Below are 54,404 nucleotides of genomic sequence, written 5' to 3' on the forward strand. Positions count from 1 at the left end.
GCGTGCTGCGGCGCGAGCGGCCGGAGACGCGGATCGTGCTGGCCGAGCCGGCCAACGCCCAGCTCATCGGCAGCGGCACCGCGCAGGAGCGCGGCGCCGGCGGCGCGCCCGCCGCCAGCCACCCGGCCTTCGAGCCGCACCCGATCCAGGGCTGGACCCCGGATTTCATCCCTGACGTGCTGCAGGAGGCGATCGACAAGAGCCTCTATGACGAGGTGATGCCCATTCCCGGACCGGAGGGCATGAAATGGGCCAAGGCGCTGGCGCAGAAGGAAGGCATCTTCACCGGCATTTCCGGTGGAGCCACCTTCGCGGTGGCGCTTCAGGTGGCGGAAAAGGCGGCGCCCGGTTCGGTGATCCTGTGCATGCTTCCAGACACCGGCGAGCGTTACATGACGACGCCGCTGTTCGACGGCATCGAGGCCGAGATGGACGCCGACGAGATTGCGCTTTCGCAGTCGACGCCCGGCTGCCAGTTTCCGGCGTGACCGCGGCTTACCGGGAGCGACCTGCATGGATACGCCGTCGGGATTCGCCGCCACGACCGCCGAGGAAACGCTTGACCCCTCGGACTGGGCCGATGTGCAGATCCTGTCGCATCGGATCGTCGACGATGCCGTCGCTTACCTGCGCGATGTCAGAGAGCGGCCAGTGTGGCGGGAGATGCCTGGAGATGTGAGGGACTTCTTCACCGCGTCCCTGCCGCAATCGCCAACGCCGCTGGCCGATGTCTATGGCGACGTGGTCGAGAGACTGATGGCCTATCCGATGGGCAATATCCATCCGCGCTTCTGGGCCTGGTACATGGGGTCGAGCAATTTCACCGGCGCGCTCGGTGATTTCCTGGCGGCGATCCAGGGCTCCAATCTCGGCGGCGGCAACCATGCCGCCGCCCTGATGGACAGCCAGGTCGTCGACTGGCTGAAGCAGATGCTGGGTTTTCCCCAATCCGCCAGTGGCACGCTGGTCAGCGGCGGCTCGATGGCCAACATCATCGGGCTGACCGTGGCGCGCAACGCCAAGGCCGGCGTCGACGTGCGCGAGTATGGCGTCGCGGCAATCGCCAAGCCGCTGCGCTTCTACGGCTCGGACCAGCTCCATTCCTGCCACCGCAAGGCGATGGAAGCGCTCGGCCTCGGCAACCGGGCGCTGCGGCGCATCCCGACCGATGCCGGATTGCGGATCGACATCGACGCGTTGCGCAAGGCGATCGCCGAGGACCGCAAGGCAGGCTTCAAGCCGGCCTGCGTCATCGGCACGGCAGGCACCGTCAACACCGGCGCGGTCGACGATCTGCAGGCGCTGGCAAGGCTGGCCGCGAAAGAGGATCTCTGGTTCCATGTCGACGGCTGCATCGGCGCCCTGATCGCCATTGCGCCGGAAAATGCCCATCGTGTCGCCGGCATCGAACGCGCCCATTCCATCGCGCTCGATCCGCACAAATGGCTGCACGCGCCGTTCGAGGTCGGCTGCGCGCTGGTCAGGGACGGTGCCTCGCACCGCAATGCGTTCGCGGTGACGCCGGAATATCTGGAATCGACGCCACGCGGGCTCGCCTCCGGACAATGGCTGCATGATTACGGCCTGCAGACCTCACGCGGCTTTCGCGCGCTAAAGGTGTGGATGGCGTTGAAGGAGCACGGCATCGAAAAATTCGGCCGGCTGATCGACCAGAACATCGCCCAGGGCTACATTCTCGCCGGGCAGATCGAGGCCGAGCCGGCCCTCGAGTTGACGGCGCCGACCAGCATCAACATCGTCTGTTTTCGCTACCGCGGCGACGGGCTGGCGGGCGAGGCGCTGAAGGCGCTCAACACCGAGATCATGCTGAGGCTGCAGGAAGAAGGCATCGCCGCCCTTTCCGACACGACGGTGCATGGCCAGCATTGCCTCAGGGTGGCGATCAACAATCACCGCACCCGGCGCGAGGATCTGGATCTGCTGGTGCGGGAAACGGTTCGTCTCGGGCGGGAGATTTCAAGGTCGGACGCAGCTCTCCCTTCTCCCCTTGTGGGAGAAGGTGGCCGCGAAGCGGCCGGATGAGGGTGTTCCAGGAAACACCGACGCCTCATTCTGTCCAACACCCCTCAACCGTCTTGGCGCTACGCGCCAATCCACCTCCCACAAGGGGAGAAGGGAAGACCCGCGATCACGCCTCAATCCAGACCTTCTCGAAATGCTGCTCGAGCGACTGGTGCTGCTCGCAGCCGTGCACGCCCTTGCGATAGGTGCGGAAGACCGAGCGCCAGTAAGGCTGGATGATGATGCCGGAATCGCGCAGGTTCTGCTCGATCCTGGCCATGATCTCCTTGCGCGCGGCGGCATCGGGAGTGGCCAGCGCCTTGTCGAGCAAAGTGTCGAATTCGGGATCGGCGTAGGCGCTTTCGTTCCAGGCGGCGCCCGACTTATAGGCGAGCGCCAGCACCTGGACGCCGAGCGGCCGGCCGAGCCATTCGGTGCAGGAGAAGGGATATTTGCTCCAGTCGTTCCAGAAGGTCGCCGCCGGCAGCACGGTGCGCTTGACCTTCAGACCGGCCTCGCGCATCTGCGCGGCAATCGCATCGCCGCTCGTCTTCTGCCAGTCGACATCGACCGAGATGAGGTCGAATTCATGATCGGCCTTGCCGGCCTCGGCGAGCAGCGCCTTGGCCTCGTCGACCTTGCGCACGGCCGGCCCGATATCGGCATATTCGGCATGCATCGGCCCGACATGGTGGTTTTCGGCCGGCTTGCCCCGGTTGTCGATGCCAAGCTTCAGCACCGCGGTGTTGTCGACCGAAAGCTGGGCGGCGCGCCGCACCTTGACGTCGTCGTAAGGCGGATTGCCGACATTGAAGCGTGCGACCAGGGTCGAGCCGGTGGCGAGTTCCGAATTCTGAAGCTCCATCTGTTCGGTCTGCGAGACCGTGTCGGCGGCGGTTTCGTGGTTGGTGTCGATCTCGCCGGATTCGAAGGCCGACAGCATGGCATTGGGATCGGAGCCGTAGTCGACCCATTTGATGCCGTCGAGGTAGAAGTCGCCCTTCCACCACGGTTTGTCCTTGCGGCGGACCTCGGCGCCGGTTTCGGCGTCCCATGACACGAGTTCGCAAGGCCCGGTGGTGATCGCCAGCGCCTTCAGCGGATCGGCGTCGCCCTCGTAGGAGCGATGCATGATCAGTCCGGGATAGTCTGCCACGCCGGCGATCAGCGAAATGTCGGGCTTCGGCAGGTTGAGCTTGATGGTGAAGTCGTCGACACGCTCGATGCCGCCATCGACGGCCTTCTTGGTGTCGGCGTTGACCAGCGCGCCGAGGCGCGCGGCGACCGAATTGCCGGCGACGGAAGCATCGCACCAGCGCGTGAGGTTGTGGACGACATCGTCGGCATTGAAAGTGTCGCCGTTCGACCAGGTTATGCCCTTGCGGACATGCAGCGTGATCGTGCGTGCGTCGTCGCTGGTCTCCCAGCTCTCCAGCAGCCATGGCTCGAAGGTGAAATCGCGGTTCCAGCGGACCAGATATTCGTTGCACTGACGGGCGATATTGGACATTTCGACGCCGTCGAAGGTGCGCGGATCCTTGAAGCCCTTGACGTTCATGGCGACGCGCAGCACGCCGCCGCGCTTCGGCTCCTCGGCCCTGGCCGGGGACGGCGCCAGGCCGCCCAGCGCCAGCGCGCCGGCGGCGCTGACGCCGAGTGCCGCCATGGTGGCGAGATATTCGCGCCGATTCATCTGGCCCTTCCTGAACCCGTCGGCGACGGGTTCGGCCCGCGGATGCAACGATCTGCCGGTCAACATGAATTTCATTATCGTTCCCCTGTTGTTGGGCGCCCCGGCCGATCGGCAGACGCGGGAGACGGATGCGATCGCCGGAGCGCCATTGCCTCGGGGATGATAGGGCGAGCTTCCGCGGTGGAGTGTTCTGACTTCCGCAGTTCTTGTGCGCTGTTCCGCATACGCGCTCAGTACGGCCAGTCGCCTTTGCCGAGTGCGGCGATGGCCGCAATGATACGGGCGAAGGCTTGGCCGGCCCGCGGCACGGTCCTGCGGGCGCGCAGGAAACTGTGCACGAGGCGGGGCTCCTCGCGCCACCAGGCGCGGCCGCCGGCGGCAAGGATGCGGTCGCGATAGGCCTCGCCGTCGGACGACAGCGGATCGCACTCGGCGGTGATGATGAAGGTCGGCGGCAGGCCGGAGAAATTGCTGCCACTCAGCGGCGAAAAGGTCGGATCGTCGGGCGGCTGTGCCCTGGCGGAGCGGACGTCGCGGTAGAATTCGATATCACTGAGCGTCAGCAGCGGCGCTGCGGCGTGCTCGACATAGGAGCCGGTGTTCTCGTCGCCGCCGAGGCCGGGATAGATCAGCACCTGACCGATCGCAGGATGCCGGCGCGATGCGTGCGCGACCGCGGCGGCAAGATTGCCGCCGGCGCTCTCGCCGCAGAGCACGATCGGCAGATCGTTCGTCGCAGCGGCATGCTCGAACACGGCCAGCGCATCGTCGAAGGCGGCCGGATGCAAATGTTCGGGCGCCAGCCGGTAATCGGCTGACAGGACATCAAAATCGGTGCCGGCGCAGATCTCGGCGCAGATGTCGTCATGGCTGTCGAGCCCGCCGAGGATGAAGCCGCCGCCGTGATAATAGACGACCGTTGCCTGCGGCGTCCCGCCCGCCATCCGGTAGCGCCGGACCGGGATCGCGTGGTCGCCGGCGGCAACCGTTCCGTCGCTGGCCTCGACTCCTGCCGGGTAGGCCTCGCGGAACGCCCGGCACATCTTGTCATAGACCATCCGCTGCCTGTCGATCGGCAGATCGGTGATTTCGGGCGGATACCAGCCATTGACCCGGTCTATGTAGTCCCACAGCGCGGCATCGAGCCGGGTGGCGTATTTCCCCCGGCTGGGCTTTTCCCGGCGCTCGACATCCATTGCCATCGCGGTCCGCACAGTATCAGAGCTCTGCATAGAGCCGGGCCGCATTTTCGTAGGTGAAGCGCAGCGGCACCGAGCCTTCGACCTGCCAGACGGTTACGCTTTCGCCGGAAAGCAGCCGGCAGGCGCCGTCAGTATCGGTGACCGCGCCGCCATAGAGCCGGTTGGCAAGGTTGAGGATTGCGGTCTGATGCATGGCCGCACTGCCGCTGCCGCAAGCGTCCTTGACCAGAAGCACGCGAAAGCCTGAAGCGACCGCGTCCCTGACGGTGGCGTCGATGCAGGCCTCGGTCCAGACGCCGGCGACAACCAGCCATTCGATGCCGCGCGCCTTGAGTTCGCCTGCCGCGGGGCCGCTGCGGAAGGCGCTGGCCTCGGCCTTGATCCGCAAGGCTTCACCATCCGCCGGCGCGACCTCGTGGCAGATCGCGGTCAACGGATCGTCCTTGTCGGAGAAGGCCGACTTGCCGTCGGCCTCGACCGGGTGGAACGGCCGGTCCTGGGCGCCGAGATCGACGATATAGGCCCAGTGATGGAGCGGCACGCCGCTCGCCCGCGCCGCCGCCTGCAGGCGCTGGACATTGGCGAGGATTTTTTCATAGCCATCGACGAGATAGCGCTGGTCCTGCCGGTGCTCCTCCTGCAGATCGATGAAGACGGCGGCCACCGCGCCGCGCCGGATCGCGATCGGGCTCTTCATCTCAGCTGGTCCTCATGCCAGAAAATCATCCTCATAGGGGAAGCGCGACAGAAGCTCGGTGCCGGTGTCGGTGATCAGGATCTCGTCCTCCAGCTTGACGCCTTCGCGGCCGCCCTTCTCGCCGATATAGCTCTCGACGCTGACCACCATGCCGGGAACGATGATACCGTCGCGGCCATAGGTCTCGTAGTCCATGGCGTGCGCAATGAACGGCGTCTCGCCATGCATGCCGACGCCATGCATGACCGAGGTATAGCGCTGGTCGACGAAGCGGTCGGGGATCTTCCAGGCCTTTTCGGCGATTTCGCGAAACGCCATGCCCGGCCTGACGACCCCGATATTGTGCTGAACCTGGTCATACGCCATGCGGTAGAGCGATTTCTGGTAATCGGTCGGCTTTCCCGGCCCGCAGCGGAAAGTGCGCGAGAAGTCCGAATAGTAACCGTAGCAGCCGATCGTGTCGGTATCGAGCGCCAAAAGCTCGCCGGGCCGGATCTTGCGGCCGCTCGCCTCGTTGAACCAGGGGTTGGTGCGCTGGCCGGAGGTCAGCAGCCGCGTCTCGATGAACTCGCCGCCCTGGCGGATCACCTCGCCATACATGATGGCGAACAGGTCGTTTTCGGACACGCCGGGCTTGATCGCCTCGCGCACCGCCGAGACGGCGGCTTCGGCGCCGGCCATCGACACTTGCAGGCATTTGACTTCCTCGGGTGTCTTCACGGCCCGCACGGCCAGGATCTCGCCCTGGCAATCCCTGACCTCGCAGCCGCGCTTTTCCAAGGCGAGGGCCTGCAAATGGCTGCAGCGGTCGAGCCCGAGCTTCATCGAGCCGCCGCCGTGCTGCTTGAGGAGTTCGGTGATCTCGTCGGCGAAGGGACCGGCGGTCTCGTCGTCGCGGCCCGACACCGAAGACCAGACCAGCTTGGAGGGCCGCGCCTCGTCGATCGTGTCGAGCACCATGGAGACATGGTAGCTCTGCGGATATTCGAACAGCACGATCGGCCCGACGGTCGGGATGAAGAAGTAGCGGGTCGAGTTGCGCAGGAAATAGCCGAACATGTTGCGCGAGCCGGTGGCGTAGCGCTGGTTATAGGGGTCGAACAGAACGACGCCGCCATAGCCGGCCTCGCGCATCCAGGCGCGCAGTTTGGCGAGACGGCCCTTGCGCAGCGCATCCGCGTCGATGAAGGACGGTTCGGTATCCGACAGCCACATGCCGCCGGCCGGATCGGCGGCCGCCGGGTGGCGCATGCGGTCCTTGAAATCCACATCCTCGGTACTGTCGGGGTCGAAAACGACGATGCTCATGGGTGCCTCCTGGAAGCCCTGAACATAGCCCCGCGCCGCAAGGAGCTTGTGCGGAACACCGCAGATGTCGTGCGGAATACCGCAGCTGCTTTACCTTCCAGCAAGGTCGGTGACTAGCCCTAAGCCCCGCGCGTTCGTTATCCTAGGGCGTAGCGACGCGAAGCGGAGCGCAGACCCTGGGATCCATGCCGTGATATCTGCCGAAGAACGCAACGGCTCAAAGTGGCCGATCGAGGAACGAATGCGGACAGGTGATGTTCGATTCTGGTCGGCCTTCGTATGCCACAGATGTCACGGCATGGATCCTGGGGTCTGCGCCGCGTCGCTTCGCTCCTTGCTCCGCCCCAGGATGACGAAGGGAGGGCTTCGGCCAATCTCCAGGGTTTGCGATTTGCCGCTGAAAGCAACTACCGACATTCGCTGCCGATCGGCATCCAACCACTGCGCAAAACTAATGCCGCCGCATCACCTTCGGCGCATGCCCATGCTCCTCCCTGAACGCCCGCGCAAAACTTGACATCGAAGCAAAACCGCAGGCCAGCGCCACGTCGCGCACCATCAGCTTGGAATGCGCCAGGAGATTGGCGGCGCGCTTCAGCCGGAGGCGGCGGTAATAGCCGTTGGGCGAGATATCGAGCTCGGCGCGGAAATTGCGTTCGAGCTTGTCGGAGGAGACGCCGAGCCTGGCGGCAAGGTCGGTCATGCCGAGCCGTTCCTCCACCGCATCCTCCATGATGGCGATGGCCGACAGCACCAGCTCGTTCTGGACGCCGGTGCGCAGGCGCAGCGGCATCAGCTTGCGGTCGACACTCGATCGAAGCGGACTGTGCACGAACCATTCGGCGATGCCGGCGGCAAGCTCGGCGCCATAGTCCGATGCAACGATCTCCAGCATCATGTCGAGGCTGCCGACGCCGCCGGCCGAGGTGAAGCGCTTGCGGTCGATGACGTAGAGATCGCGCCTGAGCTCGATATCCGGAAAGGCTTCGGTGAAAGCCGACTGGCTGGTCCAGTGCAAGGTGCAGGCATGGCCGTCGAGCAGGCCGGCCCGGGCGAGGAAGAAGGCCGCATCCGCCACCGCGCCGATATGGGCGCCGCCGCGCAGGCTCTTGCGGATCCAGTTCACCGCCTCCTCGGCGACGAGATGATCGGCGTCGCCGCCCGAACAGACGACGATGCGGTCGACCTTCGGCGCATCGCCGGCAAAGAAGCCGGGCTGGATGACGACGCCGTTCGAGGCCTCGACCGCACCCTTGTCGGCGCCGACGATGATCCAGCGATAGCAATTTTTCTTCGACAGCACGTTGGCGGCGCGCAACGGTTCGATGACCGAGCTGAACGCCATCATCGGAAAGCCGGGGAAGACGAGCACGGCGAAGGTGAGCGGGGCGTCGGTCTGTTGTGGTGGCTGACGCGTGGAGACAGTCATGGGGTGCTCATCGCAACTCAGTCAGGCTTTATATATCCACGACGTTCCAAATCCATACAATCTGCATTCGTACAGGTGCGCTATCGAAGCTCAGCGGGCCTTATCTGCATTCGCTCAGACTCCAGTTCGCGCGCTGTTGTTCTTCGGTTGCGTAGGCGGCGGTGGGACTACCGCTTTTGTGCTTTCTCCCGTCGCCTCGGCGGGGACCAGGGTTATGACTGCAGGGTTCGGAAAATGATCAAGCGTCGCGCCAGTCACCGCATCGACACCTACGCCAATCACGCCTCCAACCAAAATGTTTCCGGCGAGCCCTGCGGCGCCGTTTCCGCTCATCTTGGTACCGATGTAGATGCTGCCTGGCTTGTAGCCTTCCTTCTCGCCAAAGGCAGTGAAGCCTTCCTTTCGGCTTACTTCAACAGTGCAGGGGGACGCCGGACAGGAGTGCCCAAGCGATGTTCTTATCGCCGCATCCGGCGGCTCTGAGTTTACGGAAACCTTTTCTGTCGTTCCACGCACTACCGATGCGCAGCCGGAAACAGCAAGCGCGGCCGCCAAGGCGGCCGGAATACACAGCTTCATTTGAAATTCCCCCCAAAACACTCATGACGCAACTTCCGCGCGCATGCAAGGGGACAAGACAAGGCCTGCTGAGATGTACAGTTTTTCTCGCTCGGCAATGTAGTCATAGCCCGCCGGGGCTAGGTGAGGGCGGCGCAAACCTCGACGAATGGTCACCTTTCATACGGGCGGGCGATGTCACTCGCCAGAAGTGATTGCCCCTGAACGGTCCCTCAACCCCCCAGCGCCTGATTCAAATCCGCGATCAGATCGTCGCCGTCCTCGATCCCAGCCGACAGTCGCACCAGCGAATCGGAAATCCCGATCTCCGCGCGCTTCCCGACCGGGATCGAGCCGTGCGTCATCAGTCCCGGGTGCTCGATCAGGCTTTCGACGCCGCCGAGGCTTTCGGCCAGGGTGAAGAGCTGCGTGCGTTCGAGGAAGCGTTTTGTGCCGGCAAGGTCGCGATCGAGCACGGCGGTGATCATGCCGCCGAAGGCGTGCATCTGCTGGACGGCGATGGCATGCTGCGGGTGGCTGGCGAGACCGGGATAGATGACGCGGCGCACATCCTTGCGGTTCTCCAGCCATTGCGCGATCTTCAGGCCGTTGGCGGAATGGCGTTCCATCCTGAGCGCCAGCGTCTTGATGCCGCGCAGCGCCAAAAAACTGTCGAACGGGCCTGATATGGCGCCGATAGCGTTCTGCAGGAATTTCAGCCGGTCGGCCAAGTCCTTGTTGTCGCCGACCACCGCGACGCCGCCGACCATGTCGGAATGGCCGTTGAGGTATTTGGTCGTCGAGTGGACGACGATATCGATGCCGAGCTCCAGCGGCCGTTGCAGATAGGGGCTGCAGAAGGTGTTGTCGGCGACCGAGATAAGGCTTTTGCGTTTCGCCAGCGCCGCAACGCCTTCGAGATCGACGATGCGCAGCAGCGGGTTGGTCGGCGTCTCGACCCAGAGCAGCTTCGTCTCCGGGCGGATCGCCGCCTCGACCGCGGCAAGGTCGGTGAAATCGACGAAGCTGACCTGAAGGTTGGCGGAGCGCTTGCGCACCCGCTCCATCAGCCGAAAGGAGCCGCCATAGATATCGTCGGTGGCGACGATATGGGCGCCGGAATCGAACAGTTCGAGCACCGTGGCGATCGCCGCCAGGCCCGAGGCGAAGGCGAAGGCGGCGGTGCCGCTTTCGAGATCGGCCACGGCGCGCTCGAAGGCGAAGCGGGTCGGGTTCTGGCTGCGGGCATATTCAAAACCCTTGTGTACGCCCGGCGACTGCTGGCCATAGGTCGAGGTGGCGTAGATCGGCACCATCACCGCGCCGGTCAGCGGGTCGTGGCTCTGGCCGCCATGGATGGTGCGCGTCGAAAAGGCCAGGCGGTTCCGGCCCGATAATGTTGCTTTTACGGTCATCGGGCGCGCCTCAGATGGTTGATCAGGTCGATGCGGGTTATCAGGCCGACGAACTCGTCGCCGTCGAAGATGATGGCGACCTCGTTGCGGTCGAAGACCGGCAACAGCGCGTCCAGCGTCTGGCTGGCCTGCAGCGTGTGCAGATTGGAGGTCATCGCGGTGCGCACCGGGGCCTTGAAGCGGTCCCACCGGCTGTCGTAGGGACCGTCGACATGGGCGAGGATATCGCTTTCGTCGACGATGCCGACCAGCTTGCCCTCGTCCAGCACCGGCAGTTGCGAAACGTCCGAGCGGCGCATGCGGCCATAGGCGTTGAGCAGGCTTTCTTCCGGGCCGACAAACACGGTGTCGCCGGTGCGGTGCGAGCGCATCACCAGGTCGCGCAGGTCGCCATGCTGCTCCTGCTCGGCCAGGCCCTGCTCGGCCAACCAGAAATCGTCGAAGACCTTCGACAGATATTTGTTGCCGCTGTCGCAGACGAAGGTGACGACGCGCTTGGCGGACGTCTGCTCGCGGCAATAGCGAAGTGCGGCCGACAGCAGCGTGCCCGACGACGACCCAGCGAGGATGCCTTCCTTGGACAAGAGATCCCGCACGGCCAGCATGCTCTGCTTGTCGGTGATGGAATAGGCCTTTTTCACCAGCGACAGATCGGCATTGGGCGGGACGAAATCCTCGCCGATGCCTTCCACGGTCCAGCTGCCGGCCTCTTCCATCTTGCCGGTCTTGATCAGCGGCGCCAGCACCGAGCCGACCGGATCGGCAAGGATCATCTCGGTCTTCGGCGAGACTTTTGCGAAATAACGGCCAAGGCCGGTCAGCGTGCCGCCGGAACCGACGCCGACAACCACCGCGTCGACATCGCCTTCGAGCTGCGTGAAGATCTCCGGACCGGTCGTGGTTTCGTGGGCCAGCGGATTGGCCGGATTGGCGAACTGGTTGGCGTAGAACGCGCCGGGCAATTCGGCGGCGAGCTTTTCGGCCATGTCCTGATAATATTCGGCGTGGCCCTTGCCGACATCGGAGCGGGTCATGCGCACTTCGGCGCCGAGCGCGCGCAAATGCTGGATCTTTTCGCGCGACATCTTGTCGGGCACGACGAGGATGATGCGGTAGCCCTTGGGGATGCCGACCTGGGCGAGGCCGAGGCCGGTGTTGCCGGCCGTCGCCTCGACGATGGTGCCGCCGCGCTTGAGCTTGCCCTGTTTTTCGGCGGCGGCGATCATCGACAGCGCGATGCGGTCCTTGATCGAACCGCCGGGATTCTGGCTTTCGAGCTTGATGAACAGCCGGCACTTGCCGATGTCGAATTTGGTCAGCTCGACGACCGGCGTCTGGCCGATCAGGTCGAGGACCGATGCATAGGGCGGCCGCAGGCGCTGCGGGCCAGCGTCGGGTGCGGCGGTCTTGTGCTCGCTCATATCAGATGCTCCATGGTAACAGGCGAGCGACCGCCTTTGGCGAGGTGGTCAGCCTATCGTCTTTTCCAGCCGTTTGCAGTCTGAAAGAAGATAGATCGTGCCAATCGACCGGCGAGATGCGGAATGAAATTCCGGTTTCGCGCCTTCGTCATCCTCGGGCTTGACCCGAGGACCCATGCCGTGGCGTGGACCGAGGAATGCAGCGGTCCAGACCATCGCTTCGCCCTGGGATGACGAAGGAAGGGTGGCTAAAGAACGCTTTTCAACCCAGCAGCCGTTTGCTCAGCCGTGCGCACTGCACCCGGATATCGGGAATCGCGTCGATCTCGAAGAAAGTGCCGCGCGTCAGCGGGCCGACGGCGAGGATCTTGGCCGAGACGACGCCATCGCCGGCGATGAGCTCGCAGTTGGCGGTCACGTCGAGGCCAAGGCGCAGCGGATCCGGCCTTGCCAGGCCGCGGTCGACCAGCGAGCGCACCACGCTGTTCGACGTCGTCGAGATGTCCCTGGCGATGCCGGTGCAATCATAGATGCGCGCGGCTTCGAGCGTTTCGAGACGCTTTGTGTGGCGCGACTGGACTTCGACGGTGAATGCCTCGCCCACCGTGATGGCGACGACGCGCCCGGCGACAGGCCGGATGCGGCCGGTTTGCACGGCGTCGGTGACGCGGGCGTAGACTTCGGGGGCCATGCGATGGCGATGGATGTCCCACCAGGCCTTGGTGTGTTCGACAAAGCGGCGTTTGGCCGAAGCCGGCCAGTTCTGCCAGATCTTCTGGTTGAAGGGTCTCAGGCCGTCGACAACGTCGCGCCAGTCGATGCCGGCCTTCCGGTTTTCCCGGATCAGGTCGCGGAACCAGCCGACGAAATAGGAAAGCTGGGTACCGAGCGGAATGTCGGCGACGTCGAGCTTGATCGGATTGCCCTTGCGGTGCGGTGACGGCAGCAGGCCGCGCCTGGACAACGCTGTTATCTCGCCGCGATGTCCGCGCTGTTCGAGCGACAGGAAGGCATCGACCATGCTCAGGCCGGTGCCCAGCACCAGGACCGGGGCTTCGGGAGCCAGCGGCGTGTCGGCCTCCGATCCCATCCTGATCGCGTGGCCCTGGCCGGCGCCCGGCTCCTCGTCATGCCCGGTCGCCAGCACGGCAAGATGGGCGACGACACTGGTGCCGTTGGCCAGCGCCACCTCGACCCCGGATGGGGTGGGCGAGATCGAGAGGCTCTCCTCGCGGATCAGCCGAAGCCGGCCCGTGTCACGCTCGCGGGCCTCGAGCTCGTCCAGCAGTTCCTTGAGGTAGCGGGCATAGACGCTGCGCGGCGCGTAGACCGGCGCCTGTTCTGATGTCGCCAGGCCGCGCTCGAGCAGCCAGCGCCAGAAATTGCCGGGATCGTCGGCATAGGCGCTCATGCCGGCGGCGCTGACATTCAGCACATGCGCCGACAGCAGCGTGGAGTAGGCCATGCCCTGACCGAAATGCGGACGCTTTTCGATCAGCGTGACGCGCAGATCGGGGTTGGGCGATTTCAGGAGATGCGCGGCAAGCACGACGCCGCTGGCGCCGCCGCCAACGATGATGATTGAGTTTGGGATAATCGAATTGGCGCGCCCGGTCATGCGGGCTTCCCGGGCAAATGCCGGCTCAGAAGCTTTTGCTTCAGGCCTGGACCTTCAACGCCAGCGGAAGCTCGTCGATGGCGATGTCGCGCATCTCGGCGAGGCTGCGCTGGTCCAGCACCTCGGCGATGGCCTGGCGGACCTCCAGCATCAGATGACGGACTTGGCATGTCGCCTCGTTGCAATCTTCACAGCGCTGATACAGGGTGCGGCTGGCACAGGGGATCGGAGCAAGCGGGCCGTCGAGCACGCGCACGACGTGGCCGACCCTGATCTCATCGGCCGGCCGCGCCAGGCGATAACCGCCCTCCTTGCCCTTGCGGCTCTGGACGAAGCCGGCATTGCGCAATTCGCCGAGGATGGCGTCGAGAAATTTCTTCGGGATGTTGTTGCCGCTGGCAATATCGCCGACGAAGGCAAGCTGTCCGGCCGGCAGCCGCGCGAGGTGAACGAGCGCCTTGAGGCCGTACTTACCCTTTTTCGTGAGCATAGACCGAACGTTTCTTTGTCATGCGACGGCGCAGGGCCACCGGTTGCGAAACGCCTGGCACTCCGGTCCATCCCCGCCGCGTCCAAGCTGCCATGACACATAATTTCTAGTGACATGATGTACAAGCCGAAAATGTTGATTTTGCTTGGGTTTAAGCCGATTTGACTAGCCTTGCAGCCGTGAGGACGCGAGAATGCGTTGCTCATCGTCCTCTCCAACTCCCTATGTCGATAAGAATACTATACTTACTCCCGAGCACATGGGATGGACTTTCAATTCCGCAGCCGTTGCCGGCATGGATTTGCCCGGCAGTTGGTGAGAACGGAAAATTTCTGCCGCGGTGCGCGCGCTCACTGGCGCGAACGATTCGCCCAGGCCAGCCCCGCCAGGCCGACCAGCGCGGTGACGATACCGGCATAAAGCCATTGCGACTGGCCGGTCATGAAGCTGCCCTGGACCACGCCCGCGCCTTGCAGCGACCACACCACGCCGACGGCGAGCACGAGCAGCGCAAGCAGATTTTTGATCAATCTCGTCATTGTGAATCTCCTTCCCAGTCGATCCTGGCTCCGGCTCATCGTGAACCGCGCGCGGTTTCGAATTGGTCTGCCCGACCGGCAAGTGCAAATGCCCTTGGCTCTATTGGCCCCGTGCGCCATTCACAATGACGACGACTTTGCCTTTCTTATAGCGATCGATCAGGAATGATTCCATCAGACTGACTTTCGCTTCTGTGATGAGCCGGCGACGCCGGCAATACGGCGATCCAAGCTCAATCGGGAAGCCCGTTGAATTTCCGAAGGTTCTTGTCGACGAAGGATTCAGGCAGGAAGCGTCGCAGGAAGCGGATCTGTCCGGCAGCTTTTCCCGCGGTGTAGCGTCGTTTGGGCGATGTCGCATTGGCGACCCTTACGATGGCGTCGGCGACCACCTGGGGTGAATCGCCCTTTGCGACATTCTCGCGCATCAGCTTCTCCGCATTGGCGCGAACCGTATCGTAGAGGGCAAGCGGCCGGTCCGGTCGCGTGATGTTCTCTTCGAAGGACGTGCGGGTCAAGCCGGGCTCGACAAGCACGATACGGATGCCCTGCGTTCGCACTTCGTGGTCGAGCGATTCCGAGTAGCCTTCGATGGCGTGCTTGGTCGATGCGTAGAGTGCGTTATAGGGAGCGGGGATCAGCCCGAGTATGGAGCTAAGGTTGACGATCCGGCCTCTGCGCTGCCGTCTCATCACGGGCAGGACCGCATTTGTCATTCGTATGACGCCGAACACGTTCACGTCGAATACGGCTTTCGCCTGTGTCGTGGTAGACTCCTCCGCGCCGCCAAGCAATCCGATCCCGGCATTGTTGACGAGAAGATCGATCCGCCCCGCGCGGCTTAGAACCTCGTCGACGACGCCTTGCACGGACGCATCGCTGCTCACGTCGCAGATTAGCATCGCTATCCCATCCGCGGTGTCGGGCATCGGCCTTCGACTGGTGCCGAAGACACGGTAGCCATCGCGCCGCAGCGCTTGCGCCGTCACCAGCCCGATACCGGAGGAAGCACCCGTGACCAGGGCAATACCGCGTTCTGTCTTGCTCATCGGCTCGTCCTTCATTTTTGTCGTGGACCATCTATGGGCAATCAGTTACTATCAATTCAATAGTAAGTCACTACTAAAATGATATCGACATGAAAAAACTTTCGGACCAACCCTGTCTGATCGCCCGGAGCCTGGCGCTGGTGGGAGACGCATGGAGCATGCTGATCATGCGCGACGCCCATGCGGGGCTGACCCGCTTCGATGATTTTCGCAAGAGCCTCGGGATCGCGCCGACGATGCTGACGGCGCGGCTTTCATCACTGACCGAGTACGGGCTGCTGGAGAAGCGCCGCTATTCCGACCGTCCGCCACGGGACGAGTATGTGCTGACGGAAGCCGGCCGCGACTTTCTGCCAGTCCTGTTTGCGATCGGCGCGTGGGGACGCAAGCATCGCGGCGGGGGCGAGGTGACGCGCTTCTTCGACGCCGAGACCGGAACGGAGGTCGATCCCGTCACCATCGACCGCGCGACCGGCGCTCCGGTCGGAACACGTCCTATTCGTATCGCCGCACCCGAATGAGCCGGATAGATGGATCCCGGTCGATCGTGACTCGCGCGATGAGGACGATGGAAGAACCAAAGGAAGCGATCCGATCGCACTCGTCTACACTAGTATTCCGACCGGCAATCTCGCTGAAGACAGCTGCGATATCCCTACGGATATCAACCAAGACTCGCAGCCAACCCACTGAAAATCTCTGACAGACTGTTTCGCACCGACTCCAAACGTGTGCTGTTGCCACGGAACTGCCGGATACTTGCCGCATTTCCTGCCTTATTCGCCACCTAACGGCGCGGTTCCGTCAACGGAGCCTTTCCAAATGAAGAAAAACAACAAGACCGCGCTTGTCGCGGTGACGATAGCGGCTGGCCTGATGGTCGGCGCATCCGTCTCCCCCGCCGCCGCCCAGTGCGGCCGTGCCTCCTGGTACGCGCTGCATTCGAAAACCGCTTCCGGCGAGCGCATGAACCCGTCGGCGCTGACCGCGGCGCATCGCAGCCTGCCCTTCGGCACCAGGCTGAAGGTGACCAACCGCAACAACGGCCGCAGCGTCGTCGTGCGCATCAACGATCGCGGCCCGTTCATCAAGGGGCGCATGCTCGACCTGTCGAAGGGCGCCGCCAGCCGGCTTGGCTTCATCAGTTCGGGTCACACGTCCGTGTGCATGGCACGCGTCTGAGCCTATTTGGTGTCCGGCTCCGGCCGGGCACATCCTGCCCTTCCACACGGCAATCGCATCTGGCATTGGGGATTGCCGATGGCCGCGCCGCCCCTCATCGCCTGCCCGACCTTTTCGCAGGCGCACATTGAGCCGGCTCTGGCTGTCGAGGGCGGATTCCCAAGGCCTTGGACGAAAGAAGTGCATAGATCACGGCACCTGACGTATTGCATTGCAGCAATTTGTTGCTAACCTCCCCGGCAGACATTCAGGGTTCGGCGCTGCCCAGCGTGCCCTTGGTGCAGCAAGCGGGGTTCCCGATGTTCTACCAGCTCTACGAACTGAACCACGCAGCCCTGCAGCCGGCGCGCCTCTATGCCGATGCTGTGCGCCTGCTCTACACCAACCCGCTCAATCCGTTTTCGCACACGCACTGGGGCCGTTCGGTCGCGGCGACGGCCGAATTGTTCGAACGCACCACGCGCCGCTACGGCAAGCCGCAATTCGGCCTGGCGAAGACCGTCGTCGACTGGAAGAATGTCGAGGTCAGCGAAAAGACCGTCTGGTCGCGGCCTTTCTGCAATCTGGTGCGTTTCGAGCGCGCCGTTCCCGCCGGCCGCAAGCCCGATCCGAAGCTGCTGATCGTGGCGCCGATGTCCGGCCACTACGCGACGCTTTTGCGCGGCACGGTCGAAGCGATGCTGCCCTATGCCGACGTGCACATCACCGACTGGGTCGACGCCCGCATGGTGCCGCTCAGCGACGGCAGCTTCGACCTCGACGACTATATCGATTACATCATCGACATGCTGCATGCGCTGGGGCCCGACACCCATGTCATGGCGGTGTGCCAGCCTTCGGTGCCGGTGCTGGCGGCGGTGGCGCTGATGGAAACGCGGGGCGACCCGTTCGTGCCCTCGACGATGACGCTGATGGGCGGACCGATCGACACCCGCCGCAATCCGACCGCGGTCAATCTTCTGGCCGAGGAAAAGGGCATCGACTGGTTCCGCGACAATGTCGTCATGCAGGCGCCCTGGCCGGTGCCGGGTTTCGGCCGCGAGGTCTATCCCGGCTTCCTGCAGCTTTCGGGCTTCATGAGCATGAATCTCGACCGCCACATCATCGCCCACAAGGACTTCTTCATGCATCTGGTGAAGCATGATGGCGACAATGCCGAGAAGCACCGCGATTTCTACGACGAATATCTGGCGGTGATGGACCTGACGGCGGAGTTCTACCTGCAGACGGTCGACACCGTGTTCGTCCGCCATGCCCTGCCCAAGGGCGAGATGACGCATCGCGGCGTGGCCGTCGACCCGTCGGCGATCCGCAATGTCGCCCTGTTCACGGTCGAGGGCGAGAACGACGATATTTCCGGCCTCGGCCAGACCAAGGCCGCGCACGATCTGTGCGTCAACATCCCCGCGGACAGGCACGCCCATTACATGCAGCCGGCGGTCGGCCATTACGGCGTCTTCAACGGCTCGCGCTTCCGCTCCGAAATCGTGCCGCGCATCGTCGACTTCATCACCAGCTATGGCCGCCAGACCCGCGTTGCGGTGAAACCGAGGCTGGTGCGCGCCGCCAAGCGGTAGACCCAAGGGGTAGGCCAAAGGGGTAGAGATGTTGCACAATAGCCGCTTTTTCGGCCGTGCCGGTAACCATGTCGAAATTCTCGCCGTTTGCATAATTGACACGGAGTGTAAATCGCCCTTAACGTTTCGTTAACAACAAGGGACGAGCGGGGACAATGATTTCCTCAAAGGTGGCGCGAAAGCTGCGCTTGTGCGTCGTAGCCGGGCTGGCGATTTCGGGATGTTGGGCGACATCGGCTCTAGCGGCCAGCCCGATGGTGACCGGTGGCCCGACATCGCAACCGATCGGCCATTACGATTTCTGCAAGGTTAACCCGGGCGAGTGCTCGATCCGCCCGGCCAATCTCGACCCCGCTCCCATGACCGGTTCGCTCTGGCGCAAGCTGATCGGCGTCAACGACAGGGTCAACGCCGCCGTCAAGCCGAAGAGCGACTACGATATCTACGGCAAGGACGAGGTCTGGGCCTATCCCGACAAGGGCGTCGGCGACTGCGAGGACTATGTCCTGGAAAAGCGCCGCGAGTTGAACCGCCTCGGCGTGTCGTTCGCCGACCTGCTCATAACCGTCCTGCGCAAGCCCGACGGCGAGGGCCACGCGGTGCTGACGGTGCGCACCACCAAGGGCGACTACATCCTCGACAATCTGAACAGCAAGGTTCTGTCATGGGACCAGACCGGTTACCGCTTCCTCAAGCGGCAGGCGATCGACAATACCGGCCGTTGGGTCTCGATCCGTGCTGGCCAGCAGGTTCTGGTCGGCGCGGTCAAGTAGATTTTCGGGGCGCGACGCATTCGAAAAAGGCTGCTCAGGCGGATGAGGGGCGGCGCGACGTTTCCAATCAATGCATCAACCGCGCCGGCCAAGTGCTGCGCGGATCGACGCGGTGATGCGGCGAAGTTCCGCCTCGTCCAGCTTTTCGATGTTCTCGGCCAGAAGATTGGCAAGCTCGGTGGCGGCGGGCGTCAGGCCCGACGTGTCGAGTTTCACGCGCGGATGCGAGCTCTCGGCCAGCCGCGCCAGTTCCTCGGCATCGTCCCAGATGATGTTGAAATAGCCGATGATCTTCTGGATCAGCGTCCAGGTCGGCGCGCCGCGGCGGCCATGCTCCAGCGCCGACAGATAGGCGGCGCTGACGCCGATAGCCTCGGCCATGGCCTTCTGGCTGACGCCGCGTTCACCGCGCAACTGGCGCAGCTTCTCACCGAACGGGGTCATCAGCGCACCCGCCGCAAGCGGACATAGAGCGCGCCCGAACCGCCATGATTGCGGGCGGCATGGTCGTGGCTGGAGACGAGCGGCCTGAAGGCGGGTGTCGACAGCCAGGCCGGCACGGCGCGCCGCAACACGCCGTCGCCGCCCGAGGACGACCCCTTGCCGGTGATGACCAGCACATAGCGGATGCCGCCGGCATGCGCCCGGTGCAGGAAGGAAAAAAGCAGCGAATAAGCCTCGTCCTGGGTCAGGCCATGCAGGTCGACGCGGCCTTCGATGGGCAGCCGGCCCTTGGACAGTTTGTCCAGCGTCGGTTCGTCCAGCGCGTGCGAAACATGTTGCGTCTTCGGCTTTGCGGCACCTGCCGGACTGGCGGCGGCCTGGACCGATTGCGACGGTGGCGGCCTCGCCCCGGCAGCAATATCGACGGCAATCTTGCCCTTCAGCGGCTTGGCCGTGCGCGCCACCAGGTTCCACAGCACCCGGTCGTCCTCGCTCAGCCTGTCGCTGCGGCGGCTCATCGGCCTGCTCCCGAAACAAGGGAGCGCGGGATCAGCGCATAAAAGTCGGCGGGGTTGCGGACGACGCCGGCGATCTCGCCGGCGGCATCGCCCGAACCGGCGAAGAGATCACCCCGCGCGGGTCCGGTGATGGCCGAGCCGGTGTCCTGCGCGATCATCAGCCGCCGGAACGGTTTTGCGTCGAAGGCGGTCAGCGAAGGCGCGTCGATGTAGAACGGCGTGCCGAATGTGTGGAGCAGGCGGTCGACGGCGACCGAGCGGCCCGGCGTCAGCGGCACCTTGGCGGCGGCGATCGGGCCGAGTTCCGGGTCGTCGCCGGCTGCTTCGTCAATTGGCGCCTCGCCAAAGAAGATATAGGAGCGGTTCTGCCACAGGATCTCGTCTACGCGATCCGGATGCGCCTTGAACCAGGCACGGATCGACTGCATCGTCACCTTTTCCAGCGGGATTTCGCCTGATGCACCCAGGATCTTGCCCGCGCCGGTAAAACGCTGGCCGGATTTGGCGGCATAGGTGATGCGGCAAAGGCGGCCGTCGGTCATGGCGAGCCGTGCGGATCCCTGCACATGGATGAAGAAGGCATCGACCTTGTCGGCGAGCCAGGCGATTTCCAGGGCTTTTCCCTTCAGCGCACCGCGCTCGATCTCGCCGCGGTCGAAATATTCGACCGGTCCGTCCGGCGTTTCACGACCGAAGGTGAGATAGGGATCCATGCCGGAAGGCCGGTTGGTATCGTCGATATCGATGAGATCCGCCGGGCGGGACAGCAGCGGCACGACAAACCGCCCGGTTCGGACCGGCGAGGCCTCGACCACGGGTTCGTAGAAGCCGGTGACAAGGCCGGCGCCGCCATCCTCGGCCCGGATATGCGCGGGGACAAAATGGCGTTCGAAGAAGCCCCTCGCCTCCTCCCGATTCGAAATTGGCGACCGATTCGGCGGCGAAACGGTGCGCGCTTGCGCATAGGCCCGGGCAAAGGCGCTGAAATCGACACCGAGGGCGCCGGTTCGGTACGGCTTGGTCAGGACATGGAAGGCAGAACGGCGGAACGCCACAAAGGCCTGGAGATGATCGTCCTCGGCCCAGCCGGGCAGCTCATCGAAAGTTTTTTCGCTGAAAGCCGGGGATAGCGACACGACAGGCCTCGCCGCTGACCTTTCATGCATGTCGTCATCCCAAAACCGCAGCGCACTTTTGGGCGATATGCTTCTTTGCTTGATGCATGTCGTTAACCCCAAAAACCGCTGCGCACTTTTGGGCGACATGCATTGGGATCAATCTTCTTCTTCGGTGGCGACGAGCTTCCAGTTCGGATCGCGCGAGCGCGTGTCGCGCGCGAAGGTCCAGACGTCCTTGACCTCGGCGACGGTCTCCGGATCGCCGTCGATGACCGCACCTGCCTTGTCGCGGGTCGCGGAAATCAGTTCGCTGACGATGCGGAGCGTAAGATGCGCCTCGCCGCCCTTCATCTCGGCCGAAACGATGTCGGCCTTGTCGATGCCGACGAAGGAGGACTGGATCTTTTCCGACTTCGCCTCCCGCTCGCCGATTGCCGCGACAAAACCGTCATAGACCTCGCGCGACAACAGGTTCTTCAGCGTCTTGCGGTCGCCGTCGGCATAGGCCATGACGATCATCTCATAAGCCATCTTGGCGCCGTCGACGAAGGTCTTCGGCTCGAATGTCGGGTCGTTGTCCTTGATCGTGCGCAGGCCCTTGTTGAGATCGGTGTCGGGCTTGGCGAAGGCGTCGATCGCCGCATAAATGTCGCCCGCCGGCTCTCCCGGCGCCCGCTTGCGCGGCAGCGAGACCACGTTCTCCTGTTTCTGGGCTGCGTCCTTGTCCGTGCGGCTTGCCGTATAGGGATCGAAGGGCGGGCGCTCGCTGCCGGTGCGGCGGCCGAGCACATTGCGCAGCTGGAAAAAGATCACCACCGCCGCGATCAGAAAGAAAATCGTGCCGAAGTCGAAGAAACCCATATCTTCCGCCAATCAATCCCTACTCCGGCCGGACCGCGCGCCAAGCAAGAGCGGCGGTCGCATAGCGTTCAACATCCAAAGCATATAGAACGCAAGCTGCAATCATTCAAATCAAAGGCAGGCATACCTATCTAAAAGGCCCAGTGCCAGCGGCGATTGCCCGCCGGCCGGCAAACATGGAAACGATCGGTCAAGACTTGCGCATTTCGCTGCTCCCCCTCTTCCTGCTGGCGCTCCCGTTGCTGGAGATCGCCGGTTTCGTCATTGTCGGCCGCCAGGTCGGCGCGCTGGCGACGGTCGGGCTGGTGCTGGCTTCGAGCGTGGCGGGCATGCTGCTGCTCAGACACCAGGGCTTTGGCGTCATGGCGCGCGTGCGCGCCGAAATGGACGCCGGACGCGATCCAAGCCGCCAGCTCGCGCATGGCGCCATGATCGTGCTGGCCGCCATCCTGCTCATCATTCCCGGCTTCATCACCGACATTTTCGCCATTCTGTTGCTGCTGCCAATGGTTCGCGATCTCGCCTGGCGGATGCTGAAAGGCCGCATCGTGCTGGCCACCGATTTCAGCACCGGCGGGTTCCGGACCCGGCCCCGCGACAAGACCATCGATCTGGACGACAGCGATTATTCGCGCGGCGACGATTATACGCGCGGCCCCGATCCCAATTCTCCCTGGCGCCGCCTCAAGGACGAATAGCGCCCGCAAAACTTGTCTTGTCATGCCGACCATGGTAGCGAACGCCCGATTTCAATCCGGGCAGCAACGCTGCCGAGGCAAAAGGACAACGGCTAATGGCCAGCAATGACGACGCGCCGACCGGCGCGGCCAATGGCAACGGCAACGCGGCGCAGCCCTCGCTCAACGTGCTCGCCCAGTATGTGAAGGACCTTTCCTTCGAAAGCCCCGGCGCGCCGAACTCGCTGCGCGGCCGCGACAAGGCCCCCGGCATCGCCATCAACGTCAATGTCAACGCCAACCCGCTCTCCGACAAGCAGTTCGACGTCAATTTGACGCTGAACGCCAAGGCGTCCTTCGACCAGGAAGTGCTGTTCAATGTCGAGCTGGTCTATGGCGGCGTGTTCGCCATCAGCGGCTTCCCGCAGGAACACATGCTGCCGATCCTGTTCATCGAATGCCCGCGGCTCTTGTTCCCCTTCGCCAGGCAGATCATCGCCGAGGCGACGCGCAATGGCGGCTTCCCGCCGCTGATGCTCGACCCGATCGATTTCGCGCAGATGTTCCAGCAGAAGCTGGCCGAGGACCAGGCCGCGGCGAAGGTCCAGGTGAGCTGAGCGCGGCTTGCCCGCAGACATTGAAGGCCCGGCTCGAAGCCGGGCTTTTTTGTTGGAGATGCATTGGAGGTCAACCAGTGCCCGCGCTTGGTGGACCATCGTAGACCTTTGCGATTAGCCGAAAACACCTATCCCTTCGTCATCCTGGGGCGAAGCAAGGAGCGAAGCGACGCGGCGCAGACCCCAGGATCCATGCCGTGACGTTTGCCCTAGAATGCAACGGATCAGAATCGCGCTTGTATGCGCACAGGCGCTGGCCACGCTTAGACCCATGACCGGCTATGCTTACATGACCGCAAGCCAAAAGCGCGGTACGATTTATATCGGCGTTACCAACGACCTTGGCCGCCGCATGCCCGAGCATAAATCCGGCACAGGCTCGCGCTTCACGAGCCGTTACGGCGTGCAGCGACTGGTCTGGTATGAGGAATTTTTCGACATCACCGACGCCATCCAGCGCGAGAAGTCGCTGAAGCGCTGGCCGCGACAATGGAAGATCGAGCTTATCGAAAAGGCTAATCCGGAGTGGTTTGAACTCTTTCGTGGAACGGGGTGGTAAGGCTCGTTCTGATCCGCCGGAGCACTGCACCACCGTCACGGCATGGATCCTAGGGTCTACGCCGCGTCGCTACGCTCCTTGCTGCGCCCTAGGATGACGAAGGCATGGTAGCGTCGCGCCGCCTATCCCGCCCCGACCCGCAGCCAGAGCGCCTTTTCGCCCAGCGTGCCGACCAGGCCGGCATGCGCGGCGCGCTCGGCGTCGGTCAGGCGCGGCGGCAGGGCGATCGGCCTGGCGGCAATGGTGATGTCGATGTCGGCGACTTCGCCCGCACCGTTGACCTGCACCGCCACCGCATCGAGGATGAGCGCCGCCTGCTTGCCGCCGATGAGCTCGATATAGACTTCGGCCAGCAATTCCGAATCGAGCAATGCGCCGTGCTTGGTGCGGCGGCCATTGTCGATGCCGTAGCGCCGGCACAGCGCGTCCAGTGAATTTGGGCCCATCGGATGCCTGCGGCGCGCCAGCGCCAGCGTGTCGACGACACGGCCCGGATCGATGACCGGATGGCCGAGACGGCCGAATTCGAGGTTGAGGAAGCCGATGTCGAACGTTGCATTGTGAGCGACCAGCTTGGCGCCGTCGATGAAGGCGAGAAACTCCTCGGCGATGTCGCTGAAGGTCGGCTTGCCCTGAAGGTCGGCGGCGCTGATGCCATGCACTGCCTGTGCCTCCGCATGGATCGGGCGGCCTTGCGGATCGATATAGTGATGGAAGGTGCGGCCGGTCGGGTATCGGTTGACCAGCTCGACGCCGCCAAGCTCGATGACGCGGTCCTCGCGGGAATCGAGCCCGGTGGTTTCCGTATCGAAGATGATCTCGCGCATCGAATCAGTCCGTCCTGAAGAAGCAGAATCATACACCAGAACAAAATGGCAATGGAAAAGCTGGTGTCAGGAGCCGGACTTATCCCCGGTCAGTTCGCCGATGATCGCGGCAACCGCGGCGCGCGCAGCGTCAAAGCCCTGGCCGGTATCGATGATGAAATCGGCCTGCCGACGCTTTTCGGCATCGGGAACCTGCTTGGCCAGGATCGCCGCCAGCTTGGCCTCGCTCATGCCCGGCCGCGCCAGCACGCGGGCGCGCTGGATATCGGCCGGCGCGGTGACGACCACGACCTTGTCGACCCGGCCCCGGCCGGCTGTTTCGAACAGCAGTGGGATATCGAGAACGGCAAGCGGCGCGCCGGCGGCGCTGTTCCTCGCCAGGAAGGCATCGGCATCGGCCCGCACCAGCGGATGGATGATCGCTTCCAGCCGTTTCAAGGCCGCGGCATCGCCGAGCACGTACTCGGCGAGCTTCGCGCGATCGACGGAACCGGAAACCGTGGTGCCGGGAAAGGCGGCCTCGACCAGCGGCGCCGCCTTGCCGGCATAAAGGCGGTGCACTGCCTCGTCGGAATCGTGGACCGGCACGCCGGCCTCGGCGAACATCCTTGCCGTCGTCGACTTGCCCATGCCGATCGATCCGGTGAGGCCGAGCACGATCATTTGGCACCGATATCGGCCAGAATTATCCGCCTGAGTTCGGCGGTGACTTCGGGCCGCACACCGAACCAGCGCTCGAAGCCGGGCACGGCCTGGTGCAGCAGCATGCCGAGCCCGTCGACCGTCTTCAGGCCACGCGCCCGGGCAGCGGCGAGAAGCGGCGTCGCCAGCGGCACGTAGACGAGGTCGGTGACGAGGGCATGGTCCGGCAGTCCCATCGGGTCGGCGGAAAGGCCTTCATTGCCATGCATGCCGAGCGCAGTGGTGTTGATGAGCAGCCCGGCATCGGCCAGCAGCTCGCCGGTCGCCGCCACTCCATGCGCGGAAACGCCGCTGCCGAAGCGGTGGGCGAGTTCGCGCGCTCTCGCAAGCGTCCGGTTGACGATGCGGATGTCGCTGACGCCGCGCTCGATCAGCGCATGGATGACCGCACGCGACGCGCCGCCGGCGCCGAGCACCACGGCCGGGCTATTGCCGGCCCAGCCCGGCGCGTGCTCGTCGAGATTGGCGGCGAAGCCGTGGGCGTCGGTGTTGCCGCCGCACAGGGTTCCATCCTCGAACCACAGCGTGTTGACCGCGCCGATCGATTCGGCGGCATCGTCGCGACGGGCGACAAGAGCAAAGGCTGCCTCCTTGTGCGGAATGGTGACGTTGCCGCCCCGGTAGCCATTCGCCTCGAGCGTCTGTACGAATTCGGCAAAGTTGGCCGGCGCCACGTCGATCGCCCTATAGCTGCCGTCGATGCCGTATTTGGCCAGCCAGTGGCCATGGATCTTCGGTGACCGCGAATGCGCGATCGGATGGCCGGTGACGAAGGCCTTTTTCGAGCCTTCAGCCATCGATGGCTCCGAGTTCGCGCAGCTTCGCCAGCACCGGCAGCAGCGGCAGGCCCACTATGGTGAAGTAATCGCCCTCGATCTTTTCGAAAAGCTGGATGCCTTCGCCCTCGATCTGATAGGCGCCGACGCTGGCCAGCGCCTTGGCGCCGACGCGCGCCAGATGGCGGCCGATGAAGGCCGGATCGAGTTTTCGCATGGTCAGGCTGGCGACGCCGACATGGCGCCACAGAACCTCGCCGTCACGGGCAAGCACCGCGGCGCTGTTCAACTGATGGGTCTTGCCCGACAGCGCCAGGAGATGGCGGCGCGCGCCTTCCATGTCGGCAGGCTTGTGGAATATTTCGTCGCCGAGCGACAGCGTCTGGTCGCAGCCGAGCACCAGGGCGCCGGGCTTGCGCTCGCTGACCTCGGTAGCCTTGGCTTCGGCGAGCACCAGGGCGACGTCCTCGGGCGAAATGCCGCTGTCCTGCAACGGCGCTTCGAGCGCCCGCTCATCGACTTCCGGCGGGACCACCTCGATGGCGAGGCCGGCATTGACGAGCATCGCCTTGCGGAACGGACTGCCCGAGGCGAGGATGATTTTTTCGGTCATTTTTTCGCCCGATCTTCCCTTCTCCCCTTGTGGGAGAAGGTGGATTGGCGCGCAGCGCCAAGACGGTTGAGGGGTGTTGGACGGAATGCGGCGGCGCCAAGCTGGAGCACCCCCCTAGTCCGACCGAGCTTCGCTCGGCCACCTTCTCCCACAAGGGGAGAAGGAAAGGACCACCCACAGCACAAGCGCCCGGACCCTACCTTGTCTTGCCACGCAGGGCAACGATGGCCGCCGCCGTTTCCTCGATCGAGCGGCGGCTGACATCGATCATCGGCCAGCCATGCCGGGTGCAGATCTGGCGGGCATAGGCGAGCTCCTCGTTGATCGCGGCGCGGTCGACATAGTCGGTCGGCTCATAGGCGCTGGTGTTACCGAGGATACGGTTCTGTCGAACCTGCGAGATGCGTTCGGCGGTGGCGACCAGCCCGACGATCAGCGGCGTCCTGGCGTTGACCAGGCTTTCCGGCACCGGCACGCCAAGCACGATCGGAATGTTGGCTGTCTTGATGCCGCGATTGGCGAGATAGATGCTGGTCGGCGTCTTCGAGGTGCGCGAAATGCCGATCAGCACGATGTCGGCATCATCCATATTGGCCGGCAGCTGGCCGTCATCATGCTCCATGGTGAAGTTGAGCGCATCGATGCGGCGGAAATAGTCGGCGTCGAGAACGTGCTGGGCACCGACGCGGCGGCCCGCCGGCGTGCCGAGATAGGATTGGAACACGGTCAGCACCGGCTCCAGCACCGAGACGCAAGGCAGGCCCATGGCGGCGCAGCGCTCATCGATGCCGCGGGCGAGCTTCTGGTCGACGACGGTGTAGAGGATGATGCCCGGCTCCTCCTCGATATCCTCGAACACCTTCGTCACCTGCTTTTCGGTGCGGATCAGCGGATAGATATGCTCGATGGCGCGCGCATCCTTGTATTGCGCCGACGCCGCACGGCCGGCGGCGAGCAGCGTTTCGCCGGTGGCATCGGAAATCAGATGGAGGTGAAAGAAGCTCTGCGGTTTGTTCACAGGGGGTCATTCCAGGCTGTGGGCCGATGTGGATAAGGCTGGACGGAAAGATCGGCCGCTCGGGTGGGACTGTATCAGATGGCAGTTTGTCCACAATTCGATGCGCTGTCGGCTTTTGCGGGCGGCTGGGGACAAATCCGTGGACGAGTGTTTTTGCCTTCGTGTCATCCACAGGGCGTTTTTTATCGGGGTCGGCTATAAGCCATTGACTCCAGTTGGCGATTCCCGGCTTTCCACAAAGTCCTACAATCCCGTTGGAGAAGCACGCGACAATATGCTGGCTGGCCTTTGCCGGGGCAAAGCGGGACAGGTGACAACCATCACAACCAACAGACTCTTAGAATCAGAAGATTCTTAGAAATAGAATATTTGATTATAGAGAAGCTTGGAGAGGCGAGCGCTGAATGCCTGAAAACCGCATCATGCTGGACGTGCTGAAGGGCAAGACGGTATCGCCGCCGCCGCTCTGGATGATGCGTCAGGCCGGCCGCTATCTGCCGGAGTACAGGCAGACGCGTAAGCGCGCCGGCTCGTTCCTCGATCTTTGCTACAATCCGGATCTTGCCGTCGAGGTCACGCTGCAGCCGATCGAGCGCTTCGGCTTCGACGCCTCGATCCTGTTTTCCGATATCCTTGTCGTGCCGCATGCGCTGGGCCGCGACGTGCGCTTCGAGGAAGGGCGTGGGCCGCTGCTGACGCCGATTTCAGCGAAGGAGATTTCGGCTCTCAGTGGCGAAACGTTTCACGTGAATCTCGAACCGGTCTACGACGCGGTGCGCCAGTTGCGTGCGAAATTGCCCGACGAGACGACGCTGATCGGATTCTGCGGCGCGCCGTGGACGGTGGCGACCTACATGATCGCCGGGCACGGCACGCCCGACCAGGCGCCGGCGCGGCTGTTCGCCTATCGCGAGCCTGCGGCCTTCCAGCAGCTGCTCAAAGTGCTGGTCGATCATTCCGCCGCCTATCTTATTCGCCAGATCGAGGCCGGCGCCGATGTGGTGCAGATCTTCGACTCGTGGTCCGGCGTGCTCGACGAGGCGTCCTTCGAACTGTTCTGCGTAAAGCCGTTGGCCGAGATCGTCAGGCAGGTTCGTGCCGCCCATCCCGATGTTCCGATCATCGGCTTTCCCAAGGGCGCCGGCGACCATTACCGCAGCTATCGGCAGAAGACCGGCGTGACCGGCCTTGGCCTCGACTGGACCGTGCCGCTGACGGCGGCGCGTGAGTTGCAGCGAGATGGTGCCGTCCAGGGCAATCTCGATCCGTTGCGGCTGGTGGCCGGGGGCAAGGCGCTTGCCGAGGGCGTCGAGGCGATCCTGAAGGCGCTGGGCAACGGACCGCTGATCTTCAATCTCGGCCATGGCATCACGCCGGAGACGCCGCTGGCGCATGTCGAGCAGATGGTGAAGCTGGTGAGGAATGCATCATGGCGATGATGGGCAAAGGCAGCCAGGGCGCCAATAGCGGCGGCGCGGCGATGCGCCGGGCGGCAATCGCGATAGCTGTTTTTCTCGTGCTGGCCGGGCTGCTGTTCCTGTTTGGACCGGACGATTTCTATCCATGGGCGAAAGCGATCCACGTGATTGCCGTCATCTCGTGGATGGCGGGCATGCTCTATCTGCCGCGGCTGCTGGTCTATCATGCCGATGCCGGGAAAGGTTCGGTGCAGTCAGAAACCTTCAAGGTGATGGAGCGCCGCCTGCTGCGCGGCATCATCAATCCGGCGATGGTCATCACCTGGGCGTTCGGCCTCTGGCTTGCCTGGAAAGGCTTCGGTTTTCAGGGCGGCTGGCTGCATGCCAAGATCGCGGCGGTGCTTGGTCTCTCGGCCGTTCACGGCTATCTGGCGGGTGCCGTGCGCAAATTCGCCGAGGATCGCAACGAAAAACCGGCGAGGCACTGGCGGATCGTCAACGAGATACCCACATTGCTGATGATCGTCATCGTCGTGCTGGTTATCGTGAAGCCGTTCTGACGCATCGTGGCGCTGCCGGGCAACCGGCAAATGGCGGCTTGCTCTTTCACCCGACCGACGATACAAGACGGGTCTTCCTTCCCGTCATGCGCCGCCCCTTCATCGCTTTCGGCCGCGCCCGGCATTTGTCGCATCCCGCCGATATTTTTTCCCAAATCCGATTCAGAGTCCGTCTATGCAAGAAATGAAACTCACCGAGTTCAAGAACAAGAAACCACCAGAGCTGATCGCCTATGCCGAGTCGCTCGAGGTTGAGAACGCCAGCGTCATGCGCAAGCAGGAGCTGATGTTCGCGATCCTGAAGAAGCTGGCGGCACAGGATATCGAGATCATCGGCGACGGCGTCGTCGAAGTGCTCCAGGACGGTTTCGGCTTCCTGCGCTCGGCCAATGCCAATTACCTGCCGGGTCCCGACGATATCTATATCTCGCCCTCGCAGATCCGCCGCTTTTCGCTGAAGACCGGCGATACCGTCGAAGGGCCGATCCGCAGCCCGAAGGAAGGCGAACGCTATTTCGCCCTGCTCAAGGTCAATACGATCAATTTCGACGACCCGGAGAAGATCCGCCACAAGATTCACTTCGACAATCTGACGCCGCTTTATCCGACCAAGCGGCTCAGGATGGAGATCGACAATCCGACCAGCAAGGACATCTCGGCGCGCGTCATCGATCTTGTGGCGCCGATCGGCAAGGGCCAGCGCGCACTGATCAACGCGCAACCGCGTACCGGCAAGACGGTGCTGATGCAGAACATCGCGCATTCGATCACGGCCAACCATCCGGAATGTTACCTGATCGTGCTTCTGATCGACGAGCGGCCGGAAGAAGTGACCGACATGCAGCGCTCGGTGAAAGGCGAGGTGATTTCCTCGACCTTCGACGAGCCGGCGGTGCGCCACGTCCAGGTCGCCGAAATGGTGATCGAGAAGGCCAAGCGCCTGGTCGAACATGGCCGCGACGTCGTCATCCTGCTCGATTCGATCACCCGCCTTGGCCGCGCCTACAACACCGTGGTGCCGTCATCCGGCAAGGTGCTGACCGGCGGCGTCGACGCCAATGCCCTGCAGCGGCCGAAGCGCTTCTTCGGCGCCGCCCGCAACATCGAGGAAGGCGGTTCGCTGACCATCATCGCCACCGCGCTGATCGATACCGGCAGCCGCATGGACGAAGTCATCTTCGAAGAGTTCAAGGGCACCGGCAACTGCGAAATCCAGCTCGACCGCAAGGTGGCGGACAAGCGCATCTATCCAGCCATGGACATTTTGAAATCCGGCACGCGCAAGGAAGACCTGCTCGTCCCGCGCTCCGATTTGCAGAAGATTTTCGTGCTGCGCCGCATCCTGGCGCCGATGGGAACGACCGACGCCATCGAGTTCCTGATCGACAAGCTGAAGCAGACCAAGACGAATGCGGATTTCTTCGATTCGATGAATACGTGATTGGGGGCAGGGCTCCCCTCGCCTCGTCATCCTCGGGCTTGACCCGAGGATCCATGCCGTAGGGTCTGCCCGAGAAACAGCGGAGCAGAATCTGCCCCGTTGCAGCGCTCGAAAGTCACGGCATGGATCCTATGGTCTGCGCCGCGTCGCTTCGCTCCTTGCTTCGCCATAGGATGACGAACTCTATCTTTGCCGTAGCAACCGTTCGAGTTCCTTGGGGCTGGTAATCACCGGCAAACAAACCTGCCCCGTGCACAGCCAGGCGCCGGGCTTGTCGGTTGGCGGCAAGATGCCGCCTGGTAGCGTCGGCCGATTCGCTTCCGTACCGATTGCCACAACAATATCCACCCGGCGCAGGTCCGGATTTCGATTCGCAACCGGAACAAGAGCTAGATTCTCTGGGCGGTCGACGATCACCAGCTTCAGCGGTTCGAGCGCGAACGCGCAGGCGTTGACGATGCCGGCCTGGCCATAGGTCTGGTGGGCAGCGCGGCCGGCCGCGTGTTCGGCGATTTTCCAGGCCCGCTCCTGCAGTTCGAGATCGCCGGTAACGGAAGACAGTCGGACCAAGGCTTCGATGATCTGGCCGGTGGCCGAAGGAATAGCTTCGTCGACATCGCCCCTGATGCGGATCGGCACGTCGGTGCTGTCCGATGCGGTCAGATAGTAGCCGGTTTTTTTCGCCATCCCGGTGCCAGTGGTCGAGCTGCTCGATGAATTGCCCCGCCCGATCGACATATTGCGAATCGCCTGTGGCCTCGAACAGCGCAATCGCGGCGTTGGTCATGGCGGCATAGTCGCTGGACAGAGCGGGAAACAGTTTCTTGGCGCCGAGCATCGAATGCGGCAGGCGATTGTTCTGGGCGGCATTGGCGATGTGGGCAAAAGCTATTTCAGCCGCTTCGATCCAGTCGGCCCGGCCGAAGGATCGCCCCGCCTCGGCAAGGGCCGCGATCATCAGCCCGTTCCAGTCGGTCAGGGCCTTGCCGTCGCGCCCAGGCCTGACGCGTTTTTCTCTCGCTGCCAGCAGTCTTTCCTTCAGCGGGATAAGCCGGTCACGATCGGCCACGCTTTGCACCTGCTGGGCAGCCGTCTGATGGAGGACCGGCTTGCCTTCCCAGCCATGCGGGGAGGAAAGCGTGAAGTAATTGAAAAACAAGGCGGATTCGTCGCCAAGGACAGCTTCGACCTCGTCCCTGCCCCAGGTGTAGAAAAGTCCCTCCTCGCCGTCGCTGTCGGCATCGAGGCTGGCGGCGAAGGCACCGCCATCGGCGCGCATCTCGCGCAGCAGCCAGCCTATCGTCTCTTCGATTCGTAGCCGGAACAAATCATTGCCTGATGCCGTATAGGCCCAGTTGCACAGGCGGATGGACTGAGCGTTGTCGTAGAGCATCTTCTCGAAATGCGGCACCAGCCACTCGGCATCGGTCGAATAGCGGCTCAGACCGCCGCCGACATGGTCATAGATGCCGCCGGCCAGCATCTTTTGGAGGCTGGTGAGGACGGCGTCGCGATGGGACGTGGCGCCGTCGCGCAGCCAGGACAGCCAGAGCGTCTGCATGAAGGGCGCATTGGGGAATTTTGGCGCGCCGCGCAGACCACCCAACTCCCGGTCGATAATGCCGTCGATGCCATTGGCGAGGTTTTCCAGCGTATCGCGGTCGAGCGCGGCCTTGGCATGGCCGCCGGCCAGCCGCCGTTCGACATGGGTGGCCAGGCCGTCGGCACTCTGGTTGAGGCTCGGCCGCTTGTCGCGCCAGGCCTTGTCGACCGCTTCCATCACCTGGATGAAACCGGGGCGGCCGTAGCGTGCCTCGCGCGGAAAATAGGTGCCGCCCCAGAACGGCTTGCCGTCCGGGGTCAGGAACATGGTCAGCGGCCAGCCGCCCTGCTCGCCCATCGAGGACAGCGCGGCCATGTAGATCTGGTCGATGTCCGGCCGCTCCTCGCGGTCGACCTTGATATTGACGAAGAGACGGTTCATGACGGCGGCCACGTCGTCGTTCTCGAAGCTCTCATGCGCCATCACGTGGCACCAGTGGCAGGCGGCATAGCCGACGGAGAGCAGGATCGGCCGGTCCAGGGTCCTGGCTTCGGCAAGTGCCGCGGGCGACCATCCCCGCCAGTGCACCGGATTGCCGCTGTGCTGCTGCAGATAGGGGCTGGCTTCTTCGGCAAGCAGATTTTGCGCGGGCAATGTCACGGTCGGGCACTCGGGCGAAAAGATTGGATTGAACAGGCATAGCTAGGGCGGTCTATTAGAGCGGGCAAATGATTTCAGGCGATTCCATCGTTGCTCTGTCCAGCGGCCGCCTGCCTGCCGGCATCGCCGTTATCCGGATTTCGGGCGCTCAGACTCGATTCGTTGTCGAAACGATTGCCGGCACTATGGTTAAGGACCGCATCGCGACGCTGCGCAAGCTTAGGGCAGCGGATGGAACCTTGCTCGATGCTGGATTGGTTGTCTTTTTCCCTGCTCCCAACAGCTTTACCGGCGAGGATGTCGCCGAGTTCCATGTTCATGGCGGACGGGCCGTTGCGGCCAAGATGCTGGAGACGATCGCGGGCTTCGACGGCGTCAGGCATGCCGAGCCCGGCGAATTCACCCGGCGCGCCTTTCTCAACGGCAAGGTCGATCTGGTCGAGACCGAGGCACTGGCCGATCTCGTCAATGCCGAGACCGAGGCGCAGCGACGCTTTGCCGTGCGGAATGCCGCAGGCGCGCAAAGCGAGCTCTATCTCGGCTGGCGCCGGCGGCTCATTCATGCGCGGGCGATGATCGAAGCCGAGATCGACTTTTCCGACGAGGACGATGTGCCCGGTTCCGTGGCGGACGCGGTCTGGTCGGATGTCAGGGCGATGGTCGATGAGATCGCCCGTCACGTCGAAGGGTTCCGGGCCGCCGAGATCATCCGCGACGGGTTCGAAGTCGTCATCCTCGGGGCGCCGAATGCCGGGAAATCCAGCCTCTTCAATGCGCTGGCCCAGCGCGAGGCCGCGATCGTTACCGATGAGCCCGGCACGACCCGCGATCTGCTCGAAGTGGTGCTGGATCTCTCGGGGATGCGGGTCTGGGTGACCGATACGGCCGGTCTTCGTGATGCGCCGGGCAAGGTTGAGGCGATCGGCATCGAGAAGGCGCGCGCCAAGGCGCACGGGGCCGACCTCTTGCTGGTGCTGGAGGACATGGCCAATCCGGTTTCAGCCGGCATGATTCCAACCGATGCACCGGCGTTAAGGATTGGAACAAAGGCGGACTTGGTAGGGCCGGAGTTGCAGACGACCGGCTATGATGCCGCGATTTCGGTCAGGGACGGCACCGGTGTGCCGGAATTGCTGGCGGAGATCGGACGCCGCGCCGCGGCGGAAATCGGTCAGGCTGGCGATATTCTGCCGTCGCGGCTGCGGCATGTCGAGCTTCTTAGCGAGACAAAGCGGTATCTGCTTGCAGCTTTGACGGAGGAGGGGCGCGGACAGGAGTTGCGGGCGGAGGAGTTGCGCCTGGCGGCGGACCGGCTCGGGCGAATTGTGGGGTCGGTCGATGTCGAGGATTTGCTGGATGTCATCTTTTCGCAGTTCTGCATCGGGAAGTGACTCACGTGAAACATTGCAGAGCGCGGCGAGGTGAGGGATTCACGTGAAACATGGGCGACTGCTATCGAAGTTAAGCAGTTGACGTTTCGTCTTGGACTGTTTCACGTGAAACGAGTATGCCCTGCATCCTTGACAGCAGGCGCTCTCGGGCACATGTGTCGACCACTCTGAAACTGGAACACTTGGAATGACCGATCACTATGATGTGGTTGTGGTGGGAGGCGGCCACGCGGGTTGCGAGGCGGCCAGTGCGGCGGCGCGCGCCGGGGCGCGCACCGCCCTGGTGACGCTGCGCTTCGATACAATCGGCGTCATGTCCTGCAATCCGGCGATCGGCGGCCTTGGCAAGGGCCATCTGGTCCGCGAGATCGATGCCATGGACGGGCTGATGGGACGCGTCGCCGATGCGGCCGGCATCCAGTTCCGCCTGCTCAATCGCCGCAAGGGTCCGGCAGTGCGCGGGCCCCGGACTCAGGCCGATCGCAAGCTCTATCGCCTTGCCATGCAAGCAGCGATTCGGCAGCAGAACGATCTCGAAATCGTCGAGGGCGAGGTGCTGGATCTTGAAATCGACAATGGGCGCGTGGTGGCGGTTCTGCTGGCCGATGGAAGCAGACTCAGCTGTGGCGCCGCGGTGCTGACGACCGGAACCTTCCTGCGCGGTCTCATCCATATCGGCGAGAAGAAGATCGTCGCCGGCCGCATGAACGAACAGGCCAGCCTCGGCCTGTCGGCGACGATGAACCGCGCCGGCTTCAAGCTCGGGCGGCTGAAGACCGGCACGCCGCCCAGGCTCGACGGCCGCACCATCGACTGGGCCTCGCTGGAAAGCCAGGCGGCGGACGAGCATCCCGTGCCGTTCTCGCTGCTGACTGACCGCATTGAAAACCGGCAGATCCATTGCGGCATCACGCGCACGACCGTGGCCACACACGAACTGATCCGCGCCAATCTCGGCCGTTCCGCCATGTATTCCGGCTCGATCGAAGGCGTGGGACCGCGTTACTGCCCGTCGATCGAGGACAAAATCGTCAAGTTCGGCGACCGTGAGGGCCATCAGATATTCCTGGAGCCGGAAGGCCTCGACGACGACACCGTCTATCCGAATGGTATCTCGACGTCACTGCCCGAGGATGTGCAGCTCGACATATTGAAGACCATCCCCGGCCTGGAGCGCGCAACCATGCTGCGGCCCGGCTACGCCATCGAATATGATCACGTCGATCCGCGCGAGCTCGAGCCGACGCTGGAAACCAGGCGGATCTCCGGCCTGTTCCTCGCCGGACAGATCAACGGCACGACCGGCTATGAAGAGGCGGCGGCGCAAGGGCTTCTGGCCGGCCTCAACGCCGCGCGCAAGGCGTCCGGCAGCGACCAGATCGTGCTCAGCCGCACCGAGGCCTATATCGGGGTGATGGTCGACGACCTGACCAGTCGCGGCATCAGCGAACCCTACCGCATGTTCACATCGCGGGCCGAGTTCCGGCTGTCGCTCCGGGCGGACAATGCCGATGAGCGTCTGACGCCGCTGGCAACGAAGCTCGGGATGGCTTCGCGGGAACGCACACGGCGGTTCAATGAGGTCGTCCAGGAGCTGGAGAAGGCGCGGGCGCTCGCGCTCGGCATCACCATGACGCCCAATGAGGCGGCGCGCCATGGGCTTGAGATCAACAGGGATGGCGTGCGTCGATCGGCCTATGAATTGCTGGCCTATCCCGGCGTCGACATCGCGTGGCTGGCGCGGATTGCACCGGAGTTTGGCGCCATCGATGCCAAGACGGCCGAGCGCCTCGAAACGGAAGCGAAATATTCCGTTTACCTTGACCGCCAGCAGGCCGATGTCACGCAGATCAGGCATGAGGAGAGCCGGCGGATCCCGGCTTCGCTCGACTTCGCCGCGGTGCCAGGCCTGTCCAACGAGCTGAAGCAGAAGATGCGGCTGCGCCAGCCGCGCTCCATTGCCGACGCGCAGCGCATGGAAGGCATGACGCCGGCGGCGCTCGCGATCATTGCCGCGCATGTCCGCAACGCCGAGGCCGCGCAAAGGGATGTTGCGTGAGCGCTGCGTCCTGGGCCAGCCTGCAAGAGGCAGCCGGCCCGGTTTCACGTGAAACATTCGATCGCCTCGTCGAGTTCGAACGGGTTTTCCAGAAGTGGAACCGCAGCATAAATCTGGCCGCTCGATCGACACAGGATGATGTCTGGCGCCGCCACATCTTAGATAGCGCCCAACTCGCCCGAATCGTGCCCGAGGCGAAGAACTGGGCCGACCTCGGCTCGGGCGGCGGCTTTCCAGGCCTGGTACTTGCCTTTCTGCTTGCCGGGCGCGATGGCGCCAGCATCGATCTCATTGAAAGCAATCGGAAAAAAGCATCCTTCCTGCAAGCCATCGTCGGCCAGTTCAACCTGCCGGCGCGGGTCGTCGCGCGCCGCATCGACGACAGCTATCCGCTTGTTCCGGCGCCGCAAATCGTCACGGCCAGGGCGCTGGCGCCGCTTCCCGTGCTGCTCAGCCTGGCGGCGCCCTGGCTGACCAAGGGTGCGCACGGCCTGTTCCACAAAGGCCGGGATTACCGCGCCGAAGTGGCAGAAAGCACTCAACGATGGTCCTTCGATCTGGTAGAACATGCCAGCGTGACCGACGCCCAAGGCGTCATCCTCGAATTGTCTGGCTTGCAACCCTCTGATTCGTGACTGCCCCGTCTGTGACTCCTTTGTCTGTAACTGGCGACCTCGGAATGAATTTCTGGCATAGACCCATGATGAAGAATGGCCCTCGAATCATCACCGTAGCCAACCAGAAGGGCGGCGTCGGCAAGACGACGACCGCCATCAATCTGGCCACGGCGCTGGCGGCGATCGGCGAAAAGGTGCTGATCGTCGATCTCGATCCGCAAGGCAATGCCTCGACCGGCCTGGGCATCGACCGCAAGGACCGCACCGTTTCGTCCTATGATGTGCTGACCGGCGAGCTCGATCTGGAGGCGGCGGCGATCCCGACGGCGGTGCCGGGCCTGTCGATCGTGCCGTCGACGCTCGACCTGCTCGGCATCGAGATGGAGATCGCTTCCGCATCCGACCGGGTGCTCAAGCTGCGCAATGCGCTGCGCGCCGCGAGCGAGCGTGGCGCGCCCTTCGGCTATGTGCTGATTGACTGCCCGCCGTCGCTCAATCTTCTGACTTTGAATTCAATGGCGGCAGCCGACTCTGTTCTTGTTCCGCTGCAATGCGAATTCTTCGCGCTGGAAGGCCTCAGTCAGCTGCTCGAAACGGTCGAGCAGGTGCGCCGCACGATCAATCCGGATCTGATCATCCAGGGCATCGTGCTGACCATGTATGACGGCCGCAACAACCTCGCCAACCAGGTGGTGCAGGATGTCAGGGCGCATATGGGCGACAAGGTCTACGAGACGATCATCCCGCGCAATGTCCGTGTCTCCGAGGCGCCGTCCTACGGCAAGCCGGCGATCCTCTACGACCTCAAATGCTCGGGCAGCCAGGCCTATCTGCAGCTTGCCTCCGAAGTGATCCGCCGCGAGCGCAAATTGCGCGCCGCGTAAGGCATGCCGCCTGATTTTGCGACAGTGATATGAACAAGAAGCCGATTCGATAGCGAAACGATCTGGACGGACGATGAGCGAAGACCTTTCGAGAAAAAGACTGGGGCGGGGACTGGCGGCGCTGATCGGCGAAATCGATCGCCCGGCGGCGGTGGAAAAGCAGGGCATGAGCGCCGACGGCAAGGTGCCGATCGAGTTCATCAGCCCCAATCCAAAAAACCCGCGCCGGCATTTCGGCGATGCGGAACTGACCGATCTCGCCCAGTCGATCCGCGAGCATGGCGTGGTGCAGCCGGTGGTGGCGCGGCCGTCGCCAACGCAGCCCGGCCGCTACGAGATCATCGCCGGCGAGCGGCGCTGGCGCGCCGCGCAGCGCGCCGGGCTGACCGAAATCCCGATCATTGTCCGCGACGTCAACGACCGCACGGCGCTGGAACTGGCGATCATCGAAAACGTCCAGCGCGCCGACCTCAATCCGGTCGAGGAGGCGCAGGGCTATCAGCAATTGATCGACGACCACGGTTACACCCAGGCCGATCTCGGCAATGTCATCGGCAAGAGCCGCAGCCACGTCGCCAATACGCTGCGGCTGTTGAAGCTGCCCGACGTGATCCGCGACATGCTGGTCGACGGTGCTCTGTCGGCCGGCCACGCCCGCACGCTGGTGACATCAGAGGATCCGGCCGGTCTTGCCAAGCGGATCGTCGAGGATGGGCTTTCGGTGCGCCAGGCCGAAGCTCTGGCGCAGGCGCCGGCCGGGGCGCCAGTCGCGCCAAGGAAAGCCCAACCGGCGCGGAAGGATGCCGACACGCTGGCGCTGGAAAAGCTGATGACCGACACGATCGGCATGATCGTATCGATCGAGCACAAGGGGAAGGGCGGTATGATCCACGTCTCCTACCGGACGCTGGAGCAGCTCGATGAACTGTGCCGACGGCTGAAGCAGGAGCGGTAGATCGTTGAAAGATCGCGATATTTAGCCGGCAAATGAAGTTCTGGTTTAGGATCAATTCCTTGCGTTTAAAAGGGGTCGGCCACTGTGCCGGCCTTTCTCTTTGAGACATGACGGTTGGCGAAATCGCAGCAGCCGTCAATCTCTCCCCTTGACGGCAGGGCAAACGCATATGGCGCTGCCCCACTCCGTCTCGGCTTCGCCGAGCCACCTCTCTCCCACAAAGTGGGGCAGAGGAAACGCCAATCGCCGTGGTCGCGGCCTTGAAAGGCCTGGGTTTCCTCTCCCCCATGACGTGGGGGAGAGGTGGCCGCGCAGCGGCCGGAGTGGGGGACAGGCGCTGCCATATGCGATTGCCTCTCCTACCTCTGCACCAGCCTCGCGCTTTCCACAGCAATGCCGAGCAGCGCCTGCCGGGCGAGCGCGACCGACAAATCGGGCCGCCGCCTTGTTTGCAGCACGGCGGTCTGCAGGCGGTTGAGGGCGCGGCCGAGCGCCTCGCTGTTCCAGCGTTCGAGCGCCCGCTCGACCAGTTTGCGCCGCGAGAAGAAAACCGGCGGGCGGGCCGAGGCCACGACTGAAGCGGCGTTGCGGCCGCCGGCGTCCATCTGGCCGCGCATGGCCTGCATCGCCTGCAATTGCCGCATCGCCGACGACAACACCAGGAAGGGTTGGCCGCCGGATTGGCAATGGCGGGTGAAGGCGGTGTCGAAATCGTTGATTTTGCCCTCGATCAAGGCATCGACGGCATCGTCGAAGGAGAGACCGGACACATCGCCCGACGTCGCCTTGACGTCATCGAAGCCGATTTCCTTCTGGCCGTGGGCATAGAGCACCAGCTTTTCGATCTCGCCGCGCGAGGCCAGCCGGTCGCCGCCAAGGTTGCGGCGCAGCGCCTGCCGGGCGTCTGATGCCATCGACATGCCGGCCTTGCGCAGTTCGTCGTCGATGACCGCATCGATGTCCCTGGCCTCATCGGCGTAGCAGGGCAGGGCCATGGCGCTGTCGGCCGCCTCGACGATTGAGCGCAGACCAACGCCCTTCTTCAGGTCGCCGGCTTCGATGAGAATGATCGCGTCGCGCGCGGGGTCCATGACAAGCGCCTTCACGTCGTCGGCCAGCGCCTTCTGGCCGCTGGCATTGCGCACCCACAGAAGCCGCCGATCCGAAAACATCGGCACGGTGCGGGCCTCGTCGAGCAGGCGGCCCTCGTCGCGGTCGATCTCCGAACCGTCGAGCCTGACCACCGAGAACGGATCGTCGAGCGGCAGGCCGGTCTTCGCGACAAATGCCCTGGCGCGCTCGGCGACGAGCCCGCGATCGGGACCGTAGATCAGGACGATCGAGATGCGCGGATCGGGCTTCGCGAGCCAGGAATCAACCTCGTAGGCTTTCTTCTGTGCCATGGGGGATGGTTAGCATGGTGCGGGTAGTATGATAAGGCGCCGGGTGAACGGAGGGCGATCTCCCCTTTGAGGGCAGGGCAATCGCATATGGCGCTCCCCCACTCCGTCTCGGCTTCGCCGAGCCACCTCTCCCCCACAAAGTGGGGCAGAGGAAACGCCAATCGCCGTGGTCGCGGCCTTGAAAGGCCTGGGTTTCCTCTCCCCCAATGACATGGGGGAGAGGTGGCCGCGCAGCGGCCGGAGTGGGGGGCAGGCGCTGCCATATGCGATTGCCCTGCCCGCGGGGAAATTGGCAGCTCTGGCGCCTGCGCTCAATCTTCTGGCGGAAAGCTCGCGTAATCTTTCCCCAAATTGCGCGCTGCTGCGGAAGTTAGACAGGAAATTACGAGCGCTTGTAGCCATCTTACGCTGCGGCGAGGTCTGCGGCCGGCCGGAGATTATTCGGTAGCATTTCAATCGCCCCGACGAATTGGCACTGGTCTGGCGGTGTGCGAAGATCGGGCGACACTGGAGGACGAAGGTCATGGCCGATGCTGGAATGTTGCGCTTCCATGTGCCGGAACCGGAAGTGCGGCCGGGCGGGACGCCGGATTTCTCCAATGTGACGATACCCAATGCCGGGTCGGTGCCGCGGCCCGAAATCGATGTCGATCCGCGCGCCATCCGCGACATGGCGTTTTCGATCATCCGTGTGCTCAACCGCAATGGCGAGGCCGTCGGGCCCTGGGCCGGACTGCTTTCCGATGACGAGCTGCTGGAAGGGTTGCGCCATATGATGACGCTGCGCAGCTTCGATCAGCGCATGCAGATGGCGCAGCGCCAGGGCAAGACCTCCTTCTACATGCAGCATCTCGGCGAAGAGGCGGTGAGCTGCGCCTTCCGCAAGGCGCTGACCAAGGGCGACATGAATTTTCCAACCTATCGGCAGGCCGGCCTGCTCATCGCCGACGGCTATCCGATGGTCACGATGATGAACCAGATCTATTCGAACGAGGCCGATCCGCTGAAGGGTCGGCAATTGCCGATCATGTATTCGTCGAAGGAGCACGGCTTCTTCTCGATTTCCGGCAACCTGGCGACGCAATACATCCAGGCGGTCGGCTGGGCGATGGCTTCGGCCATCTCCAACGATTCCAGGATCGCCGCCGCCTGGATCGGCGACGGCTCGACGGCCGAGTCCGACTTCCACGCAGCCCTCGTGTTCGCCTCGACCTACAAGGCCCCGGTCGTGCTGAACGTCGTCAACAACCAGTGGGCGATCTCGACCTTTCAGGGCATTGCGCGCGGCGGCTCCGGCACTTTTGCCGCAAGGGGCCTAGGCTTCGGCATCCCTTCGCTGCGGGTCGACGGCAACGACTATCTCGCCGTGCATGCGGTGGCCAAATGGGCGGCGGAACGGGCGCGCAGCAATCTCGGGCCGACGCTGGTCGAATATGTCACCTACCGCGTCGGCGCGCATTCGAGCTCCGACGATCCGTCCGCCTACCGGCCGAAGGCCGAGTCCGACGCCTGGCCGCTCGGCGACCCGATCGTTAGGCTGAAGAACCACCTCATCCAGCGCGGCGTCTGGTCGGACGAGCGCCACGCCCAGGCCGAGGCGGAAATCCTCGAGACGGTGATCGCGGCGCAGAAAGAAGCCGAGAGCCATGGCACGCTGCATGCCGGCGGCAAGCCGTCGGCGCGCGACATGTTCGAAGGCGTCTATGCCGAGATGCCGCCGCATCTGAGGCGCCAGCGCCAGCAGGCAGGGGTCTGACCATGCCAAGACGGACCATGATCGAGGCGATCCGCGACGCCATGGACGTGTCGATGGCGCGCGACAGCCAAGTCATCGTGTTCGGCGAGGATGTCGGCTTTTTCGGCGGCGTCTTCCGCTGCACGCAAGGCCTGCAGGCGAAATACGGCAAGAGCCGCTGCTTCGACGCGCCGATCAGCGAGGCGGGCATCGTCGGCTCGGCAATCGGCATGGCTGCCTATGGTTTGAAGCCCTGCGTCGAGGTGCAGTTTGCCGACTATGTTTATCCGGCCTACGACCAGATCGTCTCGGAGGCGGCGCGGCTGCGCTACCGCTCGAACGGCGATTTCACCTGCCCGATCGTGGTGCGCATGCCGACCGGCGGCGGCATCTTCGGCGGCCAGACCCACAGCCAGAGCCCGGAGGCGCTGTTCACCCATGTCTCCGGCCTGAAGGTCGTGGTGCCGTCCAATCCGCATGACGCCAAGGGCCTGCTGATCGCGGCGATCGAGGATCCCGACCCGGTGATCTTCCTGGAGCCGAAGCGGCTGTACAACGGTCCCTTCGACGGCCACCACGACCGCCCGGTGACGCCGTGGTCCAAGCATGAGCTGGGCGAAGTCGCCGACGGCCATTATACGGTCCCGCTCGGCAAGGCCGTCATCCGGCGGCCGGGCGCTGCGGTCACCGTGCTTGCCTATGGCACCATGGTCTATGTCGCCGAGGCGGCGGCCGGGGAGGCCGGCATCGACGCCGAGATCATCGATCTCAGGACATTGCTGCCGCTCGATCTCGAAACCATCGTCGCCTCGGTGAAAAAGACCGGGCGCTGCGTGGTCGTGCACGAGGCGACGCTGACCTCCGGCTTCGGCGCCGAGCTGTCGGCGCTGGTGCAGGAGAATTGTTTCTATCACCTCGAAGCGCCTGTGGCGCGGGTTGCCGGCTGGGACACGCCCTATCCGCATGCGCAGGAATGGGACTATTTCCCCGGCCCCGCCCGGGTCGGGCGTGCACTCGTCGAAACATTGGAAGCCTAGAGTGGGGGAGGCCTGAGATGGGCGAGCATGTCATCAAGCTGCCGGATGTCGGCGAAGGCGTCGCCGAAGCCGAGCTCGTCGAGTGGCACGTCAAGGTCGGCGATCTCGTGCGCGAGGACGCCGTGCTTGCCGCTGTCATGACCGACAAGGCGACGGTCGAAATTCCGTCGCCCGTCGATGGCGAGATCCTGTGGCTCGGCGCCGAGATCGGCGACACGGTGGCGATCGGCTCGCCGATCGTGCGGCTGAAAGTGGCGGGCGAGGGCAATGTGAAGGATGCGCTGCAAGAAGTTGAGGAGGGCGCCACCCCTAGCCCCGAACGCCAGCGCAGTACCCCCACCCCTAGCCCCTCCCCACAAGGGGGAGGGGGACGTGCCACCGCCTCCAAGGTCGGAGCAAAGCCCACCTTGTCGTCATCAGTAGATTCCAAAGGAATCGAAGGCGTGGGAGCGGCGGCGACAGAATCCCCCTCTCCCTTGCGGGGAGGGGTTAGGGGTGGGGGTACTGCGCCGACATCTCGAGTTGCTGCGCCCGGTGGCGCACCACGCCCCGAAGGCGAAAAGCCGCTGGCCTCGCCCGCCATCCGGCTGCGGGCCAGGGAGGCAGGCATCGACCTCAGGCAGGTCGCCGGCAGCGGTCCGGCCGGCCGCATAGGCCACGAGGACATCGATGCCTTCCTGGCGCGGGGACCGCAGGTCGCCAGGACATCCGGCCTCGCCCGCAACGACGCGATCGAGGACATCAAGGTGATCGGGCTGAGGCGCAAGATCGCCGAGAAAATGGCGCTCGCCAAATCGCGCATCCCGCACATCACCTATGTCGAGGAGATCGACGTCACCGCATTGGAGGACTTGCGTGCCGCGCTCAACAAGGAGAAACGGCCGGCCGGCGCGGAACGGCCGAAGCTGACGCTGCTGCCGTTCCTGATGCGGGCGATGGTCAGGGCGATCGCCGACCAGCCCCAGCTCAACGCGCTGTTCGACGACGAGGCCGGCATCATCCACCAGCATGGCGGCGTCCATATCGGCATTGCCGCGCAGACGCCGTCGGGGCTGGTGGTCCCGGTGGTCAGGCATGCCGAGGCGCGTGACATCTGGGATTGCGCCGCCGAGCTCAACCGGCTGGCCGAGGCGGCCAAATCCGGCACGGCGACGCGTGACGAGCTGTCGGGATCGACCATCACCATCACCTCGCTCGGCGCCATGGGCGGCGTGGCAACGACGCCGGTCATCAACCATCCGGAAGTGGCGATCGTCGGCGTCAACAAGATGATGGTGCGGCCGGTGTGGGACGGCACGCAGTTCATGCCGCGCAAGATGATGAACCTGTCCTCCAGCTTCGACCACCGGGTGATCGACGGCTGGGACGCCGCGGTGTTTGTCCAGCGCATCAAGACGCTGCTGGAGACGCCGGCGCTGATTTTCATGGATTGAGATCATGAAGGGAGGATCGCAGGGGCGAAGAATGAGGGGGGCGCTGTCCCGCCGGCTTGGATAACCAGGGTGCCAAAATGAAAGAAATCTCCTGCAAGCTGCTCGTCATCGGCGCCGGGCCCGGCGGCTATGTCTGCGCCATTCGCGCCGGCCAGCTCGGCATCGACACGGTGATCGTCGAAGCCGGCAGGCCGGGCGGCACCTGCCTCAATGTCGGCTGCATCCCGTCCAAGGCACTGATTCACGCGGCGGAGGAGTTCGAGAAGGTCGCGCATATGGCTAGCGGCAAGAGCCCGCTCGGCATATCGGCCGCGCCGCCATCGCTCGACCTGGCAAAAACGGTCGTCTGGAAGGACGGTATCGTTAGCCGGCTGACCAATGGCATTGCCGGGCTGCTCAAGAAAGCCAAGGTCAAGACTGTGCAGGGCTGGGCGACGTTCCGCGACGGCAAGACCGTGGAGGTCGAGACGGAGACCGGGACGCAGGTGATCCGCGCCGAGACGGTGGTGATCGCGACCGGCTCGGCACCGGTCGAACTGCCGTTCCTGCCGTTCGGCGGCCCGGTGATCTCGTCGACCGAAGCGCTGGCGCTGGGCGCGGTGCCCAAAAGGCTCGCGGTCGTCGGTGGCGGCTATATCGGGCTGGAGCTCGGCATCGCCTTCGCCAAGCTCGGCGCCGCGGTGACCGTGGTCGAGGCCTTGCCGCGCGTGCTCGCCCAATATGATGCGGAGTTGACCCGACCAGTGGTGAAGCGGCTGGCCGAGCTCGGCATCGAGGTGATGACCGGTGCCAAGGCCAAGGGCCTGGCAAGTGAGGGACAGGCGGGCAAAGGACAAGCAGGCAAAGGCGATGCGCTGCTGGTCGAGACAGCGGACGGCAAGAACGCCAGGGTTGCCGCTGACAAGATCCTGGTCACGGTCGGCCGCAAGCCGCTGACCGAAGGGTTTGGGCTTGAGCAGATCGATCTCGACATGGCGGGCAAAGATGGGGCGGGCAAAGATGGGGCAGGCAAATTCATCCGCATCGACGACCAGTGCCGCACCTCGATGCGTGGCGTCTTCGCCATTGGCGATGTCACCGGCGAGCCAATGCTGGCGCATCGGGCGATGGCGCAAGGCGAAATGGTCGCCGAGATCGTCGCCGGCCACAAAAGAAGCTGGGACAAGCGCTCAATCCCGGCGATCTGCTTCACCGATCCCGAGCTGGTCACGGCGGGCCTGTCACCGGAGGAGGCGAAGGCGCTGGGTGGCGAGATCAAGATCGGCCAGTTTCCTTTTGCCGCCAATGGCCGGGCGATGACGAAGCTGGGTGAGGAGGGATTCGTCCGCGTCGTTGCCCGAGCCGACAACCATCTGGTGCTCGGCATCCAGGCGGTCGGGCAAGGCGTGTCGGAACTGTCGGCGGCCTTTGGCCTGGCGCTGGAAATGGGCGCAAGGCTGGAGGACATCGCGGGCACCATCCACGCCCATCCGACGCAGGGCGAGGGTTTTCAGGAAGCGGCGCTGAAGGCGCTGGGGCACGCGCTGCATGTTTGAGGGCAGGCGGCAGAATGTTGATAAGGGCCGCCCCTATGCTTCGTCATCCCAGGGCGTAGCGAACGCGAAGCGGAGCGAAGACCCTGGGATCCATGCCGTGAAAGCCGCCGAAGAATGCGACGGAGCAGAATTCTGCACCGTAGATGCGCCTTTGCGTAACGGCATGGATCCTGGGGTCTGCGCCGCGTCGCTTCGCTCCTTGCTCCGCCCCAGGATGACGAAGACGCGGGGTCGCCAGGAACCTAGCTCGCCAGCCGGCTCACCATCTCGTGTTGCGCATAGGCGTGCCCAAAACGGTTGGCGAGGAAGGCGTCGAGCGCGATGTCTTCCTGCCTGACGAAACCCTTGGCCGGCAGGCTGCCGTCGGCCAGCATGTCGAGCACGGCGCAGATGGCGGACGCCGTGGTGATCTGGATGGCGCTGCGCACGGTGTCACCGATGCGCTTCGAATAGATCTTGTTGGCGTAGGTCTCCTGCAGCAGGCGGCCGCTCTTCAGGCCGCTGACGGTGACGAAGACGATGACCACATCCTGCAATGTCGCCGGCAGGGCGCTTTCGAAAATGTCCTTCAGCACGTCGCGGCGGTGGCGGAGGCCGAGGTCGTTGAGCAGCGCCTTCATGATCGCGGCGTGGCCTGGATAGCGGATGGTGCGGTAGTTCAGCGTGCGCACTCTGCCCTTCAGCGTCTCGGCGAGGGTGCCTAGTCCCCCGGACGTGTTGAACGCCTCGTAGGTGACGCCGTCGAGCGAGAATTCCTCGCGCTCCTCCAGCGGCGGCACCTCGACCAGCTCGCCTTCGACGATCGCCTCGCAAGGTTCGCAATATTCGTTGATGACGCCGTCGGTGCTCCAGGTCAGATTGTAGTTCAGCGCATTGGACGGGTATTGCGGCAGCGCGCCGACCCGCATGCGCACGCTCTCCAGCGTGTCGAAGCGGCTGGCCAGATCATTGGCGACGATCGAGATGAAGCCCGGCGCCAGCCCGCATTGCGGGATGAAGGCGTTTTTGGCGGAACGGGCCAATTCCCTAACGCGCCTGGTGGCGGCGACATCCTCGGTCAGGTCGAGATAGTGCACGCCGGCGGTTGCCGCCGCTTCGGCGATGCGTGTGGTCAAATGGAAGGGTGCCGCGCTCAGCACCGCGAAACTGCCGACGAGCGCTGCTTCGAGAGCGCCAACCTTTGCAATGTCGAGCTCCAGCGTTTTGACCGTGGCCGGCAGTTCGGCCGAGCCCAGCTGCGCCACCGAGCGATCGACGAGGGTGACATGATAGTCGCCGGTCGCGGCGAGCATATCGGCGATGGTCGAGCCGATCTTGCCGGCGCCGACGATTACGATTTTCTTCATGACGGCTTCCCTCGACTAACCTGGTTAAGAGCACAGAATCGCAGCTTGCCTGTCGAAAGAAAGCGTGGAATTGTTCGAAACGAAGTGACTAAATGATCGATATGCCGACGGAGTTGGTCGAAATGCTTAGTGAGGCCGAACAAGCTCTGCTCTCGCTGCTGCGCGACAATGCGCGCGCCTCAACGGCGGATCTGGCGCGGCGGCTCGGCGTCTCGCGGACGACCGTGCAGAGCCGGATCGAGCGGCTGGAACAGCGCGGCATCATCGCCGGCTACGGGGTGCGGCTTTCGCCGGACTATGAGCGCGGCCTGGTGCGGGCGCATGTCCTGCTCACGGTCACGCCCAAGCTTGCCGACAGAGTGGTGCGCGCCCTGCAGGCGCTGGCGCCGGTCAGGACGCTACATTCGGTGAGCGGCAATTTCGACATGATCGTCATCGTCGACGCGCCGTCGATCAGGGATCTCGACACGCTCCTCGACGAGATCGGCGCGATGGACGGGGTCGAGCGGACATCGTCCTCGATTATTTTGTCGACGCGGATCGATCGGTGATCACATGACCACGCCGCGGCGTGGCGGTCCTTTGAAACGTCGGCGGGACGCCAACATCAAAAGGTTCTGCCATCGCGCCACCGTTCTACCGCGCGGCGTTCTTCAGCCAGTCGTCGATGGCATACGAATTCGGTCACGAGAGACGGCCCGTCCGGCTGAAAATTACAAGGCGGGCGACGATCGGACGAAAAACATCAACAAGGTGGTTTACTACTAACATGTTAGTGTGATAGTGCTGACCACGAACTTCCTTTCGGAGACCGCCCGGTGACATCACGCTTTGGCCTCTCGGCCGCCCTTGCCACGCCTTTCGATGCCTCCGGGCAAATCATCATGCCCGCGATGGTCGCCCAGGCGCGCAAATGCCTGGCCGAAGGCTGCGGCAGCGTTACGCTTTTCGGCACCACCGGCGAAGGCGCGTCGGTGGGCACGCAGGAACGGCGGTCCGTCATCGAGGCCATGCTGGCTGCCGGCATCGCGCCAAACCAGCTCGTTGCCGGCGTGCTGATGGATGCTGTCGAAGACGCCGCCGGGCAGGCGCGCGACGCCTTGCGGCGCGGCGCCCGCAACATCCTCCTGGCGCCGCCGAGCTACTTCAAGAATGTCGGCGACGACGGCCTGTTCGGCTGGTTTTCCGCGGTGTTCGCCGCACTCGGGCCGCTCGCCCGCGACGTGCTCGTCTACAACATCCCATCCGTCACCATGGTAAAGTTGTCGCTCGGCCTGATCGGCCGGCTGCGCGCCGCCTTTCCGGGCGTGGTAACCGGGGTCAAGGATTCCGGCGGCGACTGGGATTACAGCCAGGCGCTGCTTGGCGCCCATGGCGACCTGGTGATCCTGATCGGCGACGAAAGGCATCTGGCGCAAGCGGTGCGGATTGGCGCCCAGGGCGCGATCTCGGGCATGGCCAACTTTGCTGCCGCCGAAATCCGCGCCATGGCCGAGAACGGCCGCGACGATCCCCGCGTCGAGCGCTTCGTGCTCGAGCTGCTCAAGCATCCGGTCATCCCGGCGGTGAAGGCGATGGTGGCGCACAAGACCGGCGACGAACGCTGGCTGGCGGTTCGCCCGCCGCTGGAGCCGGTCGCCTTGCCGGAGCGGCAACAGCTTGTCGCCGCATACGACGGTCTGCGGCAATCCCGGCCTGAACGGCACGGGAAGCGCGCCAGGATATCGGTTTCAAGATGGGCAACGGCAACGAACTGACCAATCTCCGGGAGAAGGCCTATGCCAGCTTCACGCGGCATTTGCTGGCCCGTGACTTGCTGCCGGGCCAGTTCGTATCGCAACGCGAACTGGTCGCCTTCACCGGGCTGCCGCTCGGCGCCATCCGCGAGATCGTTCCGCGCCTCGAGGCCGAGGGACTGCTGACGACGATCCCGCAGCGCGGCATGCAGATCGCGCATATCGACATCAGCCTGATCCGCGAGGCTTTCCAGTTCCGCCTGTTCATGGAGCGCGAAGCGGTCGCGCTGTTCACGACCACTGCGTCCGACGCCGAGCTTGCCCGTCTGCGGCGCGAGCATGAGGACATGCTGGCCCAGGCGCAGGCCGAGACGCCGACACCGGAGATGGAAGCCAAGGCGCAGACTATCGACTGGGCCATGCACGATACCTTCATCAATGCGCTCGGCAACGAAATCATCGCCAAGGCCTATCTGGTCAATTCCGTGAAGATCCGGCTGATCCACCAGGAGCGCTTCCGCATCGACGGCCGCGTCGTGCCGGTGATGCGCGAGCATCTGGCGGTGATCGAGGCGCTCGAAAGCCGCGACCCGCAGAAAGCGGTCGAGGCGATCAGCGCGCATATCGACAATGCGCGCCGGCTGGCGCTCCAGATCTGAGGAAGCATGAGCGCGCCGCAGCCGCGGCGCAATCGACAACGACAGCAACCGGGAGGAAAAAATGTCGTACAATCCGTTCAACCCGACCAGGAGGCAATTGCTTCAGGGAACCGCGGCACTTGCCGCCGCCGGCTTTGCCGGCCTGCGCCCCGGCTTCGCCGCTGGTGTCGACTGGAAGCGCTTTGCCGGCACGACGCTCGACGTCAATCTGGTGAAGAGCCCGCGCAGCGACACCATCCTGAAGTATCTCGCCGAATTCGAGGAATTGACCGGCATCAAGGTCAATGCCGAGGCGACGCCCGAGCAGCAGCAGCGCCAGAAGACGGTGATCGAGCTGAGCTCCGGCAAGCCGAGCTTCGACGTCGTGCATCTGAGCTATCACGTGCAGAAGCGGCAGTTCGAGAAGGGTGGCTGGCTGGCCGACATCTCCGGTTATCTTGCCGACCCAAGCCTTACCGATCCAGGGCTGGTCGAAAGCGATTTCGCCGAGGCCGGCATGCTGTTCGCCAAGGACGGCCAGGGCGTGCTGCGCTCGCTGCCGTTCTCGGTGGATTACTGGATCCTCTACTGGAACAAGGAACTGTTCGAAGCCAAGGGCATCAAATACCCCGAGACGTTCGAGCAACTGGTGGCTGCCGCCGAGGCGCTGACCGACCCGTCGAGCAATACTTTCGGTTTTGTGGCTCGCGGCCTCAAGAACGCCAACACGCCGGTGTGGACGTCGCTGATGCTTGGCTACGACATGACGCCGCTCGACACCGCGGGGAAGCTTCGTACCACCTCGCCGGAGGCGATCGCGGCCGCCAGCCTCTATCAGCGCCTGATGACCAAGACTGCTCCTCCAGGCGTCACCGGCTTCAACTGGGCCGAGGCGCAGTCCGCCTTCCTGCAAGGCAAGATCGGCATGTGGCTCGACGGCGTCGGCTTTGCCCCGCCGATGGAAAATCCGGAAAAATCGCGCGTGGTCGGCAAGGTGGGCTATGGCGTGATGCCAAAAGGCCCCAAGGCGCATGCCTCCGGCACCTTCGGCGACGGCATCGGCGTGACGGCCGCCAGCGAAAAGAAGGAGGCCGCCTATCTCTTCTGCCAGTGGGCGGTGTCCCCGGCGATGGGCGCGCGCCTGCTGCAGGCCGGCGCCGGCGTGCCGTTCCGCAAATCGGTGCTGGAGGATCCCAAGGTGCGCGAAGGCGTTACCATGCCGGCAAGCTGGCTCGACGCCGTGGTCGGCTCCGGCAATGTCAGCCGGCTGGCGCTGCCGGTCATCATCCCGGTCACCGAATTCCGCGATATCTATGGCGTGGCGCTGACCAACATGATCGCCGGCGCCGATCCCGCCGATGAGCTGAAGAAGGCCACCGAGCAATTCCAGCCGGTGCTCGACAGGAGCGAGCAAGGCTGATGTCGGCCATCACCCCAGAACGCACCGGGGTCACGACGCAGACAATCGAAGGGGGCCAGCCGGTTCGGCTGGCTCCCAACTATTGGCCCTTCGTCGTTCCGGCCCTTGTCGTCGTCGGCGCCGTGATCGTCTTTCCCTGGGCGTTCACGCTATGGATGAGCGTCAACCGCTGGACGCTCGGCCAGTCGCGAAGCTTTGCCGGGATGGAGAACTATCTGCGCCTGGCAAGCGACGCCCGGTTCTGGGAATCGCTTTGGCATACATTGACCTACACGTTCCTGTCGGTGGCAGCGCCAATGCTCTTCGGCACCGTCGCCGCGCTGATCTTCGACGCCAAGTTTCCGCTGCGCGGCCTGCTGCGCGGCGTCTTCGTGATGCCGATGATGGCGACGCCCGTGGCGGTGGCGCTGGTCTGGACCATGATGTTCCATCCGCAGCTCGGCGTGCTCAACTACCTTCTGTCGCTGGTCGGCATCCCGTCGCAGGAATGGATCTTCAATGCCAATACGGTCATCCCGTCGCTGGTCGCGGTCGAGACCTGGCAGTGGACGCCGCTGGTGATGCTGATCGTGCTGGGCGGGCTGGCCTCGGTGCCGCGCGAGCCCTTCGAGAGCGCCGAGATCGACGGCGCCAATGTCTGGCAGCAGTTCCGCTACCTCACCCTGCCGATGATCGCGCCCTTCCTGATGATCGCCGTCATCATCCGCTCGATCGATGCGCTGAAGAGCTTCGACATCATCTACGCGATGACCCAGGGCGGACCGGGCACGGCCTCGGAAACCATCAACATCTATCTCTACAACACCGCCTTCTCCTACTACGACATTGGCTATGGCTCGGCCATGGCCGTGGTGTTCTTCATCGTCATCGTGGCCCTGTCCTTCATCCTGCTGATGCTGCGCCAGCGCTCGCAATGGATCGATCAGGAGGGCAAATAGATGAGCTCACGGATCTTCAACCGGATCGGCCTGTTTTTCGCGGCGCTGGTCCTCGTCTCGCCGGCGATCCTGTTCTTCCTCTGGATGATCTCGCTGTCGCTGAAGTTCGAGATCGACAACGGCGCCTACCCGCCGATCTTCATTCCCGAACGCCTGGCCTGGTCGAACTATGCAAAGGTGTTCGAGGAGAACAATTTCCTGCTCTATCTCTGGAATTCGGTTCTGGTGACCGGCACGGCGACGCTGCTGGCGCTGCTGATCGGGGTGCCGGCCGGCTACGGCATCGCCCGGCTCAAGGCGGAACGGTCGGCTGTCGTCATCATGATCGCCCGCATGACGCCGGGGCTTTCCTATCTCATCCCGCTGTTCCTGCTGTTCCAATGGCTGGGCATCCTCGGCACGCTGTGGCCGCAGATCATCATCCACCTGGTGGTCACGGTGCCGATCGTGGTCTGGGTGATGATCGGCTATTTCGAGACGACGCCGATGGAGCTGGAAGAGGCCGCCAACATCGACGGCGCCAGTGCCTGGCAAGTGTTCCGGCTGGTCGCCCTGCCGATCGCCAAGCCGGGCATCGTCGTCGCCTTCATCCTGTCGGTCATCTTCTCGTGGAACAATTTCGTCTTCGGCGTGGTGCTCGCCAGCCGCGAGACTCGGACATTGCCGGTCGCCGTCTACAACATGCTGTCCTACGAGCAGGTGAGCTGGGGACCGCTCGCGGCGGCAGCCCTGGTGGTGACGCTGCCGGTGCTGGTGCTGACCATGTTCGCGCAACGGCAGATCGTCGCGGGGCTGACCGCGGGCGCCGTCAAGGGCGGCTGAGCACCCGCCCGACATCACTCATTTGCGGAGACATCCAATGGCATCGGTTACCATCAACAACGTGCAGAAGGCTTTCGGAGCCACCCGGATCATCCACGATGTCAGCGTCGATATCGCCGACGGCGAGTTCGTCATCCTGGTCGGGCCGTCGGGCTGCGGAAAGTCGACGCTGCTGCGCATGATCGCCGGACTGGAAACGATCTCCGGCGGCAAGATCGCGATCGGCGAGCGCACCGTCAACGACCTCAGGGCGCGCGACCGCAACATCGCCATGGTGTTCCAGAACTACGCGCTCTATCCGCATATGACGGTGGCCGACAATATGGGCTTCGCGCTCAAGATCAAGAAAGCCGACCCGGCCGATACCGCCAGCCGCGTCAACAGGGCGGCTGGCATCCTCGGCCTCGACAAGCTGCTCGACCGCTATCCGCGCCAGCTCTCCGGCGGCCAGCGCCAGCGCGTCGCCATGGGCCGCGCCATCGTGCGCGACCCGCAGGTCTTCCTGTTCGACGAGCCGCTCTCCAATCTCGACGCCAAATTGCGCGTGCAGATGCGCGGCGAGATCAAGGCGCTGCACCAGCGGCTGGGCACCACCACCATCTATGTCACGCACGACCAGATCGAGGCCATGACCATGGCCGACAAGATCGTCGTGCTGCATGACGGCCTGGTCGAGCAGATCGGCGCGCCGCTCGATCTCTACGACCGCCCGGCCAATCTGTTCGTCGCCGGCTTCATCGGCTCGCCGGCCATGAATTTCATCCATGGCCGGATCGAGGAAGGCGTGTTCCGCAGCACGGGCGGGTTGACCCTGCCCTTGCCTGAAGACGTTCATCCGACCCATGCCTCGGGTGGTGAGCTCGTTTATGGCATTCGGCCCGAACATATCCGGGCGGCGGCACAAGGGATCTCAGGTACGGTCACGCAGCTGGAAGCCACGGGTTCCGAGATTTTCGCCAGGGTGGATTGTTCGGGCGAAGACATCTCCTGCCTGTTCCGCGAGAGGCTGGCGCTGAAGCAGGGCGAGCCGGTCCGGATCGAGATCGATCGCGCCTGCGCGCATCTGTTCGACGCCAAGACCGGACGCCGGCTGAATCAGTGAGGGTCCTTTGTGCGTCCAAGTGGGGCGC

General features: G+C 63.9%; 51 protein-coding genes and 1 pseudogene. 28 read left to right on the plus strand and 24 right to left on the minus strand.

The annotated features are described in order from the left end of the window. The coding region (locus MESS2_RS05945) for a pyridoxal-phosphate dependent enzyme (protein WP_040592278.1) at window positions 1-488 on the plus strand (488 nt) is incomplete at its 5' end. Between the two features lie 25 nt (window positions 489-513). Next, window positions 514-2,043: a pyridoxal phosphate-dependent decarboxylase family protein gene (locus MESS2_RS05950; RefSeq protein ID WP_008873227.1), complete on the plus strand. Its 1,530-nt coding sequence runs from the start codon at window positions 514-516 to the stop codon at window positions 2,041-2,043. 106 nt (window positions 2,044-2,149) lie between these two features. Here MESS2_RS05950 and MESS2_RS05955 read toward each other — a convergent pair whose 3' ends face one another. From MESS2_RS05955 to MESS2_RS06005, 12 genes are all read right to left on the minus strand, one after another. Then, window positions 2,150-3,790: an ABC transporter substrate-binding protein gene (locus tag MESS2_RS05955; RefSeq protein ID WP_008873228.1), complete on the minus strand. Its 1,641-nt coding sequence runs from the start codon at window positions 3,788-3,790 to the stop codon at window positions 2,150-2,152. Window positions 3,791-3,945: 155 nt separating this feature from the next. Beyond that, entirely contained in the window at window positions 3,946-4,917 is a 972-nt protein-coding gene (locus MESS2_RS05960; RefSeq protein WP_244439887.1) for an alpha/beta hydrolase, read from the minus strand. A gap of 16 nt (window positions 4,918-4,933) precedes the next feature. After that, window positions 4,934-5,614: an isochorismatase family protein gene (locus tag MESS2_RS05965; RefSeq protein WP_008873230.1), complete on the minus strand. Its 681-nt coding sequence runs from the start codon at window positions 5,612-5,614 to the stop codon at window positions 4,934-4,936. Window positions 5,615-5,626: 12 nt separating this feature from the next. Further along, window positions 5,627-6,922, minus strand: a complete 1,296-nt coding sequence (locus MESS2_RS05970) for a M24 family metallopeptidase (protein ID WP_008873231.1) — start codon at window positions 6,920-6,922, stop codon at window positions 5,627-5,629. A gap of 451 nt (window positions 6,923-7,373) precedes the next feature. Further along, the gene (locus tag MESS2_RS05975; RefSeq protein WP_008873232.1) at window positions 7,374-8,351 is read right to left on the minus strand and encodes a GlxA family transcriptional regulator; all 978 of its coding nucleotides are present in this window, start codon (window positions 8,349-8,351) and stop codon (window positions 7,374-7,376) included. A 114-nt stretch (window positions 8,352-8,465) separates the two neighbouring features. After that, window positions 8,466-8,930 (minus strand): translation initiation factor 2, encoded by a 465-nt coding sequence (locus tag MESS2_RS30665; protein ID WP_083918389.1) that lies wholly within the window; start codon window positions 8,928-8,930, stop codon window positions 8,466-8,468. Between the two features lie 212 nt (window positions 8,931-9,142). Then, window positions 9,143-10,324, minus strand: a complete 1,182-nt coding sequence (locus MESS2_RS05980) for a trans-sulfuration enzyme family protein (RefSeq protein ID WP_008873235.1) — start codon at window positions 10,322-10,324, stop codon at window positions 9,143-9,145. Continuing rightward, window positions 10,321-11,745, minus strand: a complete 1,425-nt coding sequence (locus MESS2_RS05985) for a pyridoxal-phosphate dependent enzyme (protein ID WP_008873236.1) — start codon at window positions 11,743-11,745, stop codon at window positions 10,321-10,323. The genes MESS2_RS05980 and MESS2_RS05985 overlap by 4 nt, the downstream gene beginning before the upstream one ends. Before the next feature lie 262 nt (window positions 11,746-12,007). Then, window positions 12,008-13,363: an FAD/NAD(P)-binding protein gene (locus MESS2_RS05990; protein ID WP_008873238.1), complete on the minus strand. Its 1,356-nt coding sequence runs from the start codon at window positions 13,361-13,363 to the stop codon at window positions 12,008-12,010. Between the two features lie 40 nt (window positions 13,364-13,403). Continuing rightward, complete coding sequence (locus MESS2_RS05995) at window positions 13,404-13,853, minus strand: RrF2 family transcriptional regulator (protein WP_008873239.1); 450 nt, start codon at window positions 13,851-13,853, stop codon at window positions 13,404-13,406. A 350-nt stretch (window positions 13,854-14,203) separates the two neighbouring features. Continuing rightward, a complete protein-coding gene (locus tag MESS2_RS32670; protein WP_008873240.1) occupies window positions 14,204-14,392 on the minus strand; it encodes a hypothetical protein in 189 nt (62 codons plus the stop codon). Window positions 14,393-14,625: 233 nt separating this feature from the next. Then, complete coding sequence (locus MESS2_RS06005) at window positions 14,626-15,441, minus strand: oxidoreductase (protein WP_008873242.1); 816 nt, start codon at window positions 15,439-15,441, stop codon at window positions 14,626-14,628. Window positions 15,442-15,530: 89 nt separating this feature from the next. On the opposite strand from MESS2_RS06005, the gene MESS2_RS06010 reads away from it, so the two are divergent. The 4 genes from MESS2_RS06010 to MESS2_RS06025 all read left to right on the plus strand — a co-directional run bounded on the left by MESS2_RS06010 (window position 15,531) and on the right by MESS2_RS06025 (window position 18,973). Then, a complete protein-coding gene (locus MESS2_RS06010) occupies window positions 15,531-15,962 on the plus strand; it encodes a winged helix-turn-helix transcriptional regulator (RefSeq protein WP_008873243.1) in 432 nt (143 codons plus the stop codon). Between the two features lie 301 nt (window positions 15,963-16,263). Next, the gene (locus MESS2_RS06015) at window positions 16,264-16,623 is read left to right on the plus strand and encodes a septal ring lytic transglycosylase RlpA family protein (protein ID WP_008873244.1); all 360 of its coding nucleotides are present in this window, start codon (window positions 16,264-16,266) and stop codon (window positions 16,621-16,623) included. A 299-nt stretch (window positions 16,624-16,922) separates the two neighbouring features. Beyond that, window positions 16,923-18,200: a polyhydroxyalkanoate depolymerase gene (locus tag MESS2_RS06020; RefSeq protein WP_008873245.1), complete on the plus strand. Its 1,278-nt coding sequence runs from the start codon at window positions 16,923-16,925 to the stop codon at window positions 18,198-18,200. A gap of 155 nt (window positions 18,201-18,355) precedes the next feature. Next, window positions 18,356-18,973 carry a transglutaminase-like cysteine peptidase gene (locus MESS2_RS06025; protein WP_008873246.1) on the plus strand — a complete coding sequence of 206 codons (618 nt, stop codon included), beginning with the start codon at window positions 18,356-18,358 and terminating at the stop codon, window positions 18,971-18,973. A 75-nt stretch (window positions 18,974-19,048) separates the two neighbouring features. Here MESS2_RS06025 and MESS2_RS06030 read toward each other — a convergent pair whose 3' ends face one another. The 4 genes from MESS2_RS06030 to MESS2_RS06045 form a co-directional block, all read right to left on the minus strand. After that, complete coding sequence (locus MESS2_RS06030; protein WP_008873247.1) at window positions 19,049-19,417, minus strand: helix-turn-helix domain-containing protein; 369 nt, start codon at window positions 19,415-19,417, stop codon at window positions 19,049-19,051. Beyond that, a complete protein-coding gene (locus MESS2_RS06035; RefSeq protein WP_008873248.1) occupies window positions 19,417-19,935 on the minus strand; it encodes a Smr/MutS family protein in 519 nt (172 codons plus the stop codon). The genes MESS2_RS06030 and MESS2_RS06035 overlap by 1 nt, the downstream gene beginning before the upstream one ends. Next, a complete protein-coding gene (gene mltA / locus MESS2_RS06040; RefSeq protein WP_040592295.1) occupies window positions 19,932-21,071 on the minus strand; it encodes a murein transglycosylase A in 1,140 nt (379 codons plus the stop codon). The genes MESS2_RS06035 and mltA overlap by 4 nt, the downstream gene beginning before the upstream one ends. 138 nt (window positions 21,072-21,209) lie before the next feature. After that, window positions 21,210-21,914, minus strand: a complete 705-nt coding sequence (locus MESS2_RS06045; RefSeq protein ID WP_006326580.1) for a Tim44/TimA family putative adaptor protein — start codon at window positions 21,912-21,914, stop codon at window positions 21,210-21,212. 197 nt (window positions 21,915-22,111) lie between these two features. Between MESS2_RS06045 and MESS2_RS06050 the strand changes: the two genes are divergently transcribed. From MESS2_RS06050 to MESS2_RS06060, 3 genes are all read left to right on the plus strand, one after another. Then, window positions 22,112-22,612 (plus strand): FxsA family protein, encoded by a 501-nt coding sequence (locus MESS2_RS06050; RefSeq protein ID WP_083918391.1) that lies wholly within the window; start codon window positions 22,112-22,114, stop codon window positions 22,610-22,612. Between the two features lie 95 nt (window positions 22,613-22,707). After that, entirely contained in the window at window positions 22,708-23,208 is a 501-nt protein-coding gene (gene secB / locus MESS2_RS06055) for a protein-export chaperone SecB (RefSeq protein ID WP_006326584.1), read from the plus strand. A 271-nt stretch (window positions 23,209-23,479) separates the two neighbouring features. Beyond that, window positions 23,480-23,767, plus strand: a complete 288-nt coding sequence (locus MESS2_RS06060) for a GIY-YIG nuclease family protein (protein WP_040592281.1) — start codon at window positions 23,480-23,482, stop codon at window positions 23,765-23,767. 122 nt (window positions 23,768-23,889) lie between these two features. Here MESS2_RS06060 and dnaQ read toward each other — a convergent pair whose 3' ends face one another. From dnaQ to MESS2_RS06085, 5 genes are all read right to left on the minus strand, one after another. Then, window positions 23,890-24,594, minus strand: a complete 705-nt coding sequence (gene dnaQ / locus MESS2_RS06065; RefSeq protein ID WP_008873252.1) for a DNA polymerase III subunit epsilon — start codon at window positions 24,592-24,594, stop codon at window positions 23,890-23,892. A 66-nt stretch (window positions 24,595-24,660) separates the two neighbouring features. Beyond that, complete coding sequence (gene coaE / locus MESS2_RS06070; protein WP_008873253.1) at window positions 24,661-25,257, minus strand: dephospho-CoA kinase; 597 nt, start codon at window positions 25,255-25,257, stop codon at window positions 24,661-24,663. Beyond that, window positions 25,254-26,093 carry a shikimate dehydrogenase gene (locus MESS2_RS06075; protein ID WP_008873254.1) on the minus strand — a complete coding sequence of 280 codons (840 nt, stop codon included), beginning with the start codon at window positions 26,091-26,093 and terminating at the stop codon, window positions 25,254-25,256. Before MESS2_RS06075 ends, coaE begins: the two co-directional genes overlap by 4 nt. Then, entirely contained in the window at window positions 26,086-26,685 is a 600-nt protein-coding gene (locus MESS2_RS06080) for a Maf-like protein (RefSeq protein ID WP_008873255.1), read from the minus strand. Before MESS2_RS06080 ends, MESS2_RS06075 begins: the two co-directional genes overlap by 8 nt. 196 nt (window positions 26,686-26,881) lie before the next feature. Continuing rightward, window positions 26,882-27,703, minus strand: a complete 822-nt coding sequence (locus MESS2_RS06085) for a pyruvate, water dikinase regulatory protein (protein WP_008873256.1) — start codon at window positions 27,701-27,703, stop codon at window positions 26,882-26,884. 404 nt (window positions 27,704-28,107) lie between these two features. Here MESS2_RS06085 and hemE point away from each other — a divergent pair, with 404 nt between their 5' ends. From hemE to rho, 3 genes are all read left to right on the plus strand, one after another. After that, window positions 28,108-29,142, plus strand: coding sequence for a uroporphyrinogen decarboxylase (gene hemE / locus MESS2_RS06090; RefSeq protein WP_008873258.1), 1,035 nt, complete (start codon window positions 28,108-28,110; stop codon window positions 29,140-29,142). Further along, on the plus strand, window positions 29,139-29,681 hold the full coding sequence (gene hemJ, locus MESS2_RS06095) for a protoporphyrinogen oxidase HemJ (RefSeq protein ID WP_008873259.1): 543 nt from the start codon (window positions 29,139-29,141) through the stop codon (window positions 29,679-29,681). The genes hemE and hemJ overlap by 4 nt, the downstream gene beginning before the upstream one ends. A 175-nt stretch (window positions 29,682-29,856) precedes the next feature. Continuing rightward, a complete protein-coding gene (rho, locus tag MESS2_RS06100; RefSeq protein ID WP_008873260.1) occupies window positions 29,857-31,122 on the plus strand; it encodes a transcription termination factor Rho in 1,266 nt (421 codons plus the stop codon). Window positions 31,123-31,305: 183 nt separating this feature from the next. On the opposite strand, the pseudogene MESS2_RS06105 reads toward rho, so the two are convergent. After that, window positions 31,306-33,325, minus strand: a pseudogene (locus MESS2_RS06105) (thioredoxin domain-containing protein). 68 nt (window positions 33,326-33,393) lie between these two features. On the opposite strand from MESS2_RS06105, the gene mnmE reads away from it, so the two are divergent. The 5 genes from mnmE to MESS2_RS06130 all read left to right on the plus strand — a co-directional run bounded on the left by mnmE (window position 33,394) and on the right by MESS2_RS06130 (window position 39,231). Next, on the plus strand, window positions 33,394-34,716 hold the full coding sequence (gene mnmE, locus MESS2_RS06110) for a tRNA uridine-5-carboxymethylaminomethyl(34) synthesis GTPase MnmE (RefSeq protein WP_008873263.1): 1,323 nt from the start codon (window positions 33,394-33,396) through the stop codon (window positions 34,714-34,716). Window positions 34,717-34,903: 187 nt separating this feature from the next. Next, window positions 34,904-36,775, plus strand: a complete 1,872-nt coding sequence (mnmG, locus tag MESS2_RS06115; protein WP_008873264.1) for a tRNA uridine-5-carboxymethylaminomethyl(34) synthesis enzyme MnmG — start codon at window positions 34,904-34,906, stop codon at window positions 36,773-36,775. Continuing rightward, the gene (gene rsmG, locus MESS2_RS06120) at window positions 36,772-37,410 is read left to right on the plus strand and encodes a 16S rRNA (guanine(527)-N(7))-methyltransferase RsmG (RefSeq protein WP_008873265.1); all 639 of its coding nucleotides are present in this window, start codon (window positions 36,772-36,774) and stop codon (window positions 37,408-37,410) included. The genes mnmG and rsmG overlap by 4 nt, the downstream gene beginning before the upstream one ends. A 65-nt stretch (window positions 37,411-37,475) precedes the next feature. After that, window positions 37,476-38,276 carry a ParA family protein gene (locus tag MESS2_RS06125; protein WP_008873266.1) on the plus strand — a complete coding sequence of 267 codons (801 nt, stop codon included), beginning with the start codon at window positions 37,476-37,478 and terminating at the stop codon, window positions 38,274-38,276. Window positions 38,277-38,349: 73 nt separating this feature from the next. Continuing rightward, window positions 38,350-39,231 (plus strand): ParB/RepB/Spo0J family partition protein, encoded by an 882-nt coding sequence (locus MESS2_RS06130; protein ID WP_008873267.1) that lies wholly within the window; start codon window positions 38,350-38,352, stop codon window positions 39,229-39,231. A gap of 359 nt (window positions 39,232-39,590) precedes the next feature. Here the strand turns inward: MESS2_RS06130 and holA are convergent, their stop codons facing one another. Beyond that, complete coding sequence (gene holA, locus MESS2_RS06135) at window positions 39,591-40,634, minus strand: DNA polymerase III subunit delta (protein WP_008873269.1); 1,044 nt, start codon at window positions 40,632-40,634, stop codon at window positions 39,591-39,593. 523 nt (window positions 40,635-41,157) lie between these two features. Between holA and MESS2_RS06140 the strand changes: the two genes are divergently transcribed. From MESS2_RS06140 to lpdA, 4 genes are all read left to right on the plus strand, one after another. Next, window positions 41,158-42,390: a 3-methyl-2-oxobutanoate dehydrogenase (2-methylpropanoyl-transferring) subunit alpha gene (locus tag MESS2_RS06140; protein WP_008873271.1), complete on the plus strand. Its 1,233-nt coding sequence runs from the start codon at window positions 41,158-41,160 to the stop codon at window positions 42,388-42,390. A 2-nt stretch (window positions 42,391-42,392) separates the two neighbouring features. After that, window positions 42,393-43,406 carry an alpha-ketoacid dehydrogenase subunit beta gene (locus MESS2_RS06145; RefSeq protein ID WP_040592288.1) on the plus strand — a complete coding sequence of 338 codons (1,014 nt, stop codon included), beginning with the start codon at window positions 42,393-42,395 and terminating at the stop codon, window positions 43,404-43,406. 17 nt (window positions 43,407-43,423) lie between these two features. After that, entirely contained in the window at window positions 43,424-44,839 is a 1,416-nt protein-coding gene (locus tag MESS2_RS06150; RefSeq protein ID WP_008873273.1) for a dihydrolipoamide acetyltransferase family protein, read from the plus strand. A gap of 77 nt (window positions 44,840-44,916) precedes the next feature. Continuing rightward, a complete protein-coding gene (gene lpdA, locus MESS2_RS06155; RefSeq protein ID WP_008873274.1) occupies window positions 44,917-46,374 on the plus strand; it encodes a dihydrolipoyl dehydrogenase in 1,458 nt (485 codons plus the stop codon). A gap of 242 nt (window positions 46,375-46,616) precedes the next feature. Here the strand turns inward: lpdA and MESS2_RS06160 are convergent, their stop codons facing one another. Next, the gene (locus MESS2_RS06160) at window positions 46,617-47,720 is read right to left on the minus strand and encodes a saccharopine dehydrogenase family protein (RefSeq protein ID WP_008873275.1); all 1,104 of its coding nucleotides are present in this window, start codon (window positions 47,718-47,720) and stop codon (window positions 46,617-46,619) included. A 122-nt stretch (window positions 47,721-47,842) separates the two neighbouring features. Between MESS2_RS06160 and MESS2_RS06165 the strand changes: the two genes are divergently transcribed. The 7 genes from MESS2_RS06165 (at window position 47,843) to MESS2_RS06195 (ending at window position 54,376) form a co-directional block, all read left to right on the plus strand. Then, entirely contained in the window at window positions 47,843-48,271 is a 429-nt protein-coding gene (locus MESS2_RS06165; RefSeq protein ID WP_040592299.1) for an Lrp/AsnC family transcriptional regulator, read from the plus strand. A gap of 267 nt (window positions 48,272-48,538) precedes the next feature. Continuing rightward, complete coding sequence (locus MESS2_RS06170; protein ID WP_008873278.1) at window positions 48,539-49,477, plus strand: dihydrodipicolinate synthase family protein; 939 nt, start codon at window positions 48,539-48,541, stop codon at window positions 49,475-49,477. Continuing rightward, on the plus strand, window positions 49,456-50,115 hold the full coding sequence (locus MESS2_RS06175; RefSeq protein WP_008873279.1) for a GntR family transcriptional regulator: 660 nt from the start codon (window positions 49,456-49,458) through the stop codon (window positions 50,113-50,115). Before MESS2_RS06170 ends, MESS2_RS06175 begins: the two co-directional genes overlap by 22 nt. A gap of 61 nt (window positions 50,116-50,176) precedes the next feature. Further along, a complete protein-coding gene (locus tag MESS2_RS06180; RefSeq protein ID WP_008873280.1) occupies window positions 50,177-51,514 on the plus strand; it encodes an ABC transporter substrate-binding protein in 1,338 nt (445 codons plus the stop codon). Then, complete coding sequence (locus MESS2_RS06185) at window positions 51,514-52,452, plus strand: carbohydrate ABC transporter permease (protein ID WP_008873281.1); 939 nt, start codon at window positions 51,514-51,516, stop codon at window positions 52,450-52,452. Before MESS2_RS06180 ends, MESS2_RS06185 begins: the two co-directional genes overlap by 1 nt. Further along, window positions 52,453-53,274 carry a carbohydrate ABC transporter permease gene (locus MESS2_RS06190; RefSeq protein ID WP_008873282.1) on the plus strand — a complete coding sequence of 274 codons (822 nt, stop codon included), beginning with the start codon at window positions 52,453-52,455 and terminating at the stop codon, window positions 53,272-53,274. A gap of 37 nt (window positions 53,275-53,311) precedes the next feature. Next, complete coding sequence (locus MESS2_RS06195) at window positions 53,312-54,376, plus strand: ABC transporter ATP-binding protein (RefSeq protein WP_008873283.1); 1,065 nt, start codon at window positions 53,312-53,314, stop codon at window positions 54,374-54,376. Window positions 54,377-54,404 lie beyond the last annotated feature (28 nt).

Origin of the sequence: Mesorhizobium metallidurans STM 2683, from assembly GCF_000350085.1 — a bacterium.
Taxonomy (GTDB): Bacteria; Pseudomonadota; Alphaproteobacteria; order Rhizobiales; family Rhizobiaceae; genus Mesorhizobium; species Mesorhizobium metallidurans.

Coding starts and splice junctions, on each gene's coding strand:
- MESS2_RS05980 (WP_008873235.1), bottom strand. CDS start 10,324: ATGACCGTAAAAGCAACATTATCGGGCCGGAACCGCCTGGCCTTTTCG.
- MESS2_RS06025 (WP_008873246.1), top strand. CDS start 18,356: ATGATTTCCTCAAAGGTGGCGCGAAAGCTGCGCTTGTGCGTCGTAGCC.
- MESS2_RS05965 (WP_008873230.1), bottom strand. CDS start 5,614: ATGAAGAGCCCGATCGCGATCCGGCGCGGCGCGGTGGCCGCCGTCTTC.
- MESS2_RS06080 (WP_008873255.1), bottom strand. CDS start 26,685: ATGACCGAAAAAATCATCCTCGCCTCGGGCAGTCCGTTCCGCAAGGCG.
- MESS2_RS06195 (WP_008873283.1), top strand. CDS start 53,312: ATGGCATCGGTTACCATCAACAACGTGCAGAAGGCTTTCGGAGCCACC.
- secB (WP_006326584.1), top strand. CDS start 22,708: ATGGCCAGCAATGACGACGCGCCGACCGGCGCGGCCAATGGCAACGGC.
- MESS2_RS05990 (WP_008873238.1), bottom strand. CDS start 13,363: ATGACCGGGCGCGCCAATTCGATTATCCCAAACTCAATCATCATCGTT.
- MESS2_RS06130 (WP_008873267.1), top strand. CDS start 38,350: ATGAGCGAAGACCTTTCGAGAAAAAGACTGGGGCGGGGACTGGCGGCG.
- MESS2_RS06015 (WP_008873244.1), top strand. CDS start 16,264: ATGAAGAAAAACAACAAGACCGCGCTTGTCGCGGTGACGATAGCGGCT.
- MESS2_RS06180 (WP_008873280.1), top strand. CDS start 50,177: ATGTCGTACAATCCGTTCAACCCGACCAGGAGGCAATTGCTTCAGGGA.
- mnmE (WP_008873263.1), top strand. CDS start 33,394: ATGATTTCAGGCGATTCCATCGTTGCTCTGTCCAGCGGCCGCCTGCCT.
- coaE (WP_008873253.1), bottom strand. CDS start 25,257: ATGATCGTGCTCGGCCTCACCGGATCGATCGGCATGGGCAAGTCGACG.
- MESS2_RS06045 (WP_006326580.1), bottom strand. CDS start 21,914: ATGGGTTTCTTCGACTTCGGCACGATTTTCTTTCTGATCGCGGCGGTG.
- MESS2_RS32670 (WP_008873240.1), bottom strand. CDS start 14,392: ATGACGAGATTGATCAAAAATCTGCTTGCGCTGCTCGTGCTCGCCGTC.
- MESS2_RS06020 (WP_008873245.1), top strand. CDS start 16,923: ATGTTCTACCAGCTCTACGAACTGAACCACGCAGCCCTGCAGCCGGCG.
- MESS2_RS06145 (WP_040592288.1), top strand. CDS start 42,393: ATGCCAAGACGGACCATGATCGAGGCGATCCGCGACGCCATGGACGTG.
- MESS2_RS06125 (WP_008873266.1), top strand. CDS start 37,476: ATGATGAAGAATGGCCCTCGAATCATCACCGTAGCCAACCAGAAGGGC.
- MESS2_RS30665 (WP_083918389.1), bottom strand. CDS start 8,930: ATGAAGCTGTGTATTCCGGCCGCCTTGGCGGCCGCGCTTGCTGTTTCC.
- MESS2_RS06150 (WP_008873273.1), top strand. CDS start 43,424: ATGGGCGAGCATGTCATCAAGCTGCCGGATGTCGGCGAAGGCGTCGCC.
- MESS2_RS06075 (WP_008873254.1), bottom strand. CDS start 26,093: ATGGCTGAAGGCTCGAAAAAGGCCTTCGTCACCGGCCATCCGATCGCG.
- MESS2_RS06030 (WP_008873247.1), bottom strand. CDS start 19,417: ATGACCCCGTTCGGTGAGAAGCTGCGCCAGTTGCGCGGTGAACGCGGC.
- lpdA (WP_008873274.1), top strand. CDS start 44,917: ATGAAAGAAATCTCCTGCAAGCTGCTCGTCATCGGCGCCGGGCCCGGC.
- MESS2_RS06060 (WP_040592281.1), top strand. CDS start 23,480: ATGACCGGCTATGCTTACATGACCGCAAGCCAAAAGCGCGGTACGATT.
- MESS2_RS06185 (WP_008873281.1), top strand. CDS start 51,514: ATGTCGGCCATCACCCCAGAACGCACCGGGGTCACGACGCAGACAATC.
- dnaQ (WP_008873252.1), bottom strand. CDS start 24,594: ATGCGCGAGATCATCTTCGATACGGAAACCACCGGGCTCGATTCCCGC.
- MESS2_RS06005 (WP_008873242.1), bottom strand. CDS start 15,441: ATGAGCAAGACAGAACGCGGTATTGCCCTGGTCACGGGTGCTTCCTCC.
- mnmG (WP_008873264.1), top strand. CDS start 34,904: ATGACCGATCACTATGATGTGGTTGTGGTGGGAGGCGGCCACGCGGGT.
- MESS2_RS06165 (WP_040592299.1), top strand. CDS start 47,843: ATGCTTAGTGAGGCCGAACAAGCTCTGCTCTCGCTGCTGCGCGACAAT.
- MESS2_RS06160 (WP_008873275.1), bottom strand. CDS start 47,720: ATGAAGAAAATCGTAATCGTCGGCGCCGGCAAGATCGGCTCGACCATC.
- holA (WP_008873269.1), bottom strand. CDS start 40,634: ATGGCACAGAAGAAAGCCTACGAGGTTGATTCCTGGCTCGCGAAGCCC.
- rho (WP_008873260.1), top strand. CDS start 29,857: ATGCAAGAAATGAAACTCACCGAGTTCAAGAACAAGAAACCACCAGAG.
- MESS2_RS06140 (WP_008873271.1), top strand. CDS start 41,158: ATGGCCGATGCTGGAATGTTGCGCTTCCATGTGCCGGAACCGGAAGTG.
- MESS2_RS06175 (WP_008873279.1), top strand. CDS start 49,456: ATGGGCAACGGCAACGAACTGACCAATCTCCGGGAGAAGGCCTATGCC.
- MESS2_RS05975 (WP_008873232.1), bottom strand. CDS start 8,351: ATGACTGTCTCCACGCGTCAGCCACCACAACAGACCGACGCCCCGCTC.
- MESS2_RS05995 (WP_008873239.1), bottom strand. CDS start 13,853: ATGCTCACGAAAAAGGGTAAGTACGGCCTCAAGGCGCTCGTTCACCTC.
- MESS2_RS05950 (WP_008873227.1), top strand. CDS start 514: ATGGATACGCCGTCGGGATTCGCCGCCACGACCGCCGAGGAAACGCTT.
- MESS2_RS05955 (WP_008873228.1), bottom strand. CDS start 3,790: ATGAAATTCATGTTGACCGGCAGATCGTTGCATCCGCGGGCCGAACCC.
- MESS2_RS05960 (WP_244439887.1), bottom strand. CDS start 4,917: ATGGCAATGGATGTCGAGCGCCGGGAAAAGCCCAGCCGGGGGAAATAC.
- MESS2_RS06190 (WP_008873282.1), top strand. CDS start 52,453: ATGAGCTCACGGATCTTCAACCGGATCGGCCTGTTTTTCGCGGCGCTG.
- MESS2_RS06010 (WP_008873243.1), top strand. CDS start 15,531: ATGAAAAAACTTTCGGACCAACCCTGTCTGATCGCCCGGAGCCTGGCG.
- hemE (WP_008873258.1), top strand. CDS start 28,108: ATGCCTGAAAACCGCATCATGCTGGACGTGCTGAAGGGCAAGACGGTA.
- MESS2_RS06035 (WP_008873248.1), bottom strand. CDS start 19,935: ATGAGCCGCCGCAGCGACAGGCTGAGCGAGGACGACCGGGTGCTGTGG.
- MESS2_RS05985 (WP_008873236.1), bottom strand. CDS start 11,745: ATGAGCGAGCACAAGACCGCCGCACCCGACGCTGGCCCGCAGCGCCTG.
- MESS2_RS05970 (WP_008873231.1), bottom strand. CDS start 6,922: ATGAGCATCGTCGTTTTCGACCCCGACAGTACCGAGGATGTGGATTTC.
- hemJ (WP_008873259.1), top strand. CDS start 29,139: ATGATGGGCAAAGGCAGCCAGGGCGCCAATAGCGGCGGCGCGGCGATG.